The sequence below is a fragment of the Dactylosporangium sp. NPDC000555 genome (assembly GCF_040300025.1).
In the GTDB taxonomy this organism is placed as follows: Bacteria; Actinomycetota; Actinomycetes; order Mycobacteriales; family Micromonosporaceae; genus Dactylosporangium.
Window position 1 is genome coordinate 54,747 of record NZ_JBEPDB010000014.1, and the last position, 57,251, is coordinate 111,997.

51 protein-coding genes, 1 pseudogene and 1 riboswitch (1 of these 53 only partly in view) are annotated in these 57,251 nt (G+C 70.5%); of the genes and pseudogenes, 36 read left to right on the forward strand and 16 right to left on the reverse strand.

The window, feature by feature from the left end:
- Window positions 1-180: 180 nt before the first annotated feature.
- Entirely contained in the window at window positions 181-1,089 is a 909-nt protein-coding gene (locus ABT297_RS12045) for an ABC transporter permease (RefSeq protein ID WP_350547908.1), read from the forward strand.
- Window positions 1,090-1,160: 71 nt separating this feature from the next.
- Here ABT297_RS12045 and ABT297_RS12050 read toward each other — a convergent pair whose 3' ends face one another.
- Complete coding sequence (locus ABT297_RS12050) at window positions 1,161-1,913, reverse strand: ABC-2 membrane transporter-related protein (protein ID WP_350547910.1); 753 nt, start codon at window positions 1,911-1,913, stop codon at window positions 1,161-1,163.
- A gap of 50 nt (window positions 1,914-1,963) precedes the next feature.
- Here ABT297_RS12050 and ABT297_RS12055 point away from each other — a divergent pair, with 50 nt between their 5' ends.
- Entirely contained in the window at window positions 1,964-2,617 is a 654-nt protein-coding gene (locus ABT297_RS12055) for a response regulator (RefSeq protein WP_350547912.1), read from the forward strand.
- 44 nt (window positions 2,618-2,661) lie between these two features.
- Here ABT297_RS12055 and ABT297_RS12060 read toward each other — a convergent pair whose 3' ends face one another.
- Entirely contained in the window at window positions 2,662-3,771 is a 1,110-nt protein-coding gene (locus tag ABT297_RS12060; RefSeq protein WP_350547914.1) for an NDMA-dependent alcohol dehydrogenase, read from the reverse strand.
- Window positions 3,772-3,987: 216 nt separating this feature from the next.
- Between ABT297_RS12060 and ABT297_RS12065 the strand changes: the two genes are divergently transcribed.
- On the forward strand, window positions 3,988-6,213 hold the full coding sequence (locus ABT297_RS12065; protein ID WP_350547917.1) for a cytochrome P450/oxidoreductase: 2,226 nt from the start codon (window positions 3,988-3,990) through the stop codon (window positions 6,211-6,213).
- Between the two features lie 68 nt (window positions 6,214-6,281).
- Entirely contained in the window at window positions 6,282-6,674 is a 393-nt protein-coding gene (locus tag ABT297_RS12070) for a cupin domain-containing protein (RefSeq protein ID WP_350547919.1), read from the forward strand.
- A 387-nt stretch (window positions 6,675-7,061) separates the two neighbouring features.
- On the opposite strand, the pseudogene ABT297_RS12075 reads toward ABT297_RS12070, so the two are convergent.
- The 6 genes and pseudogenes from ABT297_RS12075 to fdxA form a co-directional block, all read right to left on the reverse strand.
- Window positions 7,062-7,812 (reverse strand): annotated as a pseudogene (locus ABT297_RS12075) (2-oxoacid:ferredoxin oxidoreductase subunit beta); the annotation flags it as partial.
- Window positions 7,805-9,664: a 2-oxoacid:acceptor oxidoreductase subunit alpha gene (locus ABT297_RS12080; protein WP_350547923.1), complete on the reverse strand. Its 1,860-nt coding sequence runs from the start codon at window positions 9,662-9,664 to the stop codon at window positions 7,805-7,807. The pseudogene ABT297_RS12075 and the gene ABT297_RS12080, both read right to left, overlap by 8 nt.
- Window positions 9,661-10,839, reverse strand: a complete 1,179-nt coding sequence (gene mftD / locus ABT297_RS12085) for a pre-mycofactocin synthase MftD (RefSeq protein ID WP_350547925.1) — start codon at window positions 10,837-10,839, stop codon at window positions 9,661-9,663. The genes ABT297_RS12080 and mftD overlap by 4 nt, the downstream gene beginning before the upstream one ends.
- A 266-nt stretch (window positions 10,840-11,105) precedes the next feature.
- Window positions 11,106-11,813: an IclR family transcriptional regulator gene (locus ABT297_RS12090; RefSeq protein WP_350547927.1), complete on the reverse strand. Its 708-nt coding sequence runs from the start codon at window positions 11,811-11,813 to the stop codon at window positions 11,106-11,108.
- Window positions 11,814-12,221: 408 nt separating this feature from the next.
- Complete coding sequence (locus tag ABT297_RS12095; RefSeq protein ID WP_350547929.1) at window positions 12,222-13,193, reverse strand: NAD(P)/FAD-dependent oxidoreductase; 972 nt, start codon at window positions 13,191-13,193, stop codon at window positions 12,222-12,224.
- A gap of 85 nt (window positions 13,194-13,278) precedes the next feature.
- Complete coding sequence (gene fdxA, locus ABT297_RS12100) at window positions 13,279-13,581, reverse strand: ferredoxin (protein WP_350547931.1); 303 nt, start codon at window positions 13,579-13,581, stop codon at window positions 13,279-13,281.
- A gap of 239 nt (window positions 13,582-13,820) precedes the next feature.
- Here fdxA and ABT297_RS12105 point away from each other — a divergent pair, with 239 nt between their 5' ends.
- The 11 genes from ABT297_RS12105 (at window position 13,821) to ABT297_RS12155 (ending at window position 27,471) form a co-directional block, all read left to right on the forward strand.
- Window positions 13,821-15,146, forward strand: a complete 1,326-nt coding sequence (locus ABT297_RS12105) for an aromatic ring-hydroxylating oxygenase subunit alpha (protein ID WP_350547933.1) — start codon at window positions 13,821-13,823, stop codon at window positions 15,144-15,146.
- Window positions 15,143-15,661, forward strand: coding sequence for an aromatic-ring-hydroxylating dioxygenase subunit beta (locus ABT297_RS12110; RefSeq protein ID WP_350547935.1), 519 nt, complete (start codon window positions 15,143-15,145; stop codon window positions 15,659-15,661). Before ABT297_RS12105 ends, ABT297_RS12110 begins: the two co-directional genes overlap by 4 nt.
- Window positions 15,662-15,668: 7 nt before the next feature.
- The gene (locus ABT297_RS12115) at window positions 15,669-16,886 is read left to right on the forward strand and encodes a Dabb family protein (RefSeq protein ID WP_350547937.1); all 1,218 of its coding nucleotides are present in this window, start codon (window positions 15,669-15,671) and stop codon (window positions 16,884-16,886) included.
- Window positions 16,850-18,076 (forward strand): hypothetical protein, encoded by a 1,227-nt coding sequence (locus ABT297_RS12120; protein WP_350547939.1) that lies wholly within the window; start codon window positions 16,850-16,852, stop codon window positions 18,074-18,076. The genes ABT297_RS12115 and ABT297_RS12120 overlap by 37 nt, the downstream gene beginning before the upstream one ends.
- Before the next feature lie 363 nt (window positions 18,077-18,439).
- Complete coding sequence (locus ABT297_RS12125) at window positions 18,440-19,291, forward strand: fumarylacetoacetate hydrolase family protein (protein ID WP_350547941.1); 852 nt, start codon at window positions 18,440-18,442, stop codon at window positions 19,289-19,291.
- A gap of 70 nt (window positions 19,292-19,361) precedes the next feature.
- Entirely contained in the window at window positions 19,362-20,525 is a 1,164-nt protein-coding gene (locus tag ABT297_RS12130; protein ID WP_350547943.1) for an amidohydrolase family protein, read from the forward strand.
- A 26-nt stretch (window positions 20,526-20,551) separates the two neighbouring features.
- Complete coding sequence (locus ABT297_RS12135; protein WP_350547945.1) at window positions 20,552-21,289, forward strand: HpcH/HpaI aldolase family protein; 738 nt, start codon at window positions 20,552-20,554, stop codon at window positions 21,287-21,289.
- A 128-nt stretch (window positions 21,290-21,417) separates the two neighbouring features.
- Window positions 21,418-22,029 (forward strand): superoxide dismutase, encoded by a 612-nt coding sequence (locus ABT297_RS12140; RefSeq protein WP_350547947.1) that lies wholly within the window; start codon window positions 21,418-21,420, stop codon window positions 22,027-22,029.
- Between the two features lie 152 nt (window positions 22,030-22,181).
- Window positions 22,182-22,393: riboswitch (cobalamin riboswitch) on the forward strand.
- A 135-nt stretch (window positions 22,394-22,528) separates the two neighbouring features.
- On the forward strand, window positions 22,529-24,913 hold the full coding sequence (locus ABT297_RS12145) for a ribonucleoside-diphosphate reductase subunit alpha (protein WP_350547949.1): 2,385 nt from the start codon (window positions 22,529-22,531) through the stop codon (window positions 24,911-24,913).
- A 17-nt stretch (window positions 24,914-24,930) separates the two neighbouring features.
- Window positions 24,931-25,908: a ribonucleotide-diphosphate reductase subunit beta gene (locus ABT297_RS12150; protein WP_350548070.1), complete on the forward strand. Its 978-nt coding sequence runs from the start codon at window positions 24,931-24,933 to the stop codon at window positions 25,906-25,908.
- A gap of 141 nt (window positions 25,909-26,049) precedes the next feature.
- Window positions 26,050-27,471: a glycine hydroxymethyltransferase gene (locus ABT297_RS12155; RefSeq protein ID WP_350547951.1), complete on the forward strand. Its 1,422-nt coding sequence runs from the start codon at window positions 26,050-26,052 to the stop codon at window positions 27,469-27,471.
- Window positions 27,472-27,530: 59 nt separating this feature from the next.
- Here the strand turns inward: ABT297_RS12155 and ABT297_RS12160 are convergent, their stop codons facing one another.
- Window positions 27,531-28,322, reverse strand: coding sequence for a methyltransferase domain-containing protein (locus ABT297_RS12160; RefSeq protein ID WP_350547953.1), 792 nt, complete (start codon window positions 28,320-28,322; stop codon window positions 27,531-27,533).
- 183 nt (window positions 28,323-28,505) lie between these two features.
- Between ABT297_RS12160 and tkt the strand changes: the two genes are divergently transcribed.
- The 3 genes from tkt to gnd are packed head-to-tail and all read left to right on the forward strand — an operon-like array spanning window position 28,506 to window position 32,728.
- Window positions 28,506-30,572: a transketolase gene (gene tkt / locus ABT297_RS12165; RefSeq protein ID WP_350547955.1), complete on the forward strand. Its 2,067-nt coding sequence runs from the start codon at window positions 28,506-28,508 to the stop codon at window positions 30,570-30,572.
- A 40-nt stretch (window positions 30,573-30,612) separates the two neighbouring features.
- Window positions 30,613-31,686, forward strand: coding sequence for a transaldolase (gene tal, locus ABT297_RS12170; RefSeq protein WP_350547957.1), 1,074 nt, complete (start codon window positions 30,613-30,615; stop codon window positions 31,684-31,686).
- 13 nt (window positions 31,687-31,699) lie between these two features.
- On the forward strand, window positions 31,700-32,728 hold the full coding sequence (gene gnd, locus ABT297_RS12175; protein WP_350547959.1) for a phosphogluconate dehydrogenase (NAD(+)-dependent, decarboxylating): 1,029 nt from the start codon (window positions 31,700-31,702) through the stop codon (window positions 32,726-32,728).
- Between the two features lie 6 nt (window positions 32,729-32,734).
- Here gnd and ABT297_RS12180 read toward each other — a convergent pair whose 3' ends face one another.
- Complete coding sequence (locus ABT297_RS12180; protein ID WP_350547961.1) at window positions 32,735-33,544, reverse strand: Cof-type HAD-IIB family hydrolase; 810 nt, start codon at window positions 33,542-33,544, stop codon at window positions 32,735-32,737.
- A 193-nt stretch (window positions 33,545-33,737) separates the two neighbouring features.
- Here ABT297_RS12180 and ABT297_RS12185 point away from each other — a divergent pair, with 193 nt between their 5' ends.
- Entirely contained in the window at window positions 33,738-34,112 is a 375-nt protein-coding gene (locus tag ABT297_RS12185; RefSeq protein WP_350547963.1) for a DUF488 domain-containing protein, read from the forward strand.
- Between the two features lie 31 nt (window positions 34,113-34,143).
- Here ABT297_RS12185 and ABT297_RS12190 read toward each other — a convergent pair whose 3' ends face one another.
- A complete protein-coding gene (locus ABT297_RS12190) occupies window positions 34,144-34,443 on the reverse strand; it encodes a hypothetical protein (protein ID WP_350547965.1) in 300 nt (99 codons plus the stop codon).
- A gap of 195 nt (window positions 34,444-34,638) precedes the next feature.
- Here ABT297_RS12190 and ABT297_RS12195 point away from each other — a divergent pair, with 195 nt between their 5' ends.
- From ABT297_RS12195 to chrA, 13 genes are all read left to right on the forward strand, one after another.
- Window positions 34,639-35,295, forward strand: a complete 657-nt coding sequence (locus tag ABT297_RS12195; RefSeq protein ID WP_350547967.1) for an SDR family NAD(P)-dependent oxidoreductase — start codon at window positions 34,639-34,641, stop codon at window positions 35,293-35,295.
- Between the two features lie 14 nt (window positions 35,296-35,309).
- Complete coding sequence (locus tag ABT297_RS12200; RefSeq protein ID WP_350547969.1) at window positions 35,310-36,386, forward strand: serine hydrolase domain-containing protein; 1,077 nt, start codon at window positions 35,310-35,312, stop codon at window positions 36,384-36,386.
- A 115-nt stretch (window positions 36,387-36,501) separates the two neighbouring features.
- Complete coding sequence (locus ABT297_RS12205) at window positions 36,502-37,212, forward strand: maleylpyruvate isomerase family mycothiol-dependent enzyme (protein WP_350547971.1); 711 nt, start codon at window positions 36,502-36,504, stop codon at window positions 37,210-37,212.
- Between the two features lie 276 nt (window positions 37,213-37,488).
- Entirely contained in the window at window positions 37,489-37,647 is a 159-nt protein-coding gene (locus ABT297_RS12210; protein WP_350547973.1) for a hypothetical protein, read from the forward strand.
- 34 nt (window positions 37,648-37,681) lie between these two features.
- Window positions 37,682-37,852: a hypothetical protein gene (locus ABT297_RS12215; RefSeq protein ID WP_350547975.1), complete on the forward strand. Its 171-nt coding sequence runs from the start codon at window positions 37,682-37,684 to the stop codon at window positions 37,850-37,852.
- 153 nt (window positions 37,853-38,005) lie between these two features.
- Window positions 38,006-39,139 carry a hypothetical protein gene (locus ABT297_RS12220; RefSeq protein ID WP_350547977.1) on the forward strand — a complete coding sequence of 378 codons (1,134 nt, stop codon included), beginning with the start codon at window positions 38,006-38,008 and terminating at the stop codon, window positions 39,137-39,139.
- A 127-nt stretch (window positions 39,140-39,266) separates the two neighbouring features.
- A complete protein-coding gene (locus ABT297_RS12225; protein ID WP_350547979.1) occupies window positions 39,267-39,782 on the forward strand; it encodes a SigE family RNA polymerase sigma factor in 516 nt (171 codons plus the stop codon).
- On the forward strand, window positions 39,779-40,960 hold the full coding sequence (locus ABT297_RS12230; RefSeq protein ID WP_350547981.1) for a hypothetical protein: 1,182 nt from the start codon (window positions 39,779-39,781) through the stop codon (window positions 40,958-40,960). The genes ABT297_RS12225 and ABT297_RS12230 overlap by 4 nt, the downstream gene beginning before the upstream one ends.
- An 89-nt stretch (window positions 40,961-41,049) precedes the next feature.
- Complete coding sequence (locus ABT297_RS12235; RefSeq protein WP_350547983.1) at window positions 41,050-41,718, forward strand: FadR/GntR family transcriptional regulator; 669 nt, start codon at window positions 41,050-41,052, stop codon at window positions 41,716-41,718.
- Window positions 41,715-42,542 carry an ABC transporter ATP-binding protein gene (locus ABT297_RS12240; RefSeq protein WP_350547985.1) on the forward strand — a complete coding sequence of 276 codons (828 nt, stop codon included), beginning with the start codon at window positions 41,715-41,717 and terminating at the stop codon, window positions 42,540-42,542. The genes ABT297_RS12235 and ABT297_RS12240 overlap by 4 nt, the downstream gene beginning before the upstream one ends.
- A gap of 68 nt (window positions 42,543-42,610) precedes the next feature.
- A complete protein-coding gene (locus ABT297_RS12245) occupies window positions 42,611-43,141 on the forward strand; it encodes a Chromate resistance protein ChrB (protein ID WP_350547987.1) in 531 nt (176 codons plus the stop codon).
- Window positions 43,138-43,584, forward strand: a complete 447-nt coding sequence (locus ABT297_RS12250) for a chromate resistance protein ChrB domain-containing protein (RefSeq protein WP_350547989.1) — start codon at window positions 43,138-43,140, stop codon at window positions 43,582-43,584. Before ABT297_RS12245 ends, ABT297_RS12250 begins: the two co-directional genes overlap by 4 nt.
- A gap of 74 nt (window positions 43,585-43,658) precedes the next feature.
- Entirely contained in the window at window positions 43,659-44,831 is a 1,173-nt protein-coding gene (chrA, locus tag ABT297_RS12255; protein ID WP_350547991.1) for a chromate efflux transporter, read from the forward strand.
- A 34-nt stretch (window positions 44,832-44,865) separates the two neighbouring features.
- Here chrA and ABT297_RS12260 read toward each other — a convergent pair whose 3' ends face one another.
- Genes ABT297_RS12260 through ABT297_RS12270 form a run of 3 tightly spaced genes read right to left on the reverse strand, consistent with a single transcriptional unit; the run spans window position 44,866 to window position 48,490 of the window.
- Window positions 44,866-45,942: an ABC transporter ATP-binding protein gene (locus ABT297_RS12260; protein ID WP_350547993.1), complete on the reverse strand. Its 1,077-nt coding sequence runs from the start codon at window positions 45,940-45,942 to the stop codon at window positions 44,866-44,868.
- Complete coding sequence (locus ABT297_RS12265) at window positions 45,942-47,438, reverse strand: ABC transporter permease (protein WP_350547995.1); 1,497 nt, start codon at window positions 47,436-47,438, stop codon at window positions 45,942-45,944. Before ABT297_RS12265 ends, ABT297_RS12260 begins: the two co-directional genes overlap by 1 nt.
- A gap of 14 nt (window positions 47,439-47,452) precedes the next feature.
- Window positions 47,453-48,490 carry an extracellular solute-binding protein gene (locus tag ABT297_RS12270; protein WP_350547997.1) on the reverse strand — a complete coding sequence of 346 codons (1,038 nt, stop codon included), beginning with the start codon at window positions 48,488-48,490 and terminating at the stop codon, window positions 47,453-47,455.
- 73 nt (window positions 48,491-48,563) lie between these two features.
- On the opposite strand from ABT297_RS12270, the gene ABT297_RS12275 reads away from it, so the two are divergent.
- Entirely contained in the window at window positions 48,564-51,071 is a 2,508-nt protein-coding gene (locus ABT297_RS12275) for an AMP-binding protein (protein WP_350547999.1), read from the forward strand.
- 85 nt (window positions 51,072-51,156) lie between these two features.
- Window positions 51,157-52,203 (forward strand): sodium:calcium antiporter, encoded by a 1,047-nt coding sequence (locus ABT297_RS12280; RefSeq protein ID WP_350548001.1) that lies wholly within the window; start codon window positions 51,157-51,159, stop codon window positions 52,201-52,203.
- Window positions 52,204-52,249: 46 nt separating this feature from the next.
- Here the strand turns inward: ABT297_RS12280 and ABT297_RS12285 are convergent, their stop codons facing one another.
- Both ABT297_RS12285 and ABT297_RS12290 read right to left on the reverse strand, forming a co-directional pair.
- Entirely contained in the window at window positions 52,250-54,136 is a 1,887-nt protein-coding gene (locus ABT297_RS12285) for a sensor histidine kinase (RefSeq protein ID WP_350548003.1), read from the reverse strand.
- A gap of 330 nt (window positions 54,137-54,466) precedes the next feature.
- Window positions 54,467-55,270, reverse strand: coding sequence for an SDR family oxidoreductase (locus tag ABT297_RS12290; protein ID WP_350548005.1), 804 nt, complete (start codon window positions 55,268-55,270; stop codon window positions 54,467-54,469).
- A 97-nt stretch (window positions 55,271-55,367) separates the two neighbouring features.
- On the opposite strand from ABT297_RS12290, the gene ABT297_RS12295 reads away from it, so the two are divergent.
- Together ABT297_RS12295 and ABT297_RS12300 are read left to right on the forward strand one after the other, a co-directional pair.
- The gene (locus tag ABT297_RS12295; protein WP_350548007.1) at window positions 55,368-56,003 is read left to right on the forward strand and encodes an NADPH-dependent F420 reductase; all 636 of its coding nucleotides are present in this window, start codon (window positions 55,368-55,370) and stop codon (window positions 56,001-56,003) included.
- A 120-nt stretch (window positions 56,004-56,123) separates the two neighbouring features.
- Window positions 56,124-57,251, forward strand: the 5' portion of a protein-coding gene (locus ABT297_RS12300) for an MFS transporter (RefSeq protein ID WP_350548009.1). It continues 129 nt past the right edge of the window; the window shows 1,128 of its 1,257 coding nt (coding positions 1-1,128); it begins with the start codon at window positions 56,124-56,126; the stop codon falls past the right edge of the window.

Consider the following 57,251-nt stretch of genomic DNA (forward strand, 5'->3'; position numbering starts at 1 on the left):
GCATGAGTGGTCTGGAGCGGAGCGTAGGGGCCACTCATCGGAGGCTCAGTAGGAACTCATGCGCTCGGGGGAGCGAAGCGGAGGAGAGGGCATGAGTGGTCTGGAGCGGAGCGTAGGGGCCACTCATCGGAGGCTCAGTAGGAACTCATGCGCTCGGGGGAGCGAAGCGGAGGAGAGGGCATGAGTGTGGCGGTTGATATCCAGACGATTCTGGCCGTGTCGGTGCCGCTCGCGGTGCCGCTGCTGTTCGCGGGCCTCGGGGAGTACGTCGCCCAGCGTGCGGGAGCCTTCAACCTCTCCGTCGAGGGAATGATGCTCGCCGCGGCGTTCTTCGGCGCGTTCGGCGCCTCGGCGTCGGGTTCGCCGTTGGTCGGTCTCCTGCTCGGCATCCTGGCCGGCGCCGTGGTGGCCGTCATCCACGGCAACCTGAGCCATCGGCTGCAGCTCAACACCTACGTCGTCGGTCTGTCCCTCAACGTACTGGTGCTGGGCGTGACGAACTATCTGCTGACGACGACGGCGTTCGACCTCCCGAAGGTGTCGAACCTGCGCATCCCCGGATTGGCGGACATCCCCGTCGTCGGCAAGCCGCTCTTCGACCAGCCGTGGGTCGTCTACATCATCCCACTGCTGATCATCGCGGTCTGGGCCGCCTGGCGCACCCGGTGGGGCCTGGAGATTCGCGGTGCCGGCGACGATCCGGTCGCGAGCGACCTGACCGGTATCAAGGTGAATGCCCGGCGGCGTCAGGCACTGTTGTTCTGCGGGTTGTGCGCGGGTGCCGGCGGAGCCTTCCTGTCGGTGTTCCAGGCGAGTTCCTTCACGTCCGGCATGACGGCCGGGCGCGGGTACATCGTCATCGCCGCGGTGATCTTCGGCGGGTGGATGTTGCGGGGCGTGGTCGCGGCCTGTGTCCTCTTCGGCGTCGCCGCGGGGCTGCAGCTCGCGCTGCCCGCGATCGGCCTCACGCCGTCGCCGCAGCTGCTCGTCGCCGCACCGTACCTGCTCGCGGTGGTCTCGCTGGCGCTGCTGGGCAGGCGGATGCACCAACCCTTGGCCCTCGGCCAGCCCTTCGCCCCATCCCGATAGCGAGCGACGAGAAGCGAGCGGGAGGCTTGACCATCTGGTCGCCTCCCGCTCGCTTGGGTATGAAACAGGCTTTAGCTGACCCGGCGCTGGACGCGCCACAGGCCGACCGTCGCGAGCAGCGCGCTGAACCCGAGATACAACCCCAGCTCGATCCACTGGAAGGGCCAAAACCGCCGGTTGGACTGGTAGGTCAGGTCGACGTGGAGGTCGAGCTTGCCGAGACATACCGCGGTGTCACCGAACAGACCGGTAGCGCCGGTCTTCGGGGCCTTGTCGAAACACTCGTTGAAGGCGGCGTCAGAGAGTTGGCGGCCGTCAGAGGTCAGGAACTTGCTGGTGTCGGTGACCCAGGCGTCCGGTATCTGGATTCCTCCGATGACCGGCCCGCCGGTAATGCTGCCCAGCGACCGGGCTTGGTTGATGGCGTCGGCACTCATCGGTACGGTGACCCGCTCGGTGGGCATGTAGTGCGGTCGCAGCAGGTTTGGCACGGCGAACTGCACCGCGATCACGGCCAGGAACACCAACGCCATCGCCGGCAGGGTGCGCCGGATCAGCAGCCCGGTGATGGCGCCGAAGACGAAGCCGAATGCGGCATAACCGATGGGCACGACACCGCGCGCACCGAACAGGATCGCGCTGAACCGGTCGTCGGCCACCTGGTCGACCGGGTCCGCCGCCCAGGTCAACAGCGCGCTGAGCGTGCCGGCGACGGCCATGCTGGCCCCGCCCGCGCCTCCCACCGCGGCGGGTATGGCCTGATCGGCATGCGCGAACGCGTCGAAACGCTCGGCGGTACGCTCCACGCCGGTCGCCGCCCCCACGCCGGCTGGTCGATCCTGGCCACCCTGCCGATGCACGATGGACGGTCGCGATGACCATCCGCGTCCTGATCGCCGACGACCAGGCGATGATCCGTAGTGGCCTGCGGCTCATCCTCGAGGACCAGCCGGACATCAGCGTCATCGCCGAGGCGTCGGACGGTGTCGATGCGATCGCCCAGGCCCGCCGGCTGCGCCCCGACGTCTGCCTGGTGGACATCCGCATGCCCCGGCTCGACGGCATCGAGGTGACCCGGGCACTCGCCGGGCCCGGCGTCACCCACCCGATGCGGGTCATCGTGGTCACCACGTTCGACCTCGATGAGTACGTGTACGGAGCGCTGCGCGGCGGCGCGGCCGGTTTCATCCTCAAGGACGCCGGCCCAGCCCTGCTCGTCGAGGCGGTACGCGCCGCCCACAACGGCGACGCGCTCGTCTCCCCGTCTGTCACCGTCCGGCTGCTGCGCCACCTGACCACGCCGGCAGCAGGCCCCGGCAAGTCGCTGCCGTCGCTGTCGGAACGCGAAATCGAGGTGGTCCGGGAGATCGCACGCGGCCGGACCAACCTGGAGATCGGCGCCGAGCTGTTCATCGCCCTGAGCACGGTGAAAAGCCACGTCTCGACCATCCAGACCAAGCTCAGCCTGCGCAACCGCACCGAAATCGCCGTCTGGGCCTGGGAGAACCGGATCATCGAAATCACCTGAACGGCCGCCAACGCGGTCCTGCCGCGCCGAGCCGACGATCCGCGTCAGTCGAACAGGACGACGCCGCGAAGGTTGACGCCGGCGTGCATGTCCTCGTAGCCCTGACCGATCTCGTCGAGCCGGTACGTCCTGGTGATGATCTCGTCGAGGCGAAGCGAACCGGCCCGGTACATGTCGAGCAGGTTCAGGATGTCCCACGCCGGGTTGCACTCGCCGAACAGCGAGCCCTGCAGCCGCTTCTGATACAGGGTGAGCTCGGCGAGGTTGACGGGAATCCCGGTGTCGGCGTTGTTGCCCAGGCCGGTGACCACGGCCGTGCCGCCTTTACGGATGGCGGAGAAGGCCTGGCCGATGTGCTCGGAGCGGACGACGCCCACCGTCACGATGGCCGAGTCCGCACCCTGACCGTTGCTGAACTGCCGAGCGAGCTCGGTGGCTTCGTCCATGGTCGCGACGGCGTGCGTGGCACCGAACCGCTTCGACTGCTCGCGCTTGAACGCGATCGGGTCGACCGCGATGATCGTCGTCGCTCCCGCGTGGACGGCTCCCTGGACGGCGTTGATCCCGATGCCGCCGATCCCCATCACGATGACGACCTGGCCGGGACGAACCCGCGCGGAGTTGACCGCGGCACCCCAGCCGGTGGCCACGCCGCACCCGACCAGGCACGCCTTGTCGAGCGGAAGGTCCTTCGGGACCTTGACCGCGGACCGCGCGGAGATGGTCGTCGTCTCGGTGAACGTGGAGACGCCGCACATCTGTCCGACCGGCGCGCCCGAATCGGCCATGCGCAGGCGCGGAGTGACGGGTGGCATCCACACCAGCGCGCCGTCGTCGCACAGGTTCTGCATGCCCGAGGAGCACCACCGGCAGCGTCCGCACGCCGGGAGGAAGGACATGACGACGTGGTCGCCCTCGCTCAGACCGGTCGTGCCGGGGCCGACCTTGGTGACGACGCCGGCTCCCTCGTGGCCAACGGCAAAGGGGTAGATGGCCACGGGAGAGTCGCCGACGGCGACGTGGTCATCGGAGTGACACAGGCCCGCCGCGACCATCCTGACCTGGATCTCTCCCTCGCGCGGATCCTCGACCTCGAGGTCGACCACCTCGTAAGGGCCGGGTGCATTGCGTATGATTGCGCCTTTGGTTCGCATTGGAGCCCTATCCTCGTCGTCGGTTCCGTCGGTGACGTCAGTCGGATGGTCGGTGGTCACCTCGAATGGCCCTGTGGAGGTGCCGCGCAGGGGGTGCCGAACAGACACTAAGGCAGCTTCCTGCGCTTCGCAATGCGAGACGTTGACTCGTCCTGTGAAACGCTGTTACGTTGCTCCCGCGGTTGAAATGGCGGCCATGCACACCGAGGACAGGTCATGCCAGCAGATGAGATGTTCGATCACCACTCACCCGAATGTCGCGACGACATCGTCGGTTACTACGCGGCGTTTCGGGAGAAGTGCCCCGTCGGCAGATCCACGGCCCATGAGTCGGGCTACGTCTACCTCGCTCGCTACGCCGACGTCTTCCAGGTAGCCCGCAACGACGCGCTGTTCTCGTCGACCCGCGCGGCGGGCAATCTCAGCGGAACCGCGATCGTGATCCCGAGCGGGCCGTTCGGCGAGCACCTCCAGTATCCGCTCGAGATGGATCCGCCGGACACGCTGGAGTATCGCCGCCTCCTCGACCTGATCCTGTCGCCCGCCGCAGTGGACGAGCTCCGGCCGATGATCGCCCGGCACGCGACGCGCATCGTCGACGGGTTCATCGAGAAGGGTAGCGCGGATCTTGTCCGTGAGCTGACGAATCCGCTGCCCAGCGCCGTCACGCTCGACTGGCTCGGGTTCCCGGAAGAGGACTGGGTCCGCATCGGTCGCCCGATCCACGACGTGTTCACGTCCGAGCCGGGCAGCGAGCGAGCCGCGAAGGCGATCGAGGGCGTCATCTACATGGAGCAGCGGATCGCCGAGCTCATCACGGAGCGCCGCGCGAACCCGCAGGACGACGCCATCAGCGTGCTGGTCGCGCAGCGCAAGGCGGACGGGTCCGAGTTCACCGACGCCGAACTGCTCTCCGTGATCGGCATCGCGGTCTCCGGCGGGGTCGACACGACGACGTCGTTGACCGGTTCGGTGCTCGTCCACCTCGATGAGCACCGGGACATGCGCCAGCAGCTCATCGACGCCCCCGACCTGCTGATCGACGGGACGGACGAGTTTCTGCGCCGGTACGGTCCGGTGACGGCGATGGCCCGCACGGTGACCGCGGACACGGAGCTCGGCGGCTGCCCGGTCAAGGCCGGCGAGCGGATCCTGGTGCCGTGGTTCGCCGCGAACCACGACCCGGCGGTGTTCACCAACCCGGACCAGGTCCAGCTCGATCGGGACGCCAGCAGGCATCTGGCGTTCGGTACCGGCACGCACCGGTGCCCGGGTGCGCACCTCGCCCGCGCGATGTTCCAGGAGATGATCTACCAGATCCTGACCCGGATTCCCGACTACCGCGTGAACCGCGACGGGCTCGTCGGCTACCCGTCGCGCGGCAACCACATGGGCTGGGACGTCATCCCGGCGGAGTTCACCCCGGGGACGCGCGTCGGTGCCGCAGCCGCCACGGTCTCGTCCGCCGCGCCACGCCAGGCGGGAACGTTCGACGTGGTGCTCGAGGCCGTGGAGAGCGTGGCCGATCGCGTGGTCAGGGTGACGATGCGCTCTGTCGACGGCGCCGAGCTGCCCGCCTGGCAGCCCGGTGCGCACCTTGAGATCAGGCTGCCGTCCGGGCGGCTCCGGCAGTACTCGCTGTGCGGCACCCCCGCGGACCGGCAGACCTACGAGATCGCGGTGCTGCACGAGGAGGCCGGCCGCGGAGGATCGGCCGAGTTCCACGAGATCGCGACGCCGGGGCGGACCCTGACGGTCCGTGGACCGCGCAACCACTTCCCGCTCGTCGAGGCCGAGGACTACCTTCTGCTCGCCGGGGGCATCGGTATCACGCCGATCCTCGCCATGACGCGTTCGCTGACGCACCGGGGCAAGAACCTGAAGCTCGTCTACGGAGGCCGGACGCATAGCTCCATGGCGTTCCGTGCGGAGCTGGAGACCCTGCCCGAGGCCCAGCGTGCCCTCGTCGCCCAGGACCAGCACGGGCTTCCTGACTTCCGTGCGGCGATCCAGGGTTCCGCGCCGGGGACGGCGATCTACTGCTGCGGCCCCAGCGCGATGATCACCGCGGTCCAGCAACTGTGCGACGAACTCGGCGTGCGGGATCAGCTGCACGTCGAGCGGTTCGCCGCCAGCGACGAACAAGAGGCGAGGATCGCCTCCACCGAGGACAACACGCCGTTCCAGGTGGAGCTGGCCAAGTCGGGCGTCGTGCTCGACATCCCCGTCGACAAGCGGCTGATCGACGTCGTGCGCGCCGCGATACCCGGCATCGCCTACGACTGCGAGAAGGGCTTCTGCGGCTCCTGCGAGACCCGCGTGCTGTCCGGCACGCCCGATCACCGGGACGAGGTGCTGACGGAGACCGAGCGGGAGGCCAGCGCGACGATGATGATCTGCGTGAGCCGCGCCCAGTCGCAGCGGCTGGTCCTCGACCTCTGACGCAACGCGGGCGACGGCACCGCCGTCGCCCGCGGCAACGCCGCCAAGCTCATCGAGGAGGAAGCCTGATGTCGCCACTGAATCCCGCGCTGTTCGGCAAGGTGGTCAACTGGGCCGACATACCGCAGCGGGAGATCCGGCCCGGCGTGCGGCGGCGCATCTTCGCCACCGACGAGGTGCTGATCGGGCACCACGAGCTGGAGGTGGGCATGGAGGTCAACCCCCACGCACACGAGGACTTCGACCAGCTCGTCTTCATCGAGTCCGGCCGGTGCAACTACTACGTCGACGGCGTGGCGAACGACATGCGGGCCGGGTCGTTCCTGCTCGTGCCGCGCGGCGCCGAGCACTACGTGGAGCCCACCGAGGGTCCCTGCGTGAACATCGACTTCTTCGTTCCGCCGCGCGCGGATCTCCTCGCCAAGCTGGAGCTGGACGCGGTCCTGGGCGAGCGCGACTGACCCGATCCGCGGCGCGGAGTCACACGGACCAAAACGAGAGCTGCCGACCGGCGAACCGGTCGGCAGCTCTCGACGTTGTGCGGCCGTTTCAGGCGACGGCCCAGGTGTCGTTGCCGAGCAGCAGCTTCTGCAGCGCGTCGTCGTCGCCGGGCGCCTTCGCCGCCGCGGCCTTCAGCTGGGCGGCCATGGCCTGGTCGTAGGTGGGGCGCTCGACGGAGCGGAACACGCCCATCGGGGTGTAGCGGGAGTCGAGCGACAGCCGGGACAGGGCGAAGGCGAACGAGGGGTTGTCGGCGTGGGCGTCGTGCACGACGACCCGTGGGTCGTCGGCGGCCACGTCGTGCTCGATCGCGAGCGTGCCGTGCTCGCCCCAGAGCACGGCCTTCTCGCCGTTCTTGCCGAAGCGCAGCGGCTGTCCGTGCTCGAGGCGGATGGTCCAGTCGTCGCGGGTCTCGGCGTCCTTGAGCAGGTCGAACGCGCCGTCGTTGAAGATGTTGCAGTTCTGGTAGATCTCGACCAGCGCCGTGCCGGAGTGCTCGGCGGCGGCGCGCAGCACCGACTGCAGGTGCTTGCGGTCGCTGTCGAGGGTGCGCGCGACGAACGTGGCCTCCGCGCCGAGGGCGACCGAGACGGGGTTGAACGGGTTGTCCAGCGACCCCATCGGCGTCGACTTGGTGATCTTGCCGATCTCGCTGGTGGGGGAGTACTGCCCCTTCGTCAGCCCGTAGATCCGGTTGTTGAACAGCAGGATCTTGAGGTTGACGTTGCGGCGCAGCGCGTGGATGAGGTGGTTGCCGCCGATCGACAACGCGTCGCCGTCCCCGGTGACGACCCACACCGACAGGTCGGTACGGGACGTGGACAGGCCGGTGGCGATCGCCGGCGCGCGCCCGTGGATGGAGTGCATGCCGTAGGTGTTCATGTAGTACGGGAACCGGCTGGAGCAGCCGATGCCGGACACGAACACGATGTCCTCGCGCGGGATGCCCAGCTCGGGCATGAAGCCCTGCACGGCCGCGAGGATCGCGTAGTCACCGCAGCCGGGGCACCAGCGGACCTCCTGGTCGGTCTTGAAGTCCTTCGGCTTCAGGCCGAGCGAAAGGCCACTCGGGCCCGGGCCGTGGGCTGTGTCAGCCATTCGAGATCACTTTCTGGAACATGTCGGCGAGTTCGTCGGCCTTGAACGGCAGGCCACGGATCTGGGTGACGCTGATCGCGTCGACGAGGTAGCGCGCGCGGATGAGGGTGGCGAGCTGGCCCAGGTTCATCTCGGGGATCACGACCTTGTCGTAGCGGGCCAGGATCGCGCCGAGGTCGGCCGGGAACGGGTTGAGATGCCGCAGGTGGAGCTGCGCGACCGGCAGACCGCTCCCGCGGACCTGCCGGCAGGCCGCGCCGATCGGGCCGTAGGTGGAGCCCCACCCGACCACCAGCACCCGGGCGTCGCCGGTCGGGTCGTCGACGACCAGCGGCGGCAGGGAGGCCGCGACCGCGTCGACCTTCGCCTGCCGGGTCCGGACCATGAAGTCGTGGTTGTCCGGGTCGTAGCTGATGTTGCCGGTCTTGTCCGCCTTCTCGATGCCGCCGACCCGGTGCTCCAGCCCCGCGGTGCCGGGCACCGCCCACGGCCGGGCCAGCGTCTGCGGGTCGCGCAGGTACGGCAGGAACGTGCCGTCCGGCCCGTTCGGCTCGGTGGCGAACTCGACGGTCAGATCCGGCAGCTCCGCCAGCGTGGGCACCTGCCACGGTTCGGAGCCGTTGGCGAGATAGCCGTCGGTGAGCAGGAACACCGGGGTGCGGTACGTCAGCGCGATCCGCGCCGCCTCGAGCGCGGCGTAGAAACAGTCCCCCGGCGACTGGGCGGCTACGACGGGCACCGGCGCCTCACCGTTGCGGCCGTACATCGCCTGCAGCAGGTCCGACTGCTCGGTCTTGGTCGGCAGGCCGGTGGACGGGCCGCCGCGCTGCACGTCGACGACCACGAGCGGCAGCTCCAGGGACACGGCCAGGCCGATGGTCTCGGCCTTGAGCGCGATGCCCGGCCCGGACGAGGTGGTGACCGCCAGCGCCCCGCCGAAGGCCGCGCCGAGCGCCGCGCCGATGCCGGCGATCTCGTCCTCGGCCTGGAAGGTGCGTACACCGAACCGCTTGTGCTTGCTCAGCTCGTGCAGGATGTCCGACGCCGGCGTGATCGGGTAGGCGCCCAGGTACATCGGCAGCCCGGCCCGCCGCGCCGCGGCGATCAGGCCGTACGACAGCGCCAGGTTGCCGGAGATGTTGCGGTACGTGCCGGCTGGCAGCGTCGCGGGCTTGATCTCGTAGGCGACGGCGAACGTCTCGGTCGTCTCGCCGTAGTTCCATCCCGCCTTGAACGCGGTGATGTTCGCCTCGGCGATCGCCGGCCTGCTCGCGAACTTCTGCCGGATGAAGTTCAGCGTCCCCTCCGTGGGGCGGGAGTACATCCACGACAGCAACCCCAGGGCGAACATGTTCTTCGACCGGCCGGCGTCCTTGCGGGACAGTTCGGCGCCGGCGAGGGCGTCCAGGGTCAGCTGGGTCAGGTCGACCGCGTGCACGGTGTAGCCGTCCAGCGTGCCGTCCTCGAGGGGGTTCGACGCCCATCCGATCCGGGCCAGCGCCCGCTTGGTGAAGTCATGGCTGTCGAGGATCAGCGTGCCGCCCTTCGGCACGTCGCCCAGGTTGGCCTTGAGGGCCGCGGGGTTCATCGCGACGAGGACGTCCGGCCGGTCGCCCGGGGTGAGGATGTCGTGGTCGGCGAAGTGCAGCTGGAACGACGAGACGCCGGCCAGGGTCCCCTGCGGCGCGCGGATCTCCGCCGGGAAGTTCGGCAACGTCGACAGGTCGTTGCCGAAGACCGCCGTCTCCTGGGTGAAGCGGTCGCCGGTGAGCTGCATCCCATCGCCGGAGTCGCCGGCGATGCGGATGACCACACGGTCAAGCTGCTGGGTGGGCTTCAACGTCGAAGTCATCGGGCTCCTCCGAGGACGGCGGCGAAGCCGTCGGGCGTGAGAACGTCATCGGGTGTCAGGTCGTGAACGGAAGCGCGGCACAGGCCCATGAGCGCGGAGTCGATGCCGGAGCGCAGCACGTCGAGGACGTTCTCGACGCCGGCCTGGCCGTTGGCGCCCAGACCCCACAGATAGGCGCGGCCGATCATGACGGCGCGGGCGCCGAGGGCGAGGGCCTTGACGACGTCGCTGCCGCGGCGGACGCCGCCGTCGAGCAGCACCTCGATCTGGTCGCCGACGGCCTGGGCGATCGACGGCAGGATGCGGATCGTCGCCGGGGTGCCGTCGAGGTTGTTGCCGCCGTGATTGGAGACCGAGATCGCGGTCGCGCCGGCGTCGACCGCTCGTTTCGCCTCGTCGATACGGGTAATGCCCTTGACCATGAACGGCCCGCCCCACTCCTTGCCCAGCCAGGCCACGTCGTCCCACGACGGTGGCGGTGTGTGCATCCACTCTCCGTAAGCGCCGAAGAAGGTCGGCGCCGGCTGCCCGGGCTCCTGCATGTTGGGAACGGTGAGGTCGGGGATGCGGCCGGTCCTGGCGAAGTTCTTCAGCCAGCGTGGCCGGGCCAGCGCTTCGGGCGCGAACCGCAACGCCTCGCGGGGAGTGATGCGCTCGGGGATGTGCGGGCTGCCCCAGTCGCGTCCCATCGAGAACGACCAGTCCAGCGTGGCGATGAGACCGACGGCGCCGGCGGCGCGGGCCCGGTCGACACGCCGCAGGATCTGGTCCTTCGTTCCCGACCAGTAGATCTGGAAGAAGGTCCGCGGGTTGGCCGCGACGACGTCCTCGACCGGTTTGCTGGCGAACGAGCTCAGCCCCATGGCGGTACCGCGGGCAGCGGCGGCCCGGGCGACGGCGACCTCGCCGTCGGGGTGGACGGCCTGCACGCCGGTGGGCGAAATGAGCACGGGCAGTGCGATGTCCTGGCCCATGACGCGGGTCGCCAGGTCCCGGCCGGCGGGCTGCCCGGCGGTATATGGCGCGAAGCCGAGCTCGGCGAAGGCGGCCTGGTTGTCCTCGAGGGTCACGCCGCGTTCAGAGCCTGCGACCAGCGCGCTGTAGACGGACTTGGGCAGGCGCTTCTTGGCGCGGCGCTGGGCCTCGGCAACGGATTCGAACCACGGGTTGACCATCAACCACTCCTGAACCGGCGGTAGTAATCGGGCGGACGGTGCGGGGCGTGCGGCAACCACGCAGCACACGGGCGCCGTCGGCGACATCGTCGGTGAAATGGGCGGCGGCGTGACGGACAGGGGGCGAGGGCGTGCCGGGGCGGCCGCCGTCGGGCGGCCGGGGGACCGGTCAGGGCGCGCCCGGGCCCCGCATGTCCTCGCTCAACCGCGTGCTCGTCGCACGCCGCCGAGCCCTGGACCAGTGTTGGTCCGAGTTTGTCGGAAGGCTATTCGGGGTTGCCGAGCCGCTGGGACAGGGCGCGGGTCGTCTCCAGCAGCGCCTGTGCCTGAGGGGAGTCGATGTCGGTCGAGACGCTCACCGTCGTGCCCACGATGGCCATCGCGGCGACGATGGACGAACCCTCGAAGATCGGCGCGGCGATGGTCCGCACGCCATTGATGTCCGGTGAGTTCAGCGACAGCCCGTGCTTGCGGATGGCCTCGAGCTCCTGCTCCAGCCCGGGGGATCGGCGCAGGTGCTTGGCCAGACCGGGCACCTGGTCCCGGGGCAGGAAGGTGCAGAACACCCGGCCCTGGGCGGAGTTCGTCAGATCGAGCCGCGCGCCGGATCGGACACCGATTCTTATGATGTGGTCGGTGTTGTCGGCCGAGCGCACGACCGTCGCCGTTTCTCCGTCCCACACGCTGAGCACGACGGTTTCGTCGACCGTCTTCACCAATTGGTCCATATACGGCTCGGCCGCGTCGACGATCGGCAGCCCGGCTCGGGCCGCCCCCGCGAGCGTCAATACCTGCGGGCCGAGTGAATACAGCGCGGTGCGCTCGTCGTAGCGCAGGAGGTTGGCCGCCCGCAGGGCCTTGGTGTAGCGGTGCGCCGTCGCCTTGCTCGCGCCCAGCTGGCTGGTGATCTCATTCAGGCTCAGATACGGCTTGCTGACGGTGAATGAGCTCAGGACAATGGCCGCACGCTGCACCGTCTGAATCGTCGGTGCCGCGGTGGATTCCGAGGATTCCGACTCTTGTGTCGTTCTCGGGCTCATCGGTCCTCGATTCGGGCGTCAGACACCTGGCGATCGGCGTGCTGGAGTACTATATACACGTGCATCATCCGGGATCGTTCTCGCATGGGGTGGTGGTGCGCCGCGCGGTCCCGCTCCAAGAGTCGCGTCGATGGTCTCAATGGTGCAGCGCCGGCAGTCGGTTGTCGACAAGTGATGTGACGCGACGGCCCGCGAGCAACCTCGACGACCCAGGAGCCGGGGTTCAGCCCTCCGCAGCGTCGTTTTCGGTGGTCAGCGTCGTTTTTGGTGGTCGTAGCCTAGCAGTTGTACGGCATGCGGGCGCTGTCGTAGCACGGCGATCGGGTGTTCGTCAGCACAGCATCACAGGTCCGAGGAATGGCCGGGGGTGGCCGACGAACCCGGCCGGACAACGGTGGTGATGTGGTTGACCGCGAGCGCGGCCTCGCCGAAGCCGATGGAGATCAGCTTGATCTTGCCGTCGTAGTCGGCGATGTCGCCGGCCGCGAAGACGCGGGAGAGGTTCGTGCGCATGGTGCGGTCGACGAGGATGTGCCGGCGCCGCAGTTCCAGCCCCCATCCCTCGATCGGCCCGAGGTCGGCGATGAAGCCGAGCGCGGCGACGACCGCCTGCGCGGGCAGCACCTGCTGATCGCCGGCGCGCGTCGTCACGACGACCTCCTCGACCGCGACCTCGCCACTGATCTTGTGCACCTCGTACGGTGTGAGCACGCGCACGGATGAGGCGTGCAACTGCTCGACGCTGCGCTCGTGCGCCCGGAACTGCGCCCGGCGGTGCACCAGCGTGACGCTGCGGGCGATCGGCTCCAGGCCGAGCGCCCAGTCCAGTGCCGAGTCCCCGCCGCCGACGACGACGATGTCGAGGCCGGCGAGCTCGTCCAGCCGGGGGACGAAGTAGCGCAGCCCGCGACCGGCGTACTCGGAGCCGACGGGAAGCTGGCGGGGAGTGAAGTTGCCGATGCCGGCGGTGATCAGCAACGCCTTCGCGCGCACCACCTCACCGGCGTCGGTCGTGACGTCCACACCCTCGTCGTGTTCGCGCACCGAGACGGCGCTGCTGCCGAGCAGCAGGACTGGATCCGCCTGCGCCGCCTGGGCGTACAGGGCGTCCACCAGGTCCTGGCCGCGCACCGCCGGGAAGCCGGCCACGTCGTAGATCGCCTTCTCCGGGTACAGCGCCGCGATCTGCCCGCCCACCTCGGGCAGCGAGTCGAGCAGCGCGACCTTCAGCCCGCGAAAGCCCGCATAGTAGGTGGCGTACAGCCCCGTCGGCCCGGCGCCCACGACGAGCAGGTCAACCTCGCGTTTGGTCATGCCGTCACCTCCGCTTCGCTCCGGTAGCGGCATGAGCTGAACCTGAGCCCCCGATGAGTGGCCACTCCGCTGCGCTCCGTACCACTCATGACGCCACGTCCGGGTGGTCGGCGCCGGTCCGGCCGACCTTGCGCGCTCCGCCCGGCGAGCCGAGCTCGGTGAAGAACTCCGCGTTGATCCGTTCGAACTGCCGGACCGGCTCGGGCAGGTCCTCGTGGTGGAAGATCGATACCTCCGGGCAGACCGGCTCGCAGCGGCCGCACTCGACGCACTCGTCGGGCTGGATGTACATCATGCGGTCGCCCTCGTAGATGCAGTCGACGGGGCACTCCTCGAGGCAGGACTTGTCCATGACGTCGACGCAGGACGAGGTGATGACGTACGGCATGGTCGGAGCCTCCGCTCTCGGTTTTCACATGACGAGATGCCGTTTTTCATTGCGAGACGCATAATGGCAAGCGGACCTGGTCTCGTCAACACCTCGGTGCGCTTGCGGGCTAGTCTTGACACCCCTCGTCGGCTGGGACAGTCTTAGCGCATTGTGAGATGGCATCTCATGATGCATGATAATCTGAACGAGCGAAGGAGCGGATCTCCATGCCGCAGGCGGGTCGCGACGGAGCAGGCATGCCGATGATCGTCGAGGATTGGGACCGGCTGACGTTCCGGGTGAACCGAGAGGCGTACCGCTCATCGGAGATCTTCGACCGCGAACGGGACAACGTCTGGCTGCGGAACTGGCTGTACCTCGGGCACGAGACCGAGATCGCCAAGCCGAACGACTTCATCGTACGCACCCTCGCCGGGCGGCCGTTGATCTTTTGCCGGGACGCGGGCGGCGAGGTGCGCGCCTGGCTGAACTCGTGCCCGCATCGTGGCACCGTGCTGTGCCGCGAGACGGCAGGTTCCAGCAAGCTGTTCCAGTGCTTCTACCACGCGTGGACGTTCCGCAACAACGGCGACGTCGCCGCGATCCCGGACGACTCGGCGTACGAGGGCAGTGAGGGCCTGCGCGAGAGCATGAAGCTGCGGGCCGTACCGCGCCTGGAGATTCACGAGGGCTACGTCTTCGTGTCCTTCAACCCGGACGTGCCGCCGCTGCTGGAGCATCTCGGCGACGCGGCCGACTACATGACCATGATCGAGCAGCAGCACGTCGGTGGCATGACGACGCTCCCCGGCGTACAGCTGTACAGCGTGCGGGGCAACTGGAAGCTCGCGGTCGAGAACGCGATGGACGGATACCACTTCTCTCCCACGCACAACACGTTCGTCGGGTACCTGCGCGAGAACGGGTTCGCGGTCACCGACGACGACCAGTACGCCTACAACCTCGGCAACGGCCACTCGCTGCTCGTGCTGACCGGGCACGGCGGGCGGATCAGCATGATCTGGGAGCCGCGGTTCGGCGAGGACGAGCGCGCGCGCACCGACGCCCACCGCAAGGAGATGGCGGAGCGGCTCGGGGAGCGGCGCGCGCACTACGTGGCCGACGAGAGCCACATCCTGTTCGTGTTCCCGAATCTGCTCCTGTTCGACATCGAGGGTCTCTCCATCCGCCAGCTCGAGCCGGTCAGCGCCGCTCAGACCGACGTGCGCGCCTGGCAGCTCGTGCCCCGCGTCGAGGACCCGGCCTCCCGCGCGCTGCGGATGAAGACGGTTGTCAGTTTCGTCGGCCCCGGTGGCCTGGCGACGCCCGACGACATCGAGGCGTACGAGGCGGTGCAGCGTGGCATCGAGGCCACCGCCGGCGAACGGCGCAGCGAACTGGACTTCAGCGACATGTCCCGCGGCATGGTCGACGAGGTGAAGGGCGTGCAGGGCAGATCGATCGACGAAGGCGCGATGCGGGGGTTCTGGCGGCACTGGGTCGGCGCCGCCGGTATCGACGACGGGCTGCGGGTCGTCGGCACGCGGCCGGCGAGTTTCCTGGAAGGACGGGACGTGCGATGACAGCCGTAGGCGAATACGGCGTGGTGACCGTGGCCGGGCACGCGCTGAGCCGGGCACAGGTGGAGGACTTCCTCTACGAGGAGGCCGACATCCTGGACGCCTGGCGCTATGACGACTGGCTGGCGCTGTTCGTGGAGGGCGCTCGCTACGAGATCCCGACCACCGACTACACCGGCTTGTCGTTGCACGAGTCCGGCTCGTTCGTCGACGACGACTTCGATCTGCTGCAGGCCCGGGTCAAGCGGCTCAAGTCGCGCAAGGCGCACGCCGAGAACCCGCACTCGCGCACGCACCGGCTCGTCTCGAACGTGCGCGCGTTCGCGCACGAGGACAAGCTCCGGGTGACCGCGTCGTTCGTGGTGCACCGCGCGCGTGACGGGCAGTTCGACACCTACGTCGGGCGCTACGAGCACCTCCTGCTGCCCACGGACGACGGGCTGCGCTTCTGGCTGCGCCGGTCCATCCTCACGCATGAGGCGCTGCCGCCCGGTGCGCGCCTGAGCTTCATTCTCTAGGGACGCCATGATCAGGCACACGCTTTCCTTCCGGTTCAAGGACGAGGTCCCCGCGGAGGTCCGCGAGTCGGTGCTCGCGACGCTCGCCACGTTCCCGGACCGCTACCCGGCGATGCGGAACTGGTCGATGGGCCAGAACATCAGCACCCGGGACACGACCTTCACGCACGCCATGTCCGTCGAGTTCGCCACCAACGACGACCTGCTCGGCTACCTGCGCAGCGACTCGCACGAGAGCTTCGTGCGTGAGACGTGGCGGCCGGTGATCGCCCAGCAGGCCATCACGGCTTACGAGTACACCGAACGGCCGGAGGCCGCCGCCAGAAGGGCACTGCAGATGACGAAGAGCGAGCGGCCGCGCGGCCCGTACGGTATGGAGTACGCCCGCATCGAGGTGCCCGACATGCAGGCGACCATCGACTTCCTCGAGTACCACGTCGGGCTGCAGCTCGAGCAGCGCACCGACGAGTACGCGTACCTGCGCGCCGACATCGAGCACCACTCGATCGAGCTGATCAACGCGCCGGAGCGCGAGAACGGCTGGACCGTGGCCGTGGGCTACAGCGTCGAGAACGAAGAGGTTCTCGAACAGCTGCGCAAGCGGGTGCTCAACGCCGGCCTGGAGGTGCTGCCGCTGCAGGAACGCCAGGCGGCGCTGTGCGACAACGGCTTCGCCGTCAAGGACCCGGACGGCCTCATCGTCGAGCTGTTCACGGAGTTCCAGGAGTACGCCGAGGCGCCGCACATCGAGATCCGCCCGCTCGACCTCGTGCACCCGTTCATCGCGACCTCGCGGTACGAGGAGAGCCTCGACTTCTACACCAACGTGCTGGGCTTCCTGCACTCCGACTACGTCGTCGGCTCCACCACGTTCCTGCGGTGCGAGGACCGCTACCACCACAGCCTCGCCATCCAGAAGAACACCGAGCACTACGTGGCACACCTGTGCTTCGCCATGAAGAGCCTGGATCACGTCATGCGGATGCGGGCGCGGGCGCTGTACAAGGGCGCGCCGATCGCCTCGGACATCGTCAACCACTCCGCGTCGACGTCGATCGCGTTCTACATGCACGATCTCCGGTTCGGCCCGCGCTTCGAGCTGTGCGACCGGCACCGGGTCTTCACCCCCGAGGAGCACGAGACCCACCGTCCCCGCAGGATGCCGGCCGACCCGCGCAACATCGACGTGTGGCGCCCGGCCTCGGACGACTGGGGCCGTTTCTGAGCACCGAGGTCCTCGACGTCCTGCGCGTCCTGGACGCGACGCCGGCCCCGCACGGTCACGAGCTCGCCGCCGCCATGGCGCTGCGGGACTGGTGTGCCGCGCGGTGGCCGGACATCGCCTGGACGGTGCAGCGGTACTCGCCTGAGGGGGCGAACCTGGTGGCGTCCTGCGGCGCCGGCCCGCTGCTGTACTCGCACCTGGACACGTCGCTGAACGCGGCGGAGTCCGAGGCCGCGATCACCGGCCGGGCGGACGGCTGCGGCCCGTTGCGCGTGCGGGACGGCCGGGTCGACGGGTTCGGGCTGGGCGTGGCGCGGGGGCCCGCGGCGGCCGCACTGGCCGGTTTCGTGACCGCCCGCCGTGGCAGTCTTCTGCTCGCCGGTTCGGGGACGCATCGCCGCGGCGGTGCGTCCGCGGGCGTGCTGGCGTACCTGGCTCACCATCCGCGACCGCCGGCCGCGATCGTGGCCAAGTGCGGGCCGCCCACGGTGCTCTGGGAGGAGCCCGGCGCGCTGTACCTGCGGGTGGAGGTCACCGGCGGCTACGGCGCGGCGCTGGCTCCCGATTCGGCGGTACCGTCCGGGGGTATCGCGGCGTATGCGGGCCAGATCCTCGCCGCCGTCAGCGCCTGGCGCGACAGCTACCTGGGCAGCCGCCCGCCGGCGGGGCAGATCGGCCCCCAGGTCGGGGTGGGCGCGATCCGCTCCGGCTCGACCGCCAAGCCGGATCTCCTGCCCGCGCGGGTGCGGCTGGACCTCTACGTGGTCACCATGCCGGGGGAGGAGCCGGTCCGCCTGGCCGCGGAGGTCGAGGCCCGTCTGCGGGTCGCGATGGCCGGCACCGCGCTCGGGGATTGCACCGTCGGCGTCACGGCCGAGCCGCTCCACCCAGCGGCCGGCACGCCGCGGGACGCACCCATCGTGAGCGCCGCCCGGCGGCTCTGGCAGGCCGAGTTCGGCGGTGCGCCACCCCCGATCGCCGGATGGACCGGATCGACCGATGGCGTGGTGCTGCGCACACACGGCATCGACACGGTGCGGCTCGGGCCGCAGAGCGGTCGCTCGCCGGACGATCCCCGCCGGGAGACGCTCGCGGTCGATCAGCTCGTCGCATTCAGCCGCATCTACGCGGCCCTGCTTTCCGACCCGTCACCATCGCTCGATCGTCGAGGAGGCTCGACCGGCGCGTGAAGTCGCCGGATGCCCGGCCCGGCGCCTGTAGGGCGTCGGGCCGTTGGTCTCGTCGACGGTTCACGGCACCGCGACGAGTCTTGAGCATGCCCGCAAGCTGCCGACCACAGTGGACGCTTACCGGCTTCGATCAATGGTCGTGGCTCACAGCGCGACGGGCCCGACCCCGGTCGTTCGCGCCCGGGCGTGGGGCATGCGCACCAGCCCGGCGTTGACTCGGATGTAACTGTGCAGCTCACACGCCGTTTCCATGGCTCTGCGTGCCCTCCCGCCGCCGAATCCGGGCGGCGTCGAGGGCTCGTTCGCAGTGCCCTCCCTCACGCCTGGCGTATCGCTTGACACGATGCCATCTCGCATTGAAAGATGACCTCTGTGCAGGTGGTGTCTACTGTGTTCGGCGTCGGGCGTGTCGAGAACGACGAGATCGCCGTCCTCGACACGCCGTTTCCACATGTTGGTGCGGTCATCGAAGCAACGGGATCGCTGGATGTTCTGACCCGGAGCCCGGTGCGTCAGCGCGTGCCGCTGCAAGGCGCGGCGCTGCTCGCTCCCTTGGGTACGCCTCGGTCGGTCTGGGGTGTCGGACTCAACTATCGGTCGAAGGCCGCGCATACCGGCCGGGGCCTGCCGAGTGAGCCGATCCTGTACCTCGGTGCGCCGTCGGCCGTGCTGGCACCGGACGCCGAGGTGGCGATCCCGACCGGGCGGACGGCCGAGATGGACTACGAGGGAGAGATCGCGATCGTCATCGGCCGGCGTCTCTACCGCGCCGCTGCCGAGCAGGTGTGGCCGAGCGTTGCCGGCATCACCGCCGCGAACGACATGACAGCGCGCGACGTCATGCGTGCCACGGCCGCGCCCACGCTGGCCAAGAGCTTCCCGGGCTTCAATCCGCTCGGTGCCTCGGTGTGCACGGTGGACGAGTTCGCCGACCGCGACCGCATCCCGATCCGTACCTGGCTCAACGGCGAACTGCGCCAGGACGACACCAGCGACGGCATGATCTTCAGCGTGCCCGACCTGCTGGCGCGCATCTCCTGGTTCGCCGCGCTCGAGCCGGGCGACGTCGTGCTGACGGGCACGCCCGCCGGCACCGGACAGGATCGCGGCAGCTACCTCGGGCCCGGTGACCGGATCCGGATCGAGGTCGGCCCCGTCCTGCCGCTCGTCACGACCGTCGAGGCGCCATCGCGCGATCGCCCGGATGCGGGCTGAACGGCAAGCCACACCCATTGATTCATTACCTGTCCGCCACGGCAACGTGCGAACCCTGTGAGGTCCCCAAGTGTCAGATCCAAGTCTGTCGAAGTTCGATCTCGTCCTTGCCGGTGGCACCGTCCTGGATCCCGCCTCCGGTACCAACACGCGCAGCGACGTCGCGATCAGCGGCACCCGGATCGGCGCGATCGGCCCGGACCTGGCGGCGCGGGGCGTACAGGTTCTGGACTGCACTGGTTCGACCGTGGTGCCCGGCCTGGTCGAGGGGCACAGCCACATCTTCCAGCACGTGTCCAAGGTGGGAGCGCCCGCCGAGGAAGCCCACCTGCGTCGCGGCGTCGTCGCGGTGGCCGACGCGGGCACGGCGGGGGCGTCGACGTTCGCCGCATTCCGCAAGCTGGTCGTCGAGAGCAACGACCTGCGCATCGTGAACTTCCTCAACGTGTCGGTGCTCGGCCTCATCGACTTCCGCTTCGGCGAGCTGATGAACCCGGACACGCTCGTGGTCGAGGATGCTCTGGCGACCGCGGCGGAGAACCCGGATGTAGTGCGCGGCTTCAAGATTCGCCTCTCCGAGGATGTCGTCGGGCACAACTGGGAGGCGTTGCTCAAGAAGTCGATCGTGCTCGCCGAGCAGGCCGGGCTGCCGCTGATGGTGCACATCGGCGAAACCGAGGCGCCGCTGCCGGTGGTTCTGGACTTCCTGCGCCCCGGCGACGTCGTCGCGCACTGCTACACCGGCAAGCCGCACGGCATCCTCGACGGCGACGCCGTGCTGCCCCAGGTCATCGCGGCGCGCGAGCGCGGCGTGCTGTTCGACTCGGCGCACGGCAAGAGCAACCTCAGCTTCGAGGTGGCCAGGCGCGCGATCAGCGCCGGCTTCCTGCCCGACGTCCTCAGCTCGGACACCAGCGCCCGAAACTGGCGCGGCCCGGTCTTCGACCTGCTCACCAGCATCTCCAAGCTGGTGGCGCTCGGCGCGCCGTTCGAGGAGTGCATCCGGCGCGCGACGGTCACGCCCGCGGCCCTGCTCGGCCTGGACGCCGAGGGTTACGGCCGGCTCGAGGTCGGTGGCCGGGCGGACGTCACGGTGCTGACCGAGACGAGTGAGGTCGAGCTGCCCGATGCGGCCGGCAACTCCATCGTCGCGCCGCGCTTCGAGCCGACCATCGTCATCCGTAACGGCGCCCGGGTGCAGACCGTTCCGTGGCGGGGCGGCGTCTCGGCATGAGCTCGGTCCACGGACACCGGCGCGCCTTGAGGGCCGAACTGGCGGCCGGTCACCGCCTGGTCGGCACCTTCGTGAAGCTGGCCAACGCCGACGTCGTCGAAATGGCGGCGGACGCGGGATTCGACTTCGTGGTCGTCGACCTCGAACACTCGACGCTCACCGAGGCGGACGCCATCGGCCTGGTTCGGCACGCGGATGTCTGTGGCATACCGGCGCTGGTCCGCGTCCCGGCCGTCGAGCCGGCGCTGATCGCGCGGCTTCTGGAGAACGGGGCGGTCGGCATCCAGCTGTCGATGCTGCGTACCGCCGAGCAGGCGCGTCGCCTGGTGGCCGCGACGCGCTTCGCCCCGTCCGGCGAGCGATCGGTCAGCCTCGCCAACCGGGTGGCCGGTTTCGGCGCCGCCTCGCTGCGGGCTTTCTTGCGCTCGGAGGCCGAGGCTCCGCCGATGCTGGTCGGTCAGATCGAGACCGCGATCGCCGAGCCATGGCCGGACGTGCTCCACGGCCTGGACGTGGCGTTCGTCGGCACCACCGACCTGTCGGTGAGCCTGGGTCTGCCGTCCAGCGGCGAGCTGTCGGCGCAGGTGGAGCTGGTGGCGTCGGCCGCGCGGGCGGCGGGGGCGGCATTCGGCGGTTGGTCCGCGAGCGTGGACGCGGCCTCCGCGCAGGGACTGGCGGGGGCCGGGTACCTGATCGTCGGGTCGGACCTGCAGATCCTCGCGGCGGGCCTGCGGGCCGCCATGACCTCGGAGCGCGGCAACTGACGGCGGCCAGGGCTACCTGGCCGCCGTTCGCCTGTGCTTCGCATCACCTTCCGTTCCGTGCCCCTCTCCGGCTTATTGCAAGATAATTGCAGAAGCAATTTACTGGCATAAAATGGAGAGGACCGCGGATGGCTGTCTACACGCTGCCCGACCTGGCCTACGATTACGGCGCCCTGGAGCCGGCGATGTCCGGGCAGATCCTGGAGCTGCACCACAGCAAGCACCATGCCGCCTACGTCAAGGGCAGCAACGACGCCCTGGACCAGCTTGCCGAGCTGCGCGAGAAGGGCGACTTCGGCGCCCTGGTCGGGCTCGAGAAGACGCTGGCGTTCAACCTGTCCGGGCACGTGCTGCACTCGGTCTTCTGGAACAACCTCTCGCCCGATGGCGGCGACCGCCCCGACGGCGAGCTCGCCGACGCGATCACCGAGCACTTCGGCTCGTTCGAGGCGTTCGCGGGCCAGCTGTCCAGCGCGACCAAGAGCGTGCAGGGCTCCGGCTGGGGCGTGCTCGCCTGGGAGCCGCTCGGCCGGCGGCTCCTGGTGGAGCAGGTGTACGACCACCATGGCAACGTCGGGCAGGGCTCCACCCCGCTGCTGGTGTTCGACGCCTGGGAGCACGCCTACTACCTGCAGTACAAGAACGTCCGCCCGGACTACGTCGACCGGCTCTGGGGCCTCGTCAACTGGGCCGACGTCCAGGCCCGCTACGCCGCCGTGACCGCGGCACGGGCCGCCTGACCCGGCCGGGCGCACCGTCGTCCGCCCGCACGACCCCGGCGGCCCAGTGCGCCGCCGGGGTCACCTCCACCCGGGCATCACGCACGGTGATGCGATGTAGGCGACACGCCGACACACGATCTGGTGTTTCCGATTCTCAGCGAATCCCATATATGGTGTTGCCCGCAGCTGGTTCGCTCGTCCCGCCAGGACGGGTGTCGCAAGAGGGAATCCGGTGTGAGTCCGGGACTGCCCCGCAGCGGTAAGTGGGAACGAAAGCCGTCATCAAGCACTGGGCCGCAGGGTCTGGGAAGCGACGGTCGGTAGGCGACCGAGCCCGGTCATGCCCGCGAGTCCGAAGACCTGCCAGCGCACCGCGGGCCAATCGGGCCCGCAGTGGTCGGAGACCGCGCGGGACGGTCGATGCCGACGCCAGATGACGGCGCATGCCGTCGTCCGGTGCCGTCGTCCCCTGCGCGCCCCCTCCGGAGTCGGCACACGGGTGGACGAGGGGACACACATGACGGTCACGCGGGACAAGGCCGCGCCCGGGCAGGGAGCGCCGGAGCAGCGGCGGCATGCTATGCAGGTCCGCAAACGCGACGGCGACCTGGAGCCGGTCGACGTCAACAAGATCGTCAAGGCCGTCGAGCGGTGGGTCGGCGACCTGGACGAGATCGACCCGCTGCGGGTGGCCACGAAGACGATCAGCGGCCTCTACGACGGCGCCACCACCGCCGAGCTGGACAAGCTGTCGATCCAGACCGCCGCCGAGCTCATCGGCGAGGAGCCGCAGTATTCCCGCCTCGCCGCCCGGCTCCTGGCCTCGTTCGTCGACAAGGAGGTCCGCGGTCAGGGCATCGCCAGCTTCAGCCAGTCGATCCGCTATGGCCACCAGCAGGGGCTGATCGGCGACGAGACGGCCGCGTTCGTGGCCCGCAATACCCGCAAGTTCGACGACGCCGTCGACCTCGACGGGGACCTGCGTTTCGAGTACTTCGGCCTGCGCACGGTCGCCGACCGATACCTGCTGCGCCACCCCGAGACCCGGCTGGTCGTCGAGACGCCGCAGTACTGGCTGCTGCGCGTGGCGTGCGGGCTGTCGCAGACGCCGGCGGAGGCGATCGGGTTCTACCGGCTGATGTCCAGCCTGGCGTATCTGCCGAGCTCGCCGACGCTGTTCAACTCGGGCACCCGGCACACCCAGATGTCGTCGTGCTTCCTGGTGGACTCGCCGCGGGACGAGCTGGACTCGATCTACGAGCGGTATCACCAGGTGGCGAAGCTGTCGAAGTTCTCCGGCGGCATCGGCATCTCGTGGTCGCGCGTGCGGGGGCGGGGCGCGCTGATCCGCGGTACCAACGGGAAATCCAACGGCATCGTGCCCTTCCTCAAGACCCTCGACGCCGGCGTCGCCGCGGTGAACCAGGGCGGTCGGCGCAAGGGCGCGGCGTGCGTCTACCTGGAGCCGTGGCACCCGGACATCGAGGAGTTCCTCGAGCTGCGGGACAACACGGGCGAGGAGTCCCGCCGCACCCACAACCTGAACCTGGCCAACTGGATCCCGGACGAGTTCATGCGCCGCGTCGAGGCCGACGCCGACTGGTCGCTCGTCGACCCGTCCGACGCGCCCGAGCTGCCGGACCTGTTCGGCGCCGAGTTCGACGAGGCGTACCGGGCTGCGGAGAAGCGGGCCGTCCGGACCGTCAAGGCCCGCGAGCTGTACGGCAAGATGATGCGCACCCTCGCGCAGACCGGCAACGGCTGGATGACCTTCAAGGACCGCTCCAACGCCCTGTCGAACCAGACCGGGGCGCCGGGCAACACCATCCACCTGTCGAACCTGTGCACCGAGATCGTCGAGGTCAACAGCGACGACGAGACCGCGGTGTGCAACCTCGGCTCGATCAACCTCGGCGCCCACGTCACCGCCGACGGCGTCGACTGGGAGCGGCTGCGCGAGACCGTCCGCACTGCCGTGGTCTTCCTCGACCGGGTCATCGACATCAACTACTACCCGTCGGCGCAGGCGGCCACGTCCAACCCGCGCTGGCGGCCGGTCGGCCTCGGCCTGATGGGCCTGCAGGACGCGTTCTTCACGCTGCGGCTGCCGTTCGACTCGCCCGAGGCCCGGGAGCTGTCCACGCGCGTGCAGGAGGAGATCCTGCTCACCGCGCTGGAGACCTCCGCCGGCCTCGCCGAACACTTCGGGCCGCACCCGGCGTTCGCCGAGACCCGCGCCGCGGGCGGCGTGCTGCACCCCGACCTCTGGGACGCCGAACCCGCCCATGCCGAGCGGTGGGCGGCGCTGCGGACCAGCATCGCCGAGCACGGGCTGCGCAACTCGCTGCTCGTCGCGATCGCCCCGACCGCGACGATCGCGTCGATCGCCGGCTGCTACGAGTGCATCGAGCCGCAGGTGTCCAACCTGTTCAAGCGCGAGACCATGTCGGGGGAGTTCCTGCAGATCAACACGTACCTGGTGCGCGAGCTCAAGGCCCGGGGGCTGTGGACCTCGGCGATCCGCGAGCGGATCAAGCGCGCGGAGGGCTCGGTGCAGAGCATCGCCGAACTGCCGGCGGAGATCCGTGAGCTGTTCCGCACGGCCTGGGAGCTGCCGCAGCGGGCGCTGATCGACCTCGCCGCCACCCGGGCGCCCTACATCGACCAGTCGCAGTCGCTCAACCTGTTCATGAGTGCCCCGACGATCGGCAAGCTGTCCTCGATGTACCTGCACGCCTGGAAGTCGGGGCTGAAGACCACCTATTACCTGCGCTCGCGCCCGGCCACCCGGATTCAGCAGGCCACCGTATCCGTCGCACCTGCGGTCTCGCTGATCGCCCCGCCCGCCGAGGCCGTCGCCTGTTCCCTGGAGAACCCCGAGTCCTGCGAGGCGTGCCAGTGAGCCTCCTCGACCCCGGCATGGACCTGACGCTGCGGCCGATGCGGTATCCGCAGTTCTTCGACCGGTTCAAGGACGCGATCAAGAACACCTGGACCGTGGAGGAGGTCGACCTGCACACCGACCTCGCCGACCTGCCGAAGCTGTCCCCGGCCGAGCGGCACCTGGTCTCGCGCCTCGTCGCGTTCTTCGCGACCGGTGACACGATCGTGGCGAACAACCTCGTGCTGAACCTGTACCAGCATGTGAACTCGCCCGAGGGCCGGCTGTACCTGTCGCGGCAGTTGTTCGAAGAGGCCGTGCACGTCCAGTTCTACCTGAACCTCCTCGACACCTACGTCCCCGATGAAGCCGAGCGGTTCGCGGCGTTCGCGGCGGTGGAGAACATCCCGTCGATCGCCCGCAAGGCCGAGTTCTGCTTCAAGTGGATCAACTCGATCTTCGGCCTGCGGGAGCTCAAGACCCGCGACGACCGGCGCGCGTTCCTGCTCAACCTGATCTGTTTCGCCGCGTGCATCGAGGGCCTGTTCTTCTACGGCGCCTTCGCCTACGTGTACTACCTGCGCTCCCGCGGGCTGCTGCACGGCCTCGCCTCCGGCACCAACTGGGTGTTCCGCGACGAGTCGATGCACATGGCGTTCGCGTTCGACGTCGTCGACACGGTCCGCGCCGAGGAGCCGGATCTGTTCGACGCCGAGATGGAACGTCAGGTGCGGCAGATGCTGGCCGAGGCGGTCGACTGCGAGGTGCAGTTCGCCGCCGACCTGCTCGAACAGGGCATTTCCGGGCTGTCCCTGGCCGACATGCGGGAGTACCTGCAGCACGTCGCCGACCGGCGCCTGGCGCTGCTGGGCATCGCCCCGCTGTACGGCAGCCGCAACCCGTTCGCGTTCATGGAGCTGCAGGACGTGCAGGAGCTGTCGAACTTCTTCGAGCGCCGGGTCTCGGCCTACCAGGTCGGCGTCACCGGCACGGTCAGCTTCGACGACGACTTCTGAGCGGCCCGGCGCCTGTGGGTCCACCCCGACCGTGGCCCGAAGACCCGGGACTACCCTGAGGTCGGCACCTCGTCGCGGCCGCCGAGGTCCGCGGCGGCTGCCAACCCTCGGGCCGGGCGGGCCCCATTTTCCACGTCTGGAGTGATTGTGAACGCCGAATCGACTGCTTTCCGCGCCGCGCTGGAGGCCGTCCGCGCCGTTGAGCCGCGGATCGCCGACGCGATCGCGAAGGAGCTGACCGACCAGCGCGAGTCGCTCAAGCTGATCGCGAGCGAGAACTACGCCTCGCCCGCGGTACTGCTCGCCATGGGCAACTGGCTGTCGGACAAGTACGCCGAGGGCACGATCGGCCGCCGCTTCTACGCCGGCTGTCAGAACGTCGACACCGTCGAGGCCGTCGCCGTCGAGCACGCCAAGGCCCTCTTCGGCGCCCCGTACGCCTACGTGCAGCCGCACTCGGGCATCGACGCGAACCTCGTCGCGTACTGGGCGATCCTGGCCGACCGGGTCGAGGTACCGTATCTGGCGAAGTTCGGCAGGCGGCAGGTGAACGAACTCACCGACGCAGAGTGGGCCGAGCTTCGGGCCGCGTTCGGCAACCAGCGGATGCTCGGCATGTCCCTGGACGCCGGCGGCCACCTCACCCACGGCTTCCGGCCGAACATCTCCGGCAAGATGTTCGACCAGCGCAGCTACGGCGTCGACCCGGCCACCGGGCAGATCGACTACGCCGCCCTGCGCGAGACGGCGCGCGAGTTCAAGCCCCTGGTGATCGTCGGCGGCTACTCGGCGTATCCGCGGAGGGTCAACTTCGCCACGCTGCGCGAGATCGCCGACGAGGTCGGCGCCACCCTCATGGTCGACATGGCCCACTTCGCCGGGCTCGTCGCCGGCAAGGTCTTCACCGGCGACTTCGACCCGGTCCCGCACGCCCACATCGTCACCACGACGACGCACAAGAGCCTCCGCGGCCCGCGCGGCGGCGCTGTCCTGGCCCAGCCGGAGCTCGCCGACCAGGTCGACCGCGGCTGTCCGATGGTGCTCGGCGGCCCGCTGTCGCACGTCATGGCCGCGAAGGCGATCGCGTTCGCCGAGGCCCGCCGGCCGGAGTTCGCCACCTACGCGCAGCAGATCGTGAACAACGCCCAGGCGCTCGCCGAGGGCCTGCTCTCCCGCGGCGTGAAGCTGGTCTCCGGCGGTACCGACAACCACCTCGTCCTCATCGACGTGCACCCGTTCGGGCTCACCGGCCGCCAGGCCGAGCAGGCGCTGCTGGACAGCGGCGTGGTCACGAACCGCAACGCGGTGCCGAACGACCCCAACGGCGCCTGGTACACCTCCGGCATCCGCATCGGCACACCGGCCCTGACCAGCCGGGGCCTCGGCACCGCCGAGATGGACCAGATCGCCGAGCTCATCCACACCGTCCTGGCGGGCACCGCACCGGACGAGGGCTCCAAGGCCAAGTACCGGCTCGACCCGGCCCTCGCCGACCGAGTGAGCAAGCAGGCAACGGAGCTGCTCGCGCCGTTCCCGCTCTACCCCAGCGTCGACCTGGGGTAAGTGCTCCGCCGGGCAGGCGTGGGACTCCCACGCCTGCCCCGGCCGTCGGCCAACGCCGCTCAGCCGTCTGTGGCGGGAACGCGGCCGATCGCGGTGAAGAACGTGAACGCGGCCAGGAACGGGCCGTCGGTCAGCCGGGCGAGCCAGGCCCGTCCGGCTTCTTCGTCGAGAGCGCCGGCCTGCCAGGCGCGCTGGGCGACCGACGGCATCCGCAGGATGGTGTCCGCGGTCCGGTAGTCGCGGAACAGGACGACGGCGGCGTCGACGGACTCGATCTCGAACCCGGCGCCGCCGAGGAGCCGGGCAAGCTGCCGGCCGATGGCCGCGTTCCGCACGACGCTGGTGGTGATGTAGCGGGTGTAGGCCCGGCTGGTTGCGACATCGGGGTCGTCGATGACGAGGGTGTCCCAGTCCGGTTCCGCCAGCGCGACCAGGCCGCCGGGGCGGACGACCCGCCGCAGCTCGGCCAGCGCCTGCGCCGGGTTGGCCAGATGTTGCAGCACGCGGTCGGCGCGGGCGCGGTCGACGCCGGCGTCGTCGAGGGGCAGCGCATGGGCGTCGCCCGCTCGGACCTCCACGCGGGGATGTGCCGCGGTTCGTTGCCGGGCCTGCCCGAGCATCGCGGGGTCGTGGTCGACGCCGATGACGGTGCCCGTGTCGCCGACGGCGCCGGCCAGCGCCGGGAGGTCGGTGCCTGGTCCACAGCCGACGTCGAGGACAACGTTGCCCGGCCGCACGTCCAGCGCCGCGAGGAGATCGTGCTTGTACTGGCGTCCGACGTCGCTGGCGGCGGCGTGGTCGAGGTAGGCGATCTCGTCCGCGGCGCGCAGCGTGCTGCTCGGCAGTGTCATGGGTGCAGGGAACCACAGTCGCGGCCAGATGTGGTGATGGCTTTGTAGCAGTTCGGTGAAGACGACCGAGGACAATCGCTCGGTCCGGGTGAGTCTGCCGGGACCCTGTGGATATTGGTTTGTCTCGTACGGGTGAGACGCCGAAGCGCCGATGCCGGCGCAAGATCCACGACCCTGGAGGTCATGGTGACCACCACGGCTATCGATCTGGACACGTTGTCCATCAACACCATCCGCGGCCTGTGCATGGACGCGATCCAGCGAGCGGAGTCCGGACATCCGGGCACCCCGATGGGGATCGCGCCGGTCGCGTACTCCCTGTGGCAGCGGTTCCTGCGGTTCGACCCGGCCGATCCGATCTGGCCCAACCGGGACCGGTTCGTGCTGTCCGAGGGGCACGCGTCGGCGCTGCTGTGGTCGCTGCTGCACCTGAGCGGGGTGCGCGCGGTCGACCCGGACTACGAGATCCTCGGCCGTCCCTCGGTGACCCTCGAGGACCTGAAGACGTTCCGGCAGCTCGACTCGCGCTGTCCCGGCCACCCCGAGTACCGGTGGACGAGCGGGGTCGAGACCACCACCGGGCCGCTCGGCCAGGGGGACGCGACCTCGGTGGGGATGGCCATCGCCGGTCAGTGGCTGGCGGCCAGGTACAACCGGGATGGTCTTACCCTGTTCGACTTCGACGTGTATTCGATCACCGGGGACGGCGACCTGATGGAGGGCGTCGCGTCGGAGGCGGCCTCGCTCGCCGGTCATCAGCGGCTGGCGAACCTGTGCTGGATCTACGACTCGAACCGGGTGACGATCGAGGGCCACACCGACATCACGTTCACCGAGGACGTGGCGGAGCGGTTCCTGGCGTACGGCTGGAACGTGACGACCGTCGCGGACGCCAACGACCTCGACGCGGTGGAACGGGCGCTGCACAACTTCCAGGCCGAGCACGAACGGCCGACGCTGATCGTGGTGCACAGCCACATCGGGTACGGCTCCCCGGTCGAGGACACCGCGCAGGCACACGGCGAGCCGCTCGGCCCGCAGGCCGTCCGGGAGACCAAGCGCTTCCTCGGCATGCCCGAGGACGCCGGCTTCTACGTCCCGGACGGTGTGTACGACTGGTTCGCCCGAGGTATCGGTGCGCGCAGCAGAGCGGCACACGACGCGTGGCGGTCGCGCTTCACGGCGTACCGCAGCAGGTATCCGCGGCTGGCTGACGAGATCGAGCGGATGCAGCGACGGGAACTGCCGGACGGGTGGCAGGATGCGCTGCCCACCTTCCCGCCCGATGCGAAGGGGCTGGCGACCCGCGACTCCTCGGGTCAGGTGCTCAACGCGCTCGCGCGGGCGGTGCCGTGGCTGCTGGGCGGGTCGGCCGACCTGGCCCCGTCCACCAAGACGCGCCTCACCTTCCCCGGCGCCGGCGACTTCCAGGCCGGCGACCGGTCCGGACGCAACTTCCACCTCGGCGTCCGCGAGCACGCGGCGGCGGCGATCGCCAACGGGATGGCGCTGTCCAAGCTGCGCTCGTACTGGTCGGGCTTCCTGATCTTCTCCGACTACGCCCGCGCGGCGATCCGGCTGTCGGCGTTGATGGAGATCCCGACGCTGCACATCTTCAGCCACGACTCGATCGGGGTCGGCGAGGACGGGCCGACGCACCAGCCGGTCGAGCATCTCGCGTCGCTGCGGGCGATGCCGGGGTTGCTGGTGTTCCGCCCGGCCGACGCGAACGAGGTGGTCGAGACGTGGCGGGTCGTGGCCGGGCTGCGGCGCGAGCCGGCGGCGCTCGTGCTGTCCCGGCAGCCGCTGCCCACCCTGGACCGCAGCCGGCTGGCCGCCGCGGCCGGGGTCGCGACGGGCGGGTACGTGCTGGCCGACCCGCCGTCGGGCGAGCCGGACGTGATCCTGCTGGCCAGCGGCTCGGAGGTGGCGCTGGCGCTCGCGGCGCGCGACGAGCTCGCCGGCGGCGGGATCGCGGCGCGGGTGGTGAGCATGCCGTGCTGGGAGCTGTTCGACCGGCAACCACGCCGGTACCGCGATCAGGTGCTGCCCCCGTCGGTGCGGGCCCGGGTCGCGATCGAGCAGGCATCCACGCTCGGCTGGGAACGGTACGTGGGCGACTCCGGCGCGATCATCGGCATGCACACCTTCGGTGCCTCCGCGCCACTCAAACAGCTGCTGACCAAGTTCGGGTTCACGCCCGAACGGGTGACGCAGGCGGCCCGGGAACAAGTGGCCGCGAACACCTGACCGTCGAGACGGCCGCATCCGGAGCCGGCGAGGAGGGGACGTGAAGGCAACCCAGACCCTGCACGAGCACGGGCAGAGCCTCTGGCTGGACAACATCACCCGGGGCCTGCTCGACTCCGGCCAGATCCAGCATTACATCGACAAATACTCGATCACCGGGCTCACGTCGAACCCGTCGATCTTCGACAAGGCGATCGAGTCCGGCTACTACGACGACGCGATCCGGGAGAAGTCCGGCATCGGGCTGTCCGACGAGGAGCTGTTCTACGAGCTGGCGATCGAGGACCTGCGGCGGGCGGCGGACGAGTTCCTGCCGGTGCACGAGCGCACCGACGGCGTGGACGGCTGGGTGTCGCTGGAGGTGTCGCCGCTGCTCGCCCACGACACGGCGGGGACGATCGAGGCCGCCAAGTCGCTGCACGCGAAGGCCGCCCGGCCAAACCTGCTGATCAAGATCCCCGGAACGGCCGAGGGCCTGCCGGCGATTACCGAGTGCGTCGCCTCCGGTGTACCCATCAACGTCACCCTGCTGTTCTCGCCCGAGCAGTACGAGGCCGCCGCCGACGCCTACCTGGCCGGCGTCGAGCGCCGGCTCGAGCGCCAGCTCGATCCCGCCGTCGAGTCGGTCGCCTCCGTCTTCATGTCCCGCTGGGATGTCGCGGTCGCCACCCGCGTGCCGGAGGAGTTGAAGGATGAGCTCGGGCTCGCCGTCGGGCTCGCCACCTACCGGGCGTACCGGCAGCTCATGGACTCCGACCGGGTGCAGCGGGTGCAGAACTCCGGCGGGCGCGTCCAGCGGCTGCTGTGGGCCAGCACCAGGACCAAGGACCCGGCGGCCTCCGACACGCTCTACGTCCACGGGCTAGCCGCGCCGTTCACGATCAATACCATGCCCGACGCGACACTGCAGGCGTTCTACGACCACGGCGAGATAGGCGAGCCGATGCCCGCCGACGGCGGCGACTTCGCCGTGATGCTGGACCGGTTCCGTGACGCCGGCGTCGACGTGGCCGGCCTCGCCGCGAAACTGCAGTCCGACGGAGCGAAGCAGTTCGTCGCGGCCTGGAACGACCTGATGGAAAGGATCTCCATGCAACGCGGCGCGGTCGCCTGATGGGAGCATCGTGATGACGACGCAGAGACCCATGCAGATCGGTATGGTCGGGCTGGGCAGGATGGGCGCGAACCTGGTCCGCAGGCTCATGCGGGACGGCCACCGGTGCGTCGGATACGCCCGCACCGAGCGGACCGTGCGGCAGCTCGTCGATGAGGGCATGGCCGGCGCGACCTCGCTCGCGGACCTGGTGGCCAGACTCGACAAGCCGCGGGCGGTCTGGCTGATGGTGCCGGCCGCGGCCGTGCAGCCCACGCTTGACGAGCTCGTGACGCTGCTCGACCCGGACGACGTGGTGATCGACGGCGGGAACTCCTTCTACCACGACGACCTCGTCCGCGCCCGGCAGCTCGCCGAGCACCAGATCCACTATCTCGACTGCGGTACGTCGGGCGGGGTGTGGGGTCTGGAACGCGGCTACTGCCTGATGATCGGCGGCGAGGAGGCGCCGGTCAGGCGGCTCGACCCGATCTTCAAGACCATCGCGCCGGGCCGCGGTAGCGCTGAGCTCACGCCGAGCCGGACCCGTGACGGGACTGCCCCCGAGGGGTACCTGCACTGCGGGCCCAACGGCGCCGGCCACTTCGTGAAGATGGTCCACAACGGCGTCGAGTACGGGATGATGGCCGCGATCGGCGAGGGGCTTTCGATCATCCGGCACGCCAACGCGGGCAAGAACACCCGTATCGTCGACGCCGAGACGGCACCGCTGCGCGACCCGGAGGCCTACCAGTACGACATCGACGTCGCCGAGGTCGCCGAGGTGTGGCGGCGCGGTTCCGTCGTCGGATCGTGGCTGGTCGACCTCACCGCCGACGCGCTGGCCCGCTCGCCCCGGCTGGACGACTTCACCGGGCGCGTCTCGGACTCCGGTGAGGGCCGGTGGACCGTGCAGGCGGCGATCGACGAGAGCGTGCCCGCCCCGGTGATCAGCACGGCCCTGATGGACCGGTTCGAGTCGCGTGGGCTCGGCGAGTTCACCGACAAGGTGCTCTCCGCGATGCGCAGCGAGTTCGGCGGCCACGCGGAGAAGCGGGGCTGATCCGGTTCAACCGCGGGGCAGCACGTATCGCTGGACCGCGTTGGCGAAGCCCTCGTCGTCGTTGCTGGTGGTGACCCGGCGCGCGCATCGCTGCACCTGCGCGCCGGCGTTGCCCATCGCGATGCTGAGCCCCGAATGGGCGAACATGAGCACGTCGTTGGGCATGTCCCCGATCGTGGCGATCTGCTCGGCCCGAATGCGGTACCTGGACGCGAGGTACTGGGCCACCGTGCCCTTGTTGGCTCGGGGGTGGGTGATGTCCAGGTAGTAGGGCTGGGAGCGGGCGGCCGAGACGTGCTCCGCGAACCGCTGCTGCGCGGCGGAGGAGGCCGCCGCGACCGCATCGTGGTCGTCGCTCACGCCGACGATCTTGGCGATGTCCTCGGTGAGATCGTCGTAGCCTGTCACCAGGGTCGGCGGGAACCGCACGGTCCACGCTTCGCGGTCCACGTGCGGCCCGCTCAGGTCGCGGACGAACCAGTCGGCGCCGCGGTACAGCCAGACGCCCAGCCCGAACGACTCCAGCAGCGCGATCGCCGGGGCAACCACCTGGGGCGGGATGACATGCTGCTCGATCACGGACATGTCGGGGTTGACGAAGAGGCCGCCGTTGAACGCGGCGATCGGGGTGCTCAGCCGCAGCGGCTGGATCAGCATCGACATGCCTCGTGGCGGCCGGCCGCTGGTGACCGCGAACAGTATGCCGGCGGCGTGCAGCGCCTGTACTGCCTCGGCGGCACGGTCGGTGAGCACCTTGTCGCCGGTCACCAGGGTTCCGTCGACGTCGGCGAGCATCAGGCGAATGGGCGGTGTCATATGGCGTCCGCTTCCCCGATCGAGCCGGACATACCCGCGCGGTTGGCCGTGCGGCCTGGATCTGACGCTGCTGCTCTCACGCGCGCTACCCAGGTCCACGTGCTCGACACATCCCCGGGCGTCCGCCCGGCGCGGATGATGGAAGGAGACGTCCACTGGCTCACACGGGTGCGGTCAACCGGGGAGTACTGCCATGACCAAGGACATCACCTACCGCAGGATCTACGAGGAATCCTCGCCCGAGGACGGCAAGCGGGTGCTTGTCGATCGCGTCTGGCCGCGGGGGATGCGCAAGTCGGACGCGCATCTCGACGAGTGGCTGCGTGCCGTCGCCCCGTCCACCGAACTGCGCCGTTGGTACGGCCACAAACCCAGCCGCTTCGCCGAGTTCCGCAGCCGCTACTTCACCGAACTGCGCGAGCCCGCGCGGCGGCAGGCCGTGGACCATCTGCGAGACATCGCCGACCACGACAAGGTGACGCTGCTGACCGCCACCCACGATGTCGAACACAGCCAGGCCGCCGTCCTCACCGAGTGGCTGACCAGCGCCGGGACATCCGGGGCTTGACCGCTCGCCGCGTGGCCGTGGGGCGGGGCGCTCAGGCCTCCTCCAGCGCCTCACCCACCTCCCGAAGGCTGCGGCTGCGGACACTGGCCAGCAGATGCCCCCCGACGACCACCGCGGCGACCGGCCACTCCAGCAGGCCCGCCACCGCCAGCGCCCCGACCGTGGTGTAGAACGCCAGGTCCGGGGCGGGCGGCAGCTTCACTCGCCCGACGAACGGCACCGTGAGCCGCACGCGCTCCAGGTCGGCGACGAGCCGGCCGGCCACCGGGCACACGCCGTCGCGGGTACGGTCGGTGCTTCCCCGCGGTGAGCGGGACGTCATCGTCTGCACGGTGTCACTCCTCCGCCGTACTGGCCGGGCGCGCGAACTGGCACGCGCGGCATCCCTGCGGTGGCATGCTTTGCCTACCCGGAGCTGTGGTGGGAAAACCCACCCAGACGTGGTCGCGGCTGAGGGCGCATTTCACAGTATTCCTATAGATTGAGCATTAAAGTACGCGTCACGCACACAACAGGGGAGCAGTACATGGCCGGACTGATCGTCGTCGGCGCGGGTCCGCTGATCGGCACGTCCACCGCCCGCCGGTTCGCTGCCGACGGCCTGCCCGTCGCGCTCGTAGCCCGCTCGGAGCCGACCGTCCGCGCCGCCGTCGAGGCCGTGCGCGGCGCGGCGTCGGTGGCGGTGCATGGCTTCGTCGCCGACGTGACCGACGAGCCCGCGATCCGCGCGGCGCTGGACGAGGCCGTCGCCGCCATCGGCGTGCCGGAGGTGGTACTGTACAACGCCGCCCACGTCCGCTACGACGCGCTCGGCGAGCTCTCCGCCGCGCAGCTGCTGGACACCCTCGCCGTCAACGTCGTCGGCGGCGTCACGGTCGCCGGCCACCTCGCACCCGCAATGGTGGCGAGCGGCGGAGGGTCGCTGCTGTTCACCGGTGGCATGCCGGAGGCGAAGCCGGGCGCGGCGTCGCTGTCGCTGGGCAAGGCCGGGCTGCGGACCGTCGCCGAGCTGCTGCACGAGCAGTACGGGCCGCAGGGCCTGCACGTCGCAACCGTCACCGTCAGCGACGTCGTCGCCCCGGGCACGGCGTACGACCCCGACATCATCGCCGAGGAGTTCGCGGCGCTGCACCGCGAGCCCCGCGACTCATGGCGGCGCGAGATTCTGTTCCGGCGCGGCTGAACAAGGAAGGTGCCATGACTGAGGTACGGGGGAGTGTCGCGCCGGGCTTCGAGCCGGTGCGGGAGGAGTTCGCCGCGTTCCTGGCCGCCGAGCCGGAGGATCCCGGCGCCCAGCTCGCCGTCTACCGTGACGGCGAGCTCGTGGTCGACCTCTGGGGCGGCGACGAGGCCGCCGGGGACGCGCTGACCGGCGTCTTCTCGGTCACCAAGGGCGCCGCGCACCTCGTTGCCGCGGTGCTGGTCCAGGACGGCGTGTTCGACCTCGACGCCCAGGCCCGCAGCGTGCCGTTCCCGCTCACCGTGCGCGAACTGCTCGGCCACCGCGTCGGCCTGATCGGGGTCGACGGCGGGCTCACCATCGAGGAGGCGGCCGACGACCGGATCGTCGCCGCGCGGCTCGCCCAGCAGAAGCCGTTCTGGGAGCCCGGCACCGCCTACGGCTACCACGGCCTGGTCATTGGGGCGCTGCTGGACGCCGAGCTGCGGGCCGTCACCGGGCGTTCGGTGCAGCAGTGGTACACCGAGCGCCTCCGCGAACCCTACGGGCTGGAGCTGTGGATGGGCCTGCCCGAGGACCTGGAGCCGCGGTTCCGCCCGCTGCTGCCGGCGCTGCACCCGGCCCCGCCGGCCGATCCGGGTTCGCTGCTGGCCATCGCCTTCAACCTGGAGCAGTTCGACCTCCTCGACTTCGGCAACACCCGGCTCGTGCGCTCGCTCGGCCCGTCCTCGGCCGGCGGCGTCGGCAACGCCCGCGGCGCGGCCCGCATGTACGCGGCCGCCGTCGGCCCGCTCGACGGGCGGCCCGCGCTGCTGCGAGCGGACACCATCACCGAGTTCGCCACCCCGTATTCGCTCGGCACCGACCTCGTCACCGGGCAGGAGGACCACTTCGCGCTCGGCTTCGAGAACCTCCCGGCCGAGCACGCGTACCTCGGGCGGCGCACCATCGGCCACACCGGCGCGACCGGCTCGGTCGCCTGGGCCGACGCCGACGCGGGAGTCGCCTATGGATACGTGCGGCGCCGGTTCGGCTACCCGGGCCCGGAGAACCAGCGCCTGGGCGCGGCCGTCATCGCCGCCGCCCGGCGCTGACGCAGCCGCGTCACCGGCGGCGAGGCGGTCGGATTTTTACGCTCATCTCATGGATACTTGCAGTGCGTCGTCTTCATGCCGCTTGAGGCCTCCCGGACCGCAGAAGGGTTTCACCATGACCGATGAGCAGTCCACCCTCGACATCGCGGGCCGGCTCGCCGAGATCGGCACCGTGCACGCCTGGCTGCGCTCGGCGATCGCCGGCCTGGACGAAGACGGCGTCCGCGCGCCGAGCGGACTGCCCGGCTGGAGCCGCGCCCACGTTCTGGTCCACCTCGGCGACCTGTCGCGGGCGTTCGCGCGGCAGGCCCGCTACGCCCAGCGCGGCGAGACGATCGAGGTGTACGACGGTGGCCGGCCCACCCGCGACAAGTCGATCGAGGAGAACCACAGCCGCGACGCCGAGTGGCTGCGCAACCACGCCATCACCGGCCTGGACGACCTCGAGGACGCCTGGTCCGCCCTCGGATCCGCGGACTGGGACCGGCCGTGCGCCTACCGCGACTCGCCGCTCATCGCCACCCAGTTCGCCTGGTGGCGGGAGTCGGCGCTGCACGGCGTGGACCTCGCCCTCGACAACACCAGCGAGCAGTGGAGCCCGGCGCTGTCCGCCCACGTCGTGACCTACCTGCAGACCCGCCTCGGGCCCGAGCCGGGCGTCGGGCTGGTGGCCACGGACGCGGGGCTGGCCTTGAACCCCGGCGCCGACGTCGTCGTCACCGCGCCGCTGACCGCGCTCGCCGCCTGGATCTCCGGCCGGCCCGCCGCGGTCACGCCGTCCGTCACCCCGCCCGGCGAGCTGCCGGCGCTGCACGCCTGGCCGTGATCCACCACCGTCGAAGGTTCACAGTCCTGCTTGACGGACCGCCGACCGAGCTGACCCGGAGGCTGTCCCACCTGCCGGCGCCGCGCGAGAACTCCGCCAGTCGGCGTCGCCATGGGCCTCGCCCGTCCTGACCTCGCTCAACCTCATCTACGACGTGCACATCCCGCTCATCGTCAGCTGCTGGCCTCTGGACGGGCCCGTCGGCACCGGGATCTCCGCGGCGGACACGGAGGCGTTCTGTGAGCGGTTCGCGACGCCGGCGCCGCGACCGCGGCCGTGCTGGTCGCGGCGGTCGTCCACGCCGCCTGGAACGCCGTCACTGACAGCATCGATGACGAACTGGCCGGGCTGACCCTGGCCGGTGCCGGGCGGGTGGCCTGCGGCCTGGTCGTGGTGGCCGCCGCGGCGCCGCCCGACCCGGCGTCCTGGCCGTGACTGGCCGGCTCGGCACCGCCGCACGGTGCCGATCGTGGTGACACTCGTGGCGATGACCGCGCTGGGGGAGCGGCTGAGACCGGCGGCGCTGGCCGGCGTCGCGGTCACGATGGCGGGGCCGCTCGGGCTCGCGCTGTGGGGCTACCGCGCGCCTCTCCGTCGTGGCCCGGGATCGCGGCGAGGCTCGGCGAAAAATTTTTGGTGATCGCGGGCAACCTATCGGCCGGCGCTTCCGTTTAGGAGCCGACTCTCGTGCGTGCCGTGGTTCGCCCGCGCGAGACAGGCCAGGTACCAACCTCTTCTCAACACAACCGGAGACGTCTTGTTGCATGCACGCAGACGGAACCTGCGGCTCATCGTGCCCCTCGCGCTCCTCACCGCCCTGCTGACGGCGATCGGCGGCGTATACATGTTCCAGCACCGTGGCGGCGCGCACACGGCCCTCGAAGCCGCGCCGGTCGATCTCGCGGTGCCGGATCTGCCCCAGTCGCAGCTCGGCCAATGGTGCACCGACCGGCAGGCGATGGGCACGGAGGGCCTGTCGCAACACGCGCGGGAATGGCTGGCCGACTGCGCCGGCCTCTTCGGCGAAGCATCCACCCCGCCTTCGGCGGGATCGCCGAGCGCGAAATCACCGGCGGCATCATCGCCGCCCCCCGTACGGTCGCAGCCGCCTTCGCCGAACGCGACGACACCGCAGGCGCCCCCGAGCCGCACCGGTGGACCGGCACAACTCGGCTGCATGTCCAAGCCGTCCAAGTGCGGCTGGCCGGACGAGACCAACACCGGTGTACCCGCCGGGACCTCCCTGAGGACGCACAACGGGGACTACACCATCAGCCAGGCGGGCACCTACACCGGGCTGGACGTGACCGGGTGCCTCATCATCGACGCCGACAACGTGATCGTGACGCGGTCACGCATCGGCTCGGGTAAGAACTGCGGATGGTACGTAGTGCGGTCGATGAACCGTCGCGGCGCGGTGCTCGAGGACGTGGAGATCATCCTCACCGGCTATGACACCAAGGGCATCGCCTTCGACGGCTACACCGCCCGCCGGGTGTGGTTCCACGGTGGCTCGGACTGTGCCCACGCGGGGGGCAACGTCACCATCGTGGACTCGTTCTGTGACGTCGCCGCCGGCGGTCCGGCCGATGGGCCGCACTACGACGGGTTCCAGTCCGACGGCGGACACGACATCACCATCAAGCACAACACCATCCGGGTGCCGTACGGTCAGACCTCCGCCATCCTCATGTCGACCAACACGGCACCGATCCGTGACGTGTCCATCGTGGACAATTTGGTGGCGGGCGGCGGCTACACCATCTACTGCGGTACCACCAGTGGCGGCCCTGTGGGCGGCCGGCTGGCCTTCTCGGGTAACCGGGTAGCCCGCACCTACTTCGCCAAGGGCGGCTACTGGGGGCCGGCGACCTCATGCCCTGGCGGCGGTGCGGTGTGGGACGACACCGGCGCCGCGATCGGCTAGCCAGCACCGTTCGGCCCACCATCGTCGCGAGCCGGCCCGACCGCGATTGTGGTCGGGCCGGACGCATGGGTCTAAGTCGTATATCATTTCGTGCCGTCCACCGGGCGCGGGTGCGGGAGGTCCATGGGTGTCCGACGACGAGGTGCGCCAGTTCCAGGAGTACGCCGCCGCCCGGTTGGTGCCGCTCCGTAGGCTCGCATACATGATGTGCGGCAACTGGCATCTTGCCGAAGACATCACCTCGACGGTGCTGACCAAACTGTTCGAGACGTGGCGCAAGTCGCGGTTGGTCGAGAACCTGGACGCGTACGTGCGCCGGATGCTCGTCCGGGCGGTGATCGACGAGACGCGGCGGCCGTGGCGTCGCGAACGGCCGGCGCAGTATCCGCTCGACACCGTAGGCCATGCACCGGACGAAGGCGTCGTCGACCGGATGGTGCTGCGCGAGGCCCTCGCCCGGATGCCGGCGCGGCGCCGTGCGGTGCTGGTACTGCGCTTTGTCGAAGAACTCAGCGTGGAAGAGACCGCCGCGGCCATGGGGTGCAGCACGGGCACGGTGAAGAGCCAGACCGCGCGGGGCCTTGCCACCATGCGCGAGTTGTTGTCGGCCGAGCACGCCACGCGAGGAAGGAGCCCAGGGTGAACCCACGTATCGAACGTGCGCTGTCCGATGTGGCGTCCGACCTGTTCGCCGACGAACCGCCGATCCAGACGACAGTCGGTGACATCGTCGCTCACGGACTGCGCCGCCGCCGGGCCCGCCGTCGTCGCCGTGTCGTCGCCGCCTCCGTTGCCGCCGCCGTGTCGGTTCTCGCCGTCACCGCGGCGACGATGTTCGCCTTGCGCCCGGCCCGCGAGCCCATGCCGAGCGGTGCGGACCCGACGCCGCCGGTGCCCTCGGCGTCCGCCGCGCCGTCGCCCGCTGGACCGGCGACCGCCGCCGCTCCACCGGCGGGTGTCGCTACCCCGTCCGGCGCCGGCTCGACGAGCCGTACCGGGTTCCGGGTCGGCACCATGACGTTCCCGGAGAGGCCCGGCCTGACCGTTGCGAAGGAGTCGCTGACCCCGTACGCCGGCCCGGCCGTGGTCACCGGCTCCTACCAGCAGTCCAACTGCGTGGTGACCCGGCAGATCCGGGTCGAGGCGACCGGGCGGCTGTCACTGACGAACTGCTGGATCCGGGTGAACGTCGGCGACGACGGAACCGGGATGATCGGCAAGGGCGGTCAGATCGAACTCAACCACGTCCTCGTCGACGGGTCCGGCACTACCGGCGAAACCCTGCCGGTCATCATCGCCGGCACCGGCAAGATAACGTTCAGTGAGTTCACCGGCACCACTCAGAACATCTCGGTGCGAGGATCGGCCCAGATCGAGTGGAACCACATCCACACGCCGAAGGTCAGCACCTCGGGCCGGGACACCCGTTCCTTTGGCCTGAGCGTCCTCTCCGGCGGCCCGGTCACGATCGCGCACAACTGGATCGACATGACCGGCGCCGAAGGGCTCGGCACCGTCCTGAATGTCGTCAGCGACTTCGGCCCGATCGACCAGGTTCGTATCGCCGACAACACGTTCAGGCCCGGCGGATCGTACGCCCTCTACGTGCGTACCGACGGTTACTGCCGGTGCGGCGGCGTACGCAACGTCCAGGTGACCGGCAACCGCTGGTACGGCGACGCGGATCACCGATGGGGTGGCATCTACGGCGCGTTCTCCGTCAACGATCCGGCCAGCGTCACCGCCTGGTCGGGCAACACGCTGACCAGGGCGGGCGGGGGCCAGCCGGTACCACTGCCCGGCGACAACCCGCAACCATGAGGTGCCCCGGCGGCCTGCCGGTGCGGCGGAGGAGGCAGGGTAGGCTCTAGCGCAACTCCTCAGACAAGCAGAGAAGTGGAGGATCGCGCATGGCACAGGTCAGGCGGATGCCGCTCGCGGATCAGGCCGCGGAGCTCCTGCTGGAGCGCATCAGATCGGGCGAGTGGCAGCTCGGCGGGAAGCTCCCCGGTGAGACCACGCTGGCGCCGCAGCTCGGGGTCGGCCGCTCGACCGTCCGTGAGGCGATCCGTCAGCTCGCGGGGCGCGGTGTGCTCGCCTCCCGCCAGGGCGCCGGCGTATTCGTCGCCTCGCTCGACGTCGCCGAAGACTGGGACGCGGTGCTGCGCCGTGCCGGCATCCTGTCCGTCATCGAGGCCCGCATCGCGATCGAGACGGAGGCCGCCGCCCTCGCCGCGCATCGCCGCACACCCGCGGACCTGCGGGCCATTCGCCGAGCCCTCGCCGCCCGCGAAGCGCGACGGTCGGACATCGAGGACCACGTCGACGCGGACATGAGCTTCCACCGCAGCGTCGTCGCGGCCGCCCACAACCCGATCCTCACGGAGCTGTTCGACGGCTTCACCCCGCGGCTGCGGCAGGCGATGGTCGAGATGCTCCGCATCCGCGCCGAGTTCGGAAGCGACGCCGACCACGATGCTCACGCCCGCCTGGCCGACGCCATCGCCGGCCGCGACGCGGTCGCCGCCGCCGACCGGAGCCGGGCACACCTGCTGTCGTTGACGGAGGGGCTCGCGTGACCAGCAGCGTTCTCGAACTGCGCGATGTGACGTTTCGCCGGGAGGGCACGCACATCCTCCACGGCATCGACCTGACCGTGCGAGCGGGAGAGCATTGGGCGCTCCTCGGGCCGAACGGCGCCGGCAAGAGCACCGTCCTCGGCTTCTGCGGCGCGCTGACCCATCCGACCTCCGGCACGGTCGACGTGCTGGGACGCCGGCTCGGGCGCGTCGAACTGCAAGCGCTGCGCCGCGACATCGGGCACGTCAACCCGCGCCACCCGCTGCGCTCGCCCCTCACCGTCACGGAAGTCGTCCTCACCGGCATCACCGGCACCATCGAGACGCCCATGCGCTGGGTGCCGACGGCCGAGCAGGTCCGGAAAGCAAGGTCCCTGATTGCCGGCGTCGGGCTCTCCTCGCGCAGCGACGCGATCTGGCCCACCCTGTCACAGGGCGAACGCGGCCGGACGCTCATCGCCCGCGCGCTGGCCGCCGACCCCCGGCTGCTGCTCCTTGACGAACCCACGACCGGACTGGATGTCGCGGCCCGCGAACAGCTCCTGGAAACCGTCGACGCGCTCGCCCACACGGCGCCCGACCTGGCCTCGATCCTCGTCACCCACCATCTCGAGGAGCTCCCCGAGTCCACGACCCACGCCCTGGTCCTCTCCCACGGCAAGGCCATCCGTGCGGGGCGGGTCGAGGATGTCGTGACGACCGAAACCATCACCCGTGCCTTCGAGTACCCGATCGCGGTCACCCGCGAGCACGGCCGATGGAGCGCCCGCGCCGTGCGAGACCCCCACGCCGCGACACCAACGCCGTCCCTCGCGGCGCGGTAGCGCAACCCGCCTTGCACCGCGAGCCAGGATGGCGGGTCTGATGGTGCAACCGTGGTTACACTTGGTGGGTGGCTGGTGATCGAGGGGCCGGGTCGTGGGTGATGTTGTGTTATCGGCTGCCCCGGGAGCCGTCCACGCCGCGGATCACGGTGTGGCGCAAGCTCAAACGGCTCGGGGTGGCGCAGCTGGCGGACGGGCTCGTCACGCTGCCCGCCGACGCCCGCACCCGCGAGCAGGTGGAGTGGATCGCCGACGAGATCGTCGAGGCCGGGGGTGAGGCGTCGATCTGGCTGGCGCAGCCCACCTCCGTCACGCAGGAGCGCGACCTCGCGGCGCGGATGGCCGCCGCCCGAGCCGCCGAGTACGACACGGTGATCGCCGAGGCCGGCACCGCGTCGGCCGCGGGGGCGCGGGAGGCCCAGCGGACCGGCGAACGGCTGCGCGGCGAGCTGCGCCGCATCGGCCGCCGCGACTACTTCCCGCCACCGCAGCGGGATACCGCACACGCCGCCGTTCAGGCACTGCTGGCTGCCGCCACGGCACAGGACCCGGGCATGGACACGGACACGGACACGGATGTGCAGGAGGTGCCGTCATGAGGTGGGCCACCCGTGCCGGGATTCACATCGACCGGGCCGCCTGCGCCTGGCTGATCCGCCGGTTCCTGGATTCGGACGCCGAGTTCGTCTTTGTCACCGACCCTGCTGACGTGCCTGCGGATGCGACCGGGTTCGACATGCGCGGGGCGGACCTGTCCCACCACGCCGGCCCGGACGGGGCGACCGACTGCAGCTTCGAGACGATTCTGCGCCGCCACGACCTGACCGACCCGGTGCTGTGGCGCATCGGGCAGATGGTGCATGAGGCCGATCTGGACGACGAGCGCTACGACGCCCCCGAAGCCCCCGGGTTGGACGTGGTGCTGCGCGGGCTGTCCATGGTCTGCGACGACGAGCGGATGCTGGAGCTGACCGGACCGATCTTCGACGGCTTGTACGAGTACCAGCGTCGCGCCCTGCTGCTGGGCCGGGAGCCGGCATGAGCAACCGCGACCCACCGACCTCTGCCGGACCGCCGGAGCCGAAGACGGTAGGTGCCCGGACCGTCAGGCCTGACGTGCGGACCGTGCGGCTGCCGACGTTCCTGGGCTACTTCCTCGGCCTGGGTACATGGGGGTTCGGCGGGCCGATCGCCAGCGTCGGCTACATGCAACGCGACCTGGTCGAGCGGCGGGCCTGGCTCTCGCGGCAGGACTTCCTCGACGGCGTCGCCCTGGGCCAGACCATGCCCGGCCCGCTCGCTGCGCAGGTGGTGATGTGGCTGGGGTACCTTCGCGCCGGCACCATCGGCGCGCTGGCCACCGCGGCGGCGTTCATCGCCCCGTCGTTCGCGCTCGTGTTCGCCGTGGCTGTCGTCTACGCCCACTACCAGGGCCTGCCTGTGGTGCAGGCGCTGTTCCACGGTATCGCCCCCGCCGTGATGGCCATCATCGCGGTGGCCGCCTACAAGCTGGCCCGGCTGACCAACCACCGCGACCCGCGACTGTGGGCGATCAGCGCGGTCCTCGCGATGGTCACCGCGCTGACCGGCGCGGAGATCGCGCTGCTGTTCATCGCCGCCGGGCTGGTCATGATCCTGCTCGACGCCCCGCCCCGCTGGCTGCGTCACCCCAACCACCCGGCCGCCGTTGTCGCGGTGCCCGGCCTCGGGCCCTTGGCCGGCAAGACATTGGCCGGCAAGGCCCTGGCCGTCGCGGCCGGCGGCGGCACCCTCCTGGCGTTGGGCTGGTTCTTCCTCAAGGCCGGCGCGTTCATCTTCGGCAGCGGCCTGGCCATCGTGCCGTTCCTCCGCGAAGGCGTGGTCCACCAGCACCACTGGCTGACCGACGGGCAGTTCCTCGACGCCGTCGCGATGGGCCTGATCACCCCGGGACCGGTCGTCATCACCGCCACGTTCATCGGCTACCTCGTCGCCGGCTGGCAAGGCGCGATCATCGCCACCGTAGCGATCTTCACCCCGATCTTCCTCGGCGTGGTCGTGCCCGGCCGGTGGTTCATCCGCCACCGCGACAACCCGCAGATCCAAGCCTTCGTCAAAGGCGCCACCGCCGCCGCGGCCGGCGCGATCGCCGGCGCCGTCGTGGTGCTGTCTCAGCAGACCATCACCGACTGGCCCGCCGCAGCCATCGCGGTGGTCACACTCGGGCTGCTGCTCACCTGGAAGATCAAGGAACCGATCCTGGTCGGGCTCAGCGCCGTCGCCGGCCTCGCCCTGCACTGGCCCTGGTGAGCACATGGAACTCGGTGGAACCTGACCCGCCCAGTCATCGCTGCCTCGCACACCGCGGCGTTGCACGCGACGCATCGCCGTCGGCGCCGGGTGAAGTCGTGTCGAAGGTGCGGGCCGTGCCGCGCACCGCGACGCCGACCAGCTGGCCGACGCTCAGTGCGCCGGCTCCGCTGTTGACGCGGGCGGTGACCTCGGTACCATCGGCCAGCCGCAACGCCACCAAGGCGTCGTGGCCGTGGAAGTCGTGGCGGACGACCGTCGCCACGACGCCGTATCCCTCGGTGCGCAGGTCGATCTGCTCGGGCCGGACGAGCACGGTCGTGTTGCGTTGGACCAGGTCCGGAGCTGGGTCTCGCAGCGGCAGCCGGCCGAGCGCGGTCTCGACCGCCGCGCCGTGGGTGGTGCCGGGCAGCAGCACGGCCTCGCCGACGAAGCCCGCGACCCAGGGGCTGGCCGGCTCCTGGTACACGGCGGTGGGCGGTCCGGATTGTTCGATGCGGCCGCCGTTCATGACCGCGACCTGGTCGGCGATCGACAGGGCTTCGCCCTGGTCGTGGGTGACCAGGACGGCGGTCGCCCCGTCGGCCAGCAGGGCCTGCCGGACGTCGCGGCGCAGTTCGGTGCGCAGCGCGGCGTCCAGCGCGCTGAACGGCTCGTCGAGCAGCACGAGCGGCGGGCGCGGGGCGAGGGCGCGGGCGACGGCGACCCGTTGTTGCTGGCCGCCGGAGAGCTGGTGCGGCATGCGAGCGCCGTACCCGTCCAGGCCCACGAGCGCGAGGACCTCTTCAATCCTGCCTGAGCCGCGCTCGGCACGGTTGAGGCCGTAGCCGACGTTGCCCGCGACGGACAGGTGCGGGAACAGCGCACCCTCCTGCGGCACGACGGCGACCCGGCGCCGGTGCGCGGGGACACCGGTGACCCGGCGACCGGCCAGTGTGATCGCCCCGCCGTCGACGCGTTCGAACCCGGCGACGCAGCGCAGCAGCGTGGTCTTGCCGCAGCCGGAGGGGCCGAGCACCGCCGTGAGGGTGCCGGCGGGCACGTCGAGGTCGACGCCGTCCAATGCCGGCACCCTGCCGTACAGCTTGCGCAGACCGCTGACGTTCAGCATCAGGTCGCCAGTCCGGTGCGGGTGGCGAGCAGCCAGGTGGGGACGGCCGCGACGGCGACGAGCAGCGCGGCATACGGTGCCGCGGCCGCGTACGCGGCGGCGGAGGTGTGCGTCCACAGTTCGGTGGCGAGGGTGTCCATGCCGGTCGGCCGCAGCAGCAGGGTGGCGGGCAGCTCCTTGACGCAGGTGAGGAACACCAGCGCGGCGCCGGCGCCGATCCCGGGCAGGGTCAGCGGCAGGGTGACGGTGCGCAGCACGGTGAACGGGCCGCGCCCGAGCGAGCGGGCGGCCTCCTCCAGCGACGGCGGGCTCTGCACGGCGGCACCGGCCACCGCGCCGACCGCGAGCGGCAGGAACAGCGCGGCGTACGCGAGGGCGAGCAGCCACACGGTCTGGTAGAGCGAGTACGCCACGTTGATGCCGAAGAACACGAGCGAGAGCCCGATGACCACGCCGGGCAGGGCATGCGTGGCGTACGTCAGCCGGTCCAGCAGGGTCGCGAGGGGCCCGGGCGCCCGGGCGGTGAGCAGCCCGACCGGCAGTGCGAGCAGCATCGTGAGCGCGGCGCCGGCCAGCGAGACGAGCAGCGAGTTGCCGGCCGCGGCCGCGACCTCGCTCCACGGGCCGGGTCGCGAGACGCCGACGGCGAGCCAGCGTGCGAGGCTGGCCGCCGGGACGCCGAGGGCCAGGACGGCGACGCCACAGAGAGCGAGCACCGCGGGCCAGCGCGCCGCGCGCAGGCGCAGCCGCGTCGGCGGCCGGCCCGGGCCGCCGGATCTCGCGTATCGGGCACCTCGTGCCCTGGTGGCCAGCTCGCCGGCGATGAGCAGCGCGGTGATCACCACCAGGACGTTGGACAGCACGAGCGCGCCGGTGCGGTCGAAGCCGAGGTTGAACGCGGTGAAGATGGCCCGGGTGAAGGTGTCGAGCCGCACGATCGACACCGCGCCGAAGTCGGAGAGCACGTACAGCGCGACCAGCAGCCCGCCGGCCGTGACGGCGGGGCGGACCTGGTGCAGTGTGACGGAGGTGAAGGTGCGCCACGGGCCGCGACCGAGTGAACGGGCCACCTCCTCCTGCGCCGGGTCCGCGCCGGCGAGCGCCGCCGTCACGGGCAGCAGGACGTAGGGGTACGAGCAGAGCGTGAGCACCAGCGCGGCGGGCCAGAACCCCTCGAACCCGTCCACAGTGGACACCCAGGCGAAGCCGGCGACGTAGGTGGGCACGGCGAGCGGCAGGGCGGCGATGACGCCGAACGCCCCGCGGCCGGGCAGGTCGGTGCGGACGAGCAGGAAGGCCACGCCGACGCCGACGACCACGCACGCCGTGGTCACCACGGCGGCCAGCGCGAGGCTGCGCCCGGCGAGCACGGCGACCCGCGAGGTGAACACCTCGTCGGCGATGCGCGACCAGCCCGCCTCGCCGGTGCGCACGGCGAGGTACACCAGCGGCAGCAGGGCCACGCCGACCGCCGCCGTCGAGGCGGCGAGCAGCATGGGCCGTCGCGTGCTCAGGCGAGCCCCACTGCTTTGATCAGCGCGATGGTCGCGTCGAGGGTGTCGAGGTCGTTGAGGTCGATGCGCGGCGCCGGAAGCGTGCCCAGCGCGGGCAGTCCGGCCGGCGCGGACACCCCGGCGACCAGCGGGTACTCGAACGTCTGCTCGGCGAAGTACGTCTGACCCTCGGTGCCGAGCAGGTAGTCCACGAACGCCCTGGTGTCCGGGTCGGTGGCGGAGCGCTTCAGCACGCCGACGCCGGCCACGTTGACCAGCGCCCCGACGTCGCCGTCCGGGAAGAAGTGCAGCTGGGCCTTGAGCTTGTCCGGCGTGGTGCCCTGCTCCTTGGCGACCTCGTACACGTAGTAGTGGTTGACCAGGCCGGCCGCGAGTTTGCCCGCGTTGACGTCGGCCACGATCTGGACGTTGCCGTCGCGGGTCTCCGGCTCGTTGGCCTTCAACTGGGTGAGGAGCTCCTTGGCCTTCGCGTCGCCGTGCTGGACCCGCAGCGCGGTGACGAACGCCTGGAACGAACCGTTGGTGGGGGCCACCCCGATCTTGCCCTTCCAGGCCGGGCCGGTGAGCTCGAAGACCGACTTGGGCAGCTCGGCGGCCGGCACGAGGTCGGTGTTGTAGACGAGCACCCGCGAACGCCCGGTGACCCCGACCCACAGCTCGCTGCGGGACCGGTACACCTCCGGCACCTTGCTCAGCACCTCGGCGGGCAGCGCCGCGAGGTTTCCGCCCTTGGCCACCGCGCCGAGCGCGCCGGCGTCCTGGGAGAAGAACACGTCGGCCGGGCTGCGCCCGCCCTCCTCCGCCAGCTGGGCGGCCATCTGCGCCGAGGTGCCGTAGCGGACCTGCACGGTGATCCCGGACTGCCGCTGGAACTTCTCCAGCAGTGGCTTGACGAGCGTCTCGCTTCGGCCGCTGTACACCGTGATCTTCTTGTCGCCGGCGACGTTCGCGGCCTTCTCCGCGCCGCCGCACGCGGACAGCCCGACCACAACGGCGACGGCAAGACACCCAGACACGGCACGGCGCAAATTCATAGGAAAGGCTTACCTTACCGGACACTGTAACGCAAGACTGTATAGTCAGGATAGCCTTACATAAGCTCTGGCCATGCACGTGCCCCTCGACACCAAGACCGTCTCGTTCGCCAGCCGGCTCGCGGTCCACGGCGACCGGACGGCGGTCATCACCGCCGACGGTCAGCTGTCGTACTCCGCGCTGGCACAGCAGGTGGCGATGACGGCCCGGCGGCTCGGCGGGCAGCGGCGACTCGTGCTCCTGGCCTGCACCAACAGCCTCGACTCGCTGGTGATCTATCTCGCCGCGCTGGCGTCCGGCCATCCGCTCCTGCTGGTCCCCGCCGGGCACGCCGATTCGCTCATCGACGCCTACGAGCCCGATGTGATCGCGCGCGACTCCGGGGATCTTGAGATCCGGCGCACCGTGTCGGCCCATGACCTGCACCCCGACCTCGCCCTGCTGCTGAGCACGTCCGGCTCGACCGGCTCGCCGAAGCTGGTGCGGCTCTCGCACGAGAACCTCCAGGCCAACGCCGAGTCGATCGCCGAGTACCTCGGCATCCGCGCGTCCGACCGGGCACCCACGACGTTGCCGATGCACTACTGCTACGGCCTCTCGGTCGTCAACAGTCACCTGCTGCGCGGTGCCGGCCTGATCCTGACCGACCGGTCCGTCACCGACGCCGGCTTCTGGGAGCTGTTCCGCGCCGGCCGCGGCACGAGCCTCGCCGGGGTCCCGTACACCTTCGACCTGCTCGACCGGGTCGGCTTCGCCGACATGAGCCTGCCGGACCTGAGATGCGTGACACAGGCCGGCGGCCGGCTCGCGCCCGAACGCGTCGCCCGCTACGCGGCCATGGGCCGGCGGCACGGCTGGGAGTTCTTCGTCATGTACGGGCAGACCGAAGCCACGGCGAGGATGGCGTACCTGCCACCCGACCTGGCCGAAGCCCACCCGCAGGCGATCGGGGTGCCGATCCCGGGTGGGACGTTCCGGCTCGACCCGCTCCCGGACCGGCCCGGCGGCGACACCGGTGAGCTTGTCTACGCCGGCCCGAACGTCATGCTCGGCTACGCCGACGGCCCTGCCGACCTCGCCCTCGGGCGCACCGTCGACGAGCTGCGCACCGGCGACATCGCCCGGTGCACGACCAGCGGACTGTACGAGATCGTCGGGCGGCGCGGCAGGTTCGTCAAGATCTTCGGTCTGCGCATCGACCCGCAACGCGTCGAGGACCTGCTCGCCCGGGACGGCATAGCCGCGCTCTGCACGGGCGACGACAGCGAGCTCGTCGTTGCCACGACCGCCGCCGAGGCCAGGGTCCGGCGGCTCGTCGCACGCCACTGCGGGCTTCCGGCGCGAGTCGTGCGCGTCCACCGTCTCGCCGAACTGCCGATGCTCGCCAACGGCAAGCCCGACTACCAGACCGTGGGGAAACTCGGCAGGGCCCAGCCGGCGCCCGCGCCGATCGACCTGTGCCGGCTCTACGCCGAGATCCTCGACCACCCCGGCGTGACACCGGACGACAGCTTCGTGCGGCTCGGCGGCAACTCACTGTCGTACGTCGAGATGTCGATCCGGCTCGAACAGGCGCTCGGCACCCTGCCCGCCAACTGGCACACCCGGCCGATCCGCGAGCTGACCCCCGACCTGACCGGGCCGGCCCCGCAACCCGCCTCCCGGTGGCGCACGCTCGACACGACCGTCGCACTGCGGGCCATCGCGATCGTCCTCATCGTCGGCTCACACATCCCCGTGTTCATGATCAAGGGCGGCGCTCACCTGCTGCTCGCAGTGGCCGGCTACAACTTCGCCCGATTCACCCTCACCTCCGCGGCACGGCGACTGCGCACCCGGCACCTCGGCGGCGGCATCGCCCGCATCGCCGTGCCAAGCATGGTGTGGATCGCGCTCGCCGTGCTCGTCACCGCCGACTACGCGCTCGCGAACATCGCCCTGCTCAGCAGCATCGTCGGGGTGCGGCCCGGAAGCGACGACTGGCACTTCTGGTTCATCGAGGCCATCGTGTACATCCTGCTGGCGACGCTCGCGCTGCTGAGCGTTCCGGCCGTCGACCGGGCCGAACGGCGCTTCCCGTTCGCAATGCCCATGGTGATCATGGCGGCCGGCCTCGTCACCCGCTACGACCTGCCGAACCTGGCGGCTCACGGCAAAGTCCCATCGGCGCTCGTCGTGTTCTGGCTCTTCGCCCTCGGCTGGGCCGCCGCCAAAGCCACGACCACGCCGCAGCGCCTCCTCGTGACCGCCGCCGCCCTCGCGACCGTGCCCGGCTTCTTCGGCGAACCGTGGCGCGAGGCGCTCATCGCCGCCGGGCTCGTCCTGCTGATCTGGGTGCCGACGGTGCCCAGCCTGGCCTCGATCAACCGGGTGGCCGGGGTCCTGGCCAGCAGTTCGCTGTACATCTATCTCACGCACTGGCAGGTGTACCCCCGCATCGACGACGTATCGCGCCATCTCGCACTCGCCGCGTCGCTCGCCGTCGGCATCGCCTTCGCGGCGATCTCCGCCCGGGCGGAGCGGCAACTCGCCGCCCTCGGCCGACGTCTCGCCCGGCGCTACCGAGGGGCTGGGGGCTGAGTCGTCGTCGGTGCGTGGTTAGCTGGGCGGCGTTCGCGGACGGAGTTCGGTTCCGCGCGTGACGCGGAGAGGAACACCGGCTTCCGTGATCCATTTCGTATTGCTCATCGTCTGCGCTGCGGTGATCTACCTGGCGTGTGAGTGGTTCGTCAATGCCGTCGAGTGGCTCGGGCAACGGCTGAAGGTCGGACCCCTTGCCGTGGGTACGATCCTGGCCGCATTCGGTACGGCGCTGCCCGAAAGCGTCGTCACGTTCGTGGCCGTCGTGTTCGGGACCAGCGACGCGCAGAAGGACATCGGTGTCGGCGCCGCGATGGGCGGCCCCCTCGCGCTGGCCACCGTCGCGTATGGCGTGACCGGCTGGATGATGCTGGCGCGTCGCCGCCGCCTGCGTGCCAACGCCGCTGTTCCGGCGCGCGTCGGCGGGCCTGAGGCGGCTACCGTGCGGCCGGAGGACGAGGTCGGTGACCTTGGCAAGCTCGCCCGGGACCAGCGCTGGTTCCTGGCGATCTTCGTCGTCAAGGTGGCGCTCGGTCTGGTTGCCTTCGCGATCAAGCCGTGGCTGGGTCTGCTGTTCTTCGCCGCCTACGCCGTGTACTTCTGGCGGGAGATCCGTGGCGGCGGCGAGCACGGCGACGGCGCGGATCTCGCACCCCTGCTGCTGCAGCGCCGCCGTGCCGTCCCGGCGACCTGGGCAGTGATCATCCAGACCCTGGTGACCCTCGCGGTCATCTTCGCCGCCTCGCAGCTGTTCGTGCATCAGCTCGACACCATCGGGCCGATGCTCGGGCTGCCGGCCGCCGTCACCGCGCTGCTGCTGTCCCCGATCGCCACCGAACTGCCAGAGATCATGAACGCCGTCATCTGGGTCCGGCAGGGCAAGACGTCCCTGGCGTTGGCCAACATCTCCGGCGCGATGATGATTCAGGCCACCGTGCCGAGCGGTCTGGGTCTGCTGTTCACCCCGTGGCGGTTCGACACCGCACTGCTGATCTCCGGGATCGCGACCATGATCGCGATTGTCTACCTGCTGGCGTTGCTTCGGGCCGGGAAGTTCAACGCCAAGACCCTCTCCGTCGCCGGCGTGTTCTACCTCGCCTTCGCCGCCAGCCTCATCCCAGTCCTCGCCTGACAGCGCGTTCGCGCCGACGGCCGATGCGGCTGTGCCGCCTGTCGTGTCACGGTCCACCGAATGACCAGCCGGCCGCCGCATCGTGCCGGGCCTGGCGGTCCACGGGTAGCTTCACGTTGAGGGACGTACCGCGCCCGGCGGGGCTGGTCAGCGACAGCGTGCCGCCGAGCGCCTCGACGCGGTCGCGCACGCTGGCCAGCCCGGTGCCCTGACGCGGATCCGCGCCACCGGCGCCGTTGTCGCGGACGGTCACGCTGAGGACCTCGCCCAGCGCCGGTCCCTCCATCGCCGGTTCGTCGGCGACGATGTCGACCTCCACGTCGATCGCCGACGCGTCGGCGTGCGTGGCCGAGTTGGCGAGCGCCTCCGAGACCACGTGGTAGGCGGCGACCTCGACGTAACCGGGCAGGCGCTGCTTCGGCCCGCAGCGGACCGCCACCGGGACCGGGCAGCGGCGGGCGAGCGCCTTGATCGCGGAGCCCAGCCCGCCCTGGGAGAGGATCGCCGGATGTATGCCGCGGACGATCCGCTGGAGGTTCTGGAAGGTGTCGGACAGCCCCCCGGCGGTGTCCGACAGCCGGGTCCGCAGCTCCCCGAGCTCCTGGGGGACCAGCGCCTCGGCGGCACGCAACTCGAGCCCGAGCGAGATGAGCCGCTGCTGCACGGTGTCGTGCAGGTCGCGTTCGATGCCGCGGCGGGCCTCATCCGCGGCGAAGACGAGCCGGGCGCGTGACGCGGCGAGCTCCGCGCGGCTCTCGGTGTTGGCGATCGCGGTCGCGACGAGCTCGGTGAACTGGGCGAGCTCGTGCTCGGTGTCGGGGGGCGGCGACACGGGCCGGCCCCACAGGGCGACGAGGACACCCCAGACCCGGCCGTCGACGATGATCGGCGCGCCGACGGAAGCCTGGATGCCCTCGGCGCGGGCGAGGTCGGCGAGCGGGCCGGTGCGGCCCTCGAACGAATCCATGCGGGCCGGACGGCAGTCGCGCAGCACCAGCCCGGAGACGCCGCCGGAGGGGTCGATTCGCCTGCCCAGCAGCGACTCGGCTCCTGGCCTCTTGCGGTGCTCGGCGACAACGGTCACCGTGCCGGCACCCTCCCGGCGCAACATCCGCGCGACGTCCGCATCGAACAGCTCGGCCGTCTCGGCGGCGACCACGGCGGCGAGCTCGGCGGGGGCGACGCCGCGGGCCACGAGCTCCGCGACCCGCCGCAGCGCCGCCTGCTGCGTCAGCAATGCCTGCAGTCCGGCCCGGCTCGCCTGCAGCGAACTGCCGGCCCGCAGCACCGTCGCCAGCCCGGGTACCACACCGTCGCGCAGGCGCCGCATGACCCGCTCCGGAAGGTCGGCGGGGACGACGAGCGCGCCCGGCCGCAGCGGCAACTGGACCCGGGACTCGTGCGGCGGGACCGCGCCGAGCTCGATCGCCGCGTACGGCAGCTGGAAGGCATGCGCGATCCGGTCGGAGACTTCGGGAAGTACCGCACGCACGTCGTCGGCGCCGAGGATGAGCCGGGTCAGCTCGGCGACCGCATCGGTCTCCCGGCGCCGCTCGATGGTCTCGAGCGCCCGCGAGCGGGCCAGCTGCGCTACCGAGCTGGCGACCCCGGCGACCATGAGGAACACCGAAAGCACGAGCCAGTCCCGCCAGTCCTCCGGGTTGAAGCGCCCGACCGGCGGGGTGTAGAAGAAGTCGAACGCGAGCGCGCTGACGATCGACGTCGTCACGCCCAGCCACAAGCCCCACACCGTGGAGACGACGAGCACACCGGGCAGGTAGACGATCGCCAGGGCCTCCACGGCAGCGACGTGCCGGAGCGGGTAGACGAGCAGGGTCTCCACGACGATGAACCCGACGCCGACTGCGATCCCTACGGCGAGTGGCGGAGGACTGAGCCGGACCAGCCACGCCGCCAGGCGTCCCTGCATCATCGGTCCTCTTCTCCAGCACGTCAGTTCCGCCCTGTCAGGGCAGACGAAGCCGGTCGAGCGGAGGCAACGAGTCGATGTTAGGGCGGCGGGCACCGATCGCCGGACTCGTGGCGGTCCGGGTGCCGCGGACCACCCACTGATTCACCCCCGGCCGGCGGCGCGCGATGACGGCCGAGCCGTCACCGACCGTCCACCCGGCCGGCGGCCTGGTCGAAAGCCGCCGGGGTCACGCGGCTTTGGTCAGCGGCGCAGGTCGCGCCCCGGGTGGACGACCTTCGGTTTTGGTCAGCGGCGCAGGTCGCGCCCCGGGTGGACGACCTTCGGTTTTGGTCAGCGGCGCAGGCCGTGCCGCCGGTGGACGACCTTCTCCACCAGCCCCGCCGGCAGCAGCCGCCGCAGCGGGAACACGACCGGAGCGTTGCTCCCGACCGCGTAGTGCGCCCGGGGCCGGGAGGCCTCGACGGCCTTGACGATCGTCGCGGCGACCCGCTCGGCCGGCACCCCGGCCCGCTCGTTCCGGTCGAGCGCGCCCAGCATGCGCTCGAAGTCCCCACGGTGCGGCGACCCCGCCGAGTTGTACTTCGTGCGGCGCTCACTGATACCGGTGTTGATCGACCCTGGCTCGACGGTGGTCAGCCAGACCCCGAACGGCGAGTACTCGTGCCGGGCCCCGTCACTGAACCCCTTGAGCGCGGCCTTCGACGCGACGTAGGAGGAGCGGTACGCGAGCGGGAACGACGCGAGCATCGACCCGACCATCACCACCCGCCCGAACCGCCGCTCACGCATGCCGGCCACGAGCAACTGGGTGAGCCGAACGGGCCCGAGCACATTGACTTGGAACAACCGCCGCAGCGCGTCACCGGGCAGCTCCTCGAACGGCCCGGACTGACTCTCCCCGGCATTGTTGACCAGCACGTCGACCGCCCCGACGGCGGCCGCGAGCGCCTCGATCGACGCCTCGTCACCGAGGTCGAGCGGACGGTATTCAACCCCGTCCACCCGCTGCTCCGCGCTCAGCCCTTCCGGCCGCCGGCTGGTCCCCACGACCCGGTAACCCCGCGCGACGAAGGCGGCGGCGGCCGCCTTCCCAATTCCCGACGAGGCCCCGGTGACCAGCACGGTCCGATCCATTGCGGCACCATACCGCCGCCTGGGCGCCTGCCGGACCCTGCCACGCTCCGGTGACGGCCTGTCGCGTGAACGGACCGTCAGCGGGTAGGTCACAGGAATGAAGATCGGTGTGATCGGCGCGGGCAAGATCGGCTCCACGCTGGCCCACCTGTACATCGCGGCCGGCGATGACGTCGCCATCGCGAACTCCCGAAGCCCGGACACCCTGCGCGACTTCGAGCATCAGCTCGGCCGTCACGCACACGCCGTCACCGCCGAGGAGGCGGCCCGCTACAGCGATGTCGTGATCGTCGCCGTGCCGTTCGGCCACTATCGGGACCTGCCCGCCGAGGTCCTGGCCGGCCGTACGGTGATCGACGCGACCAACTACCAGCCGGAACGCGACGGGCATGACGAAGAGCTGGAGCGCGGCGATGTGACCAGCAGCGAGCTGATCCAGCGGCACCTCGCCGGCGCGCACCTCGTCAAGGCGTTCAACGCGATGCGCTGGGACCACCTGCGCGACCACGGCCGATCGGCCGGGGCGAACCGCCGGTACGGCATCCCGGTCTCCGGCGACGACCCGGACGCCAAGTGGCACGTCTTCGACCTCGTCGAGCAGATCGGCTTCGAACCGGTCGACGCCGGCCCGCTCGCCGAGGGCGGCCGCAAGCACCAGCCCGGCACGGAGGTCTACACCGCGGACCTGTGGGCCGACACGCTGCGCGCCCGCATCGGCATCGAGGGCACCTGAACCGGTCGACGTCCAGCCATGCTGTGACGTGGGTCATGCGAGTCTCCGTTGACCTTGACGCTAGTGGCACGGTCCTACATTCGGCACCTATCCCACGCGTCCAGGAGGAGCGGCACGACCATGACTTCCCGCACGGGCTCCGGCTGGCTTTTCGGCCTGCTTCTGGCGACCTTCGTCATCGGCACCGATGACTTCATCATCGCGGGAATTCTCCCGACGATCGCCGCTCATTTCCAGGTCACCGAGGCCGCAGCCGGGCAGTTGGTGACCGCGTTCTCCATCACCTACGCCGTCGCCGCCCCGATCATGGCCGTCGCTACGGCCCGCCTGCCGAGAAAGGTCCTCATCACCGGGGGACTCGCGGTGTTCGCCCTGATCAACTTCCTCACCGCGCTGGCGCCCAACTATCCCGTGTTGATGACACTGCGCGTGCTGGCGGCGTTGGTCGCCGCGACGGTCAGCCCGGCGGCGTTCGCCATCGCCGGCAGTCTCGCTTCGCCTGAGCGCATCGGCCGGGCGATCGGAACGGTGGCCGCGGGCCTCACAGTGTCACTGGTCCTGGGCGTGCCGATCGGGTCATGGCTGGGTGGGAGGTTCGGATGGCAGGCGACCTTCCTGGCGGTCGGGGCCTTCACCTGTCTCGTGGTGGTGATCACCTCGCTGACACTCCCGCGCATCCCGAGCATGCCGGTGGCCGGCGTCCGGGCCCGCCTGGCCTTGCTGCGAAGGCCCGCAGTCCTGCTGTGCGTCGTCGGGACAACCATCGGAGCCTGCGCGGGGCTCATGACCTACACCTACATCGCCCCGATCATGCACGACCTGACCGGCGCCGGTAGCGCGGCGGTACCGGTATTCATCGTGGTCATGGGAGTCTCGGGAGCGCTCGGCACGGTGCTCGGCGGACGTCTCACTGACCGGTGGGGCGTCGACAGGACGCTGCTGGCCTCCTTCGGCGGGGTGCTGTTAGCGACGGCCGGTCTGGCCGTGGCCGGCCGGGTCACCGGTGGCGACGCGCCTGTCTGGGTCGCCGGAGTCCTCCTGGTCCTATGGGGGCTGTCGGCCTGGGGCAACAACCCGCCGATGACCTCGCGCATCCTGCACCTGGCGGGCGCGGCGGCCACCGAGGCGGTGGCGCTCAACACCAGCGCGCTGTACGTCGGGGTCGGGCTCGCGGGGGCCATCGGCGGTGGTGCGCTGAGCCGGAGCGGCGGGTCCGGAGTCCTGCTCGCCGGCGCCGTCATCGGCCTG

Coding starts and splice junctions, on each gene's coding strand:
- ABT297_RS12045 (WP_350547908.1), top strand. CDS start 181: ATGAGTGTGGCGGTTGATATCCAGACGATTCTGGCCGTGTCGGTGCCG.
- ABT297_RS12055 (WP_350547912.1), top strand. CDS start 1,964: ATGACCATCCGCGTCCTGATCGCCGACGACCAGGCGATGATCCGTAGT.
- ABT297_RS12060 (WP_350547914.1), bottom strand. CDS start 3,771: ATGCGAACCAAAGGCGCAATCATACGCAATGCACCCGGCCCTTACGAG.
- ABT297_RS12065 (WP_350547917.1), top strand. CDS start 3,988: ATGCCAGCAGATGAGATGTTCGATCACCACTCACCCGAATGTCGCGAC.
- ABT297_RS12070 (WP_350547919.1), top strand. CDS start 6,282: ATGTCGCCACTGAATCCCGCGCTGTTCGGCAAGGTGGTCAACTGGGCC.
- ABT297_RS12080 (WP_350547923.1), bottom strand. CDS start 9,664: ATGACTTCGACGTTGAAGCCCACCCAGCAGCTTGACCGTGTGGTCATC.
- mftD (WP_350547925.1), bottom strand. CDS start 10,839: ATGGTCAACCCGTGGTTCGAATCCGTTGCCGAGGCCCAGCGCCGCGCC.
- ABT297_RS12095 (WP_350547929.1), bottom strand. CDS start 13,193: ATGACCAAACGCGAGGTTGACCTGCTCGTCGTGGGCGCCGGGCCGACG.
- fdxA (WP_350547931.1), bottom strand. CDS start 13,581: ATGCCGTACGTCATCACCTCGTCCTGCGTCGACGTCATGGACAAGTCC.
- ABT297_RS12105 (WP_350547933.1), top strand. CDS start 13,821: ATGCCGATGATCGTCGAGGATTGGGACCGGCTGACGTTCCGGGTGAAC.
- ABT297_RS12110 (WP_350547935.1), top strand. CDS start 15,143: ATGACAGCCGTAGGCGAATACGGCGTGGTGACCGTGGCCGGGCACGCG.
- ABT297_RS12115 (WP_350547937.1), top strand. CDS start 15,669: ATGATCAGGCACACGCTTTCCTTCCGGTTCAAGGACGAGGTCCCCGCG.
- ABT297_RS12125 (WP_350547941.1), top strand. CDS start 18,440: ATGACCTCTGTGCAGGTGGTGTCTACTGTGTTCGGCGTCGGGCGTGTC.
- ABT297_RS12140 (WP_350547947.1), top strand. CDS start 21,418: ATGGCTGTCTACACGCTGCCCGACCTGGCCTACGATTACGGCGCCCTG.
- ABT297_RS12145 (WP_350547949.1), top strand. CDS start 22,529: ATGACGGTCACGCGGGACAAGGCCGCGCCCGGGCAGGGAGCGCCGGAG.
- ABT297_RS12150 (WP_350548070.1), top strand. CDS start 24,931: ATGGACCTGACGCTGCGGCCGATGCGGTATCCGCAGTTCTTCGACCGG.
- ABT297_RS12160 (WP_350547953.1), bottom strand. CDS start 28,322: ATGACACTGCCGAGCAGCACGCTGCGCGCCGCGGACGAGATCGCCTAC.
- tkt (WP_350547955.1), top strand. CDS start 28,506: ATGGTGACCACCACGGCTATCGATCTGGACACGTTGTCCATCAACACC.
- gnd (WP_350547959.1), top strand. CDS start 31,700: ATGACGACGCAGAGACCCATGCAGATCGGTATGGTCGGGCTGGGCAGG.
- ABT297_RS12180 (WP_350547961.1), bottom strand. CDS start 33,544: ATGACACCGCCCATTCGCCTGATGCTCGCCGACGTCGACGGAACCCTG.
- ABT297_RS12185 (WP_350547963.1), top strand. CDS start 33,738: ATGACCAAGGACATCACCTACCGCAGGATCTACGAGGAATCCTCGCCC.
- ABT297_RS12195 (WP_350547967.1), top strand. CDS start 34,639: ATGGCCGGACTGATCGTCGTCGGCGCGGGTCCGCTGATCGGCACGTCC.
- ABT297_RS12200 (WP_350547969.1), top strand. CDS start 35,310: ATGACTGAGGTACGGGGGAGTGTCGCGCCGGGCTTCGAGCCGGTGCGG.
- ABT297_RS12205 (WP_350547971.1), top strand. CDS start 36,502: ATGACCGATGAGCAGTCCACCCTCGACATCGCGGGCCGGCTCGCCGAG.
- ABT297_RS12235 (WP_350547983.1), top strand. CDS start 41,050: ATGGCACAGGTCAGGCGGATGCCGCTCGCGGATCAGGCCGCGGAGCTC.
- ABT297_RS12250 (WP_350547989.1), top strand. CDS start 43,138: ATGAGGTGGGCCACCCGTGCCGGGATTCACATCGACCGGGCCGCCTGC.
- ABT297_RS12260 (WP_350547993.1), bottom strand. CDS start 45,942: ATGCTGAACGTCAGCGGTCTGCGCAAGCTGTACGGCAGGGTGCCGGCA.
- ABT297_RS12265 (WP_350547995.1), bottom strand. CDS start 47,438: ATGCTGCTCGCCGCCTCGACGGCGGCGGTCGGCGTGGCCCTGCTGCCG.
- ABT297_RS12270 (WP_350547997.1), bottom strand. CDS start 48,490: ATGAATTTGCGCCGTGCCGTGTCTGGGTGTCTTGCCGTCGCCGTTGTG.
- ABT297_RS12275 (WP_350547999.1), top strand. CDS start 48,564: ATGCACGTGCCCCTCGACACCAAGACCGTCTCGTTCGCCAGCCGGCTC.
- ABT297_RS12285 (WP_350548003.1), bottom strand. CDS start 54,136: ATGATGCAGGGACGCCTGGCGGCGTGGCTGGTCCGGCTCAGTCCTCCG.
- ABT297_RS12290 (WP_350548005.1), bottom strand. CDS start 55,270: ATGGATCGGACCGTGCTGGTCACCGGGGCCTCGTCGGGAATTGGGAAG.
- ABT297_RS12295 (WP_350548007.1), top strand. CDS start 55,368: ATGAAGATCGGTGTGATCGGCGCGGGCAAGATCGGCTCCACGCTGGCC.